Origin of the sequence: Ruegeria lacuscaerulensis, assembly GCF_013034685.1 — a bacterium.
Classification (GTDB): domain Bacteria; phylum Pseudomonadota; class Alphaproteobacteria; order Rhodobacterales; family Rhodobacteraceae; genus Ruegeria; species Ruegeria lacuscaerulensis_B.
Genome location: NZ_WQGO01000006.1, coordinates 57,672 through 114,708 on the forward strand (window position 1 = coordinate 57,672; position 57,037 = coordinate 114,708).

A 57,037-nucleotide genomic window follows, 5' to 3' on the forward strand; every position below is an offset into this window, starting at 1 on the left:
TAACCGCAGCAGCGCTCTGGTTCAGGCAGTTGCACGGGATCCGTTCGCCATCGGCATCGCCAGCCAGGCGGCGGTCGACACGGTCCGCGCGTTGCCCCTGACCGGCGGCTGCGGTCACGCGCTGGCGGCGACCCGACAATCCATCAAGACCGAGGATTACCCCCTCACCTCGCCCATGTTCCTATACTTGCCCAACCGTCGCCTGCCCCGGATCGCAAGGCAGTTTCTGGCTTTCGCCCAAAGCCCCGAGGCGCAAGTCGCAATCCGAGATGCAGGTTTCGTCGATCAAGCCCCCGAGCTGTTGTCCATCGACCAGCAGGGACATCGCCTGGCCAACGCCGTTGCCTCGGGCGGGGCTGAAATTGGGCTGGACGAGCTACAACGCATAGTAGGTACATTGCGCGCCCAATCTCGGCTGTCGCTGTCCTTCCGGTTCGAGACAGGCTCCTCCCGCCCCGACGCGCAATCGCGCGCCAACATCCAGCTTTTGGCTCAGCTGGTGGAATCCGGCCAATTCGACACCCGGCGCCTCACATTTATCGGCTTCAGCGACGGCGACGGATCGGCACAAGCTAACGCCCAGATCGCCCTGCTGCGCGCCAAAACCGTGCGCAACGCCGTTCTGGCCGCAATTGAAGCTTCGATCTCCGAAAAGGTCGAACTGAATGTCGACGGTTTTGGCGAAGCCATGCCCATGGCCTGCGACGACACCGAATGGGGGCGAAAGGTCAATCGTAGGGTCGAGGTTTGGGTCCAATAGCCCGGCCCTTCTTCTCGTTCCAAATACGGCGGGGGTGAATCGTCTCCATAGGCCAAGAAGAGCAAAGCCCCTACAAATATCCTTCCGACCGGAAACTCAGTTCTGTCGATTTCCCGATGATCAGGTGGTCATGCAAGGTCAGACCCAACGCGACACAGGCATCCTGTATCCGGGTGGTCATATCGATATCCGATTGCGAGGGCGTTGGGTCACCTGACGGATGGTTATGCACCAGAATAAGCGCCGAGGCATTCAGCTCCAGCGCCCGTTTCGCCACCTCCCGCGGGTAGACCGGCACATGATCGACGGTGCCTTTGGCCTGCTCCTCATCCGCGATCAGCACGTTCTTGCGGTCCAGATAGAAAACCCGGAACTGCTCAGTCTCGCGGTGGGCCATTGTGGTGTGACAATAGTCCAGCAACGCATCCCAGCCCGAGATCACGTGCCGTTGCATCACCCGCGCGCGGGCCATGCGATGGGCGCAAGCCTCAAGGATTTTCAGATCAGTGATGACTGTATCACCCACGCCCTTAATCTGACGCAGCCGTTCTTCGGGCGCGGTCAGCACGCGGTTGAAATCCCCAAACGTATCCATCAGCGACCGCGCCAGAGGTTTCACATCTTGCCGGGGGATGGACCGGAACAGCACCAATTCCAACAGCTCGTAATCCGGCATTGCGGCGGACCCGCCCGACATGAACCTTTCGCGCAGCCGCTTGCGATGGTCTTTGATATAGGAGGGCAATCGACCACTTGGCAGCGGCTGCGCGGGCGCTTCGTCCGTTTCAAACAGCATCGGGGCTTCGGCAAAGGCGTCCTTGGTCATGTCCCAACCCTGACGCCGAATCGGTTTCCAAACCGTTAAGCCGCTTCACCTGCCATGCGCGCCGTGGCGCGGCGGATGATCAGATGCAGCAGAATCGAAAACACGCCCAAGGTCAGCATCGCGGCAAACATCAGATCGGTCTTGGCGCGCCCATTGGCCAGCAGCATCAGATAGCCCAAGCCTTGGGACGAGCCCACCCATTCGCCAATCACAGCCCCAATGGGCGCATAAACCGCCGCCAGCCGCATCCCCGAGGCCAGCGAGGGCAGCGCCGCCGGAATGCGGATATGCCACAACACCGCGCGCGGGCTCGCCTGCATTGTGCGCGCAAGGTCCAGATAACCCGGCGGTGTGCGCATCAACCCGTCGAAAAAGGACGAGGTGATCGGGAAATAGATGATCAGCACCGCCATCGCGACCTTGGACCACAATCCATAACCCAGCCACAGAGTCAGCAACGGGGCCAGCGCAAAGACCGGAAGCGCCTGCGTAAAGACCAGCATCGGCTGCACCAACACCCGCGCGGCGCGTGAATTGGCCAGTTGCAGCGCGGTGATCACGCCCAGAACCGTGCCGAGGGCGAGCCCGATCACTACCTCTACCGCTGTAATCCACGTATGTTCGGCAATCACCCAGCGGTTCTGCCACCATGTCTCGGCCACCAGCGCAGGACCGGGCAGGATGAATTTCGGCAGGCCCGTCAAGCTGACAATCGCCTGCCATACGGCCAGCGCGAATACAGTTGCGGCAAGGACAGACAGGATCTTCATGCCGCCTCTCTCAACAACCGCAACAGCGCGCCCTGCGTCTCCAACGTTTCCAGATCATCCACATGGCGCGGGGCCGGGGCCGAGGGCGGATCGCAGGGCGTCAGCCCCTGCGCGGTCATCACCATGATGGATTGACCCAGACGCGCGGCCTCGGCCGGATCATGCGTCACCAGCAACACGGTGCGCCCGGCCAGCGCCTCGGCCGCCAGATCCTGCATATCGGCGCGGGTGCGGGCATCGAGGGCCGAGAACGGCTCATCCAACAAAACGATGGGACGATCCTCCATCAACGTGCGCGCCAGAGCCACGCGTTGGCGCTGACCACCAGACAATTCACCGGGTTTCTTGTTCAAATGATCCTGCAATCGCATCCGCTCGATCAGACGATCCCGGCGGGCCAGGTCGGGTTTTTCCCCGCGCAGTCGCGCGCCCAGCGACACATTCTGCGCCACCGTCGCCCAAGGCAGCAGCAAATCATCCTGCGCCATATAAGCCACACGACTCGGCACCGGCTGCGCGTCGCTGGCAGTGATTTGCCCAGCAAACGCAGCACCCGTTTCCAACCCCGCGATCAGGCGCAGTACGGTGGTTTTCCCTACGCCCGATCCACCCAGCAAACAGGTCCACTGCCCGGCCCCAAGGGTCAGGGTCAAAGGCGCGAATAAGGGCGCGCCGTCGATTGTGGCCGAGCCACTGATGGTCAGATCAGGCGCTTGGGTCACGGGGTCAGGCCCATTTGCCAGAAATTGACCTCCAAAGCTGTTGCTGTCTTGAACGTCTCACAGAGACGGCCCCAACGCGGAGAAGCCTCAAAATAAGCCCCTATACGTCGTGTTAGAGCCTGATCCAACAACTCTCCGACCGCTTTGCACGCGCTCTGGTAGTCCTCACCGGCATAGGTGTTGATCCAATCGCGATAGGTCTCGGATGTCGCTTCAGCAGCCAGCCGCGCGCCGATCTCACCATAACCCATGACACAGGGCGCAAGGGCGGCCAGCAGGTCCAGCAGATCTCCGCTATACCCGGCCTCTAGCACGAACCGCGTGTATGCCAAATTCTCGGCCCGTTCGGGGGTCGCGAACAGCTCCTCCTGCGAAATCCCGGCCGCTTCGCAGATGCCGATATGCAGCTGCATTTCTTCGGCGACCAGAGCATTCACTGTTCCCACAGCGGTCAACATCTCGGAATGCGTTTCCGATTTCACCACCGCCAAGGCCCAGGCGCGGCTAAAATGGATCAGGAAGACGTAATCCTGACGCAGATAGTGCAGGAACGCCTCACGCGGCAGCGTCCCGTCCTTCATCCCTTCGACAAAAGCGTGGCGGGTATAGTCCCGCCACGGCCCTTGCGCCGCATCACGCATCAGCGCGAATGCTTTGCCGTAACCGCTCATTGCGCGGTCACATCAATGGTGATGTCACTAACCGGATTGATGCTGTCGATCATGCCGCTGTCTTTCAGGAACGCCTCGAACCGCGCGTACCGACCAGCGTCAAAACCAGCCGGGCGCAGGGCGAAACGGGGCAGAGTGTCGACCCATGCGCGCGCATTCAGCTCATCCTGCAGCTCGGGCGAGGTGGCGGCGAAAATCTCCCAGCTTTTTTCCGGGTTGTTGACGATATACTGCGTGGCTTTCTCGGTCGCGGCCAGAAAACGCGCGATCATGTCGGCATCCATGGTTTCGGGGTTGGCCACATAGATCAGCTCATCGTAGGGCGGCACACCTTCTTCCTCGATGTAAAAGCAGCGGCCCGCGACACCTTCGATATCCATTTGGTTCAGTTCGAAATTGCGGAACGCACCGATCACCGCATCCACCTGCCCGGTCATCAGCGACGGCGAAAGCGAGAAGTTCACGTTGATCAATTCGATATCGTCCAGCGCCACACCATGGGCATTCAGCATGGCGGTCAGAATGGCCTCTTCCACGCCCGCGACCGAGAAGCCGATCTTTTTACCCTTGAGGTCGGCCAAAGATTTAATCGGACCGTCTTCCAACACCAGCAGGCAGTTCAGCGGGGTCGCAACCAGCGTGCCCACGCGTTTCAGCGGCAGGCCTTCGTGGATTTGCAGGTGCAGCTGCGGCTGGTAGGACACGGCCAGTTCAGCTTGACCTGCTGCCACCAGACGCGGGGGGGCCGAGGGGTCAGCGGGCGGGACGATTTCAACCTCAAGCCCCTGCTCGGCGAAATAGCCATTTTCCTGCGCCACGATGATCGGGCCGTGATCGGGGTTGATGAACCAGTCCAGCAGGACGGTCATTTTGTCCTCGGCCCAGGCTGGCGCAGCGGCCAGCAGGGCGATGGCAGTAATCAGTTTTTTCATATCTCGCGTTTCCTTTTTTACGAGGTCGAGGCCGCGACGAGGACAATCTCCCCCGGCCAATTCGGTTGAATCTGTTCGGCAGCGCGCCATGCCCGCAGACCGGTCGCACAGCACAGGGCCAGTCTTTTGCCTTTATTAGTGTCTATTTTATGCAGACCGTCAGGCGAAACACGCTGCGCATTCGGGTGCGCTGGGGTCAAGGCTTCGGCCTCATCGCGCAGCTCTATAATCTGGTCGTCCGCGCTGAGTTGACTTGCCGAGATAAACCGAAAACAGCTATTGGGTTCGGGCGCGGTGTCGAACCGGAAGGTGCTGGTGCGCAGGGTGCCGGCGTCGTATTGAACCATCTGCCCCAAAGGCGAGGGCGCAATCCCAAGGATCAGGTTCAGCGCCATCTGCGCCTGCATCGCGCCAATTGTTCCAACGACCGGACCCAGTACACCCGCTGTGGCGCAGCTCGCTCCGCTATCGGGCGCGTCAGGGAACACCGCGCGCAGCGAGGGCGCCCCTCCGCAGAACCCACCAACATAGCCCGACAGCCCCAGCACCGAGGCGCTGATCAACGGTTTCCCCTGCGCTAAACAAGTATCGGACAGAATATAGCTGGCCGCATAGCTGTCAGCACAATCCAGGATCACATCCGCCTGCGCGGCCATATTGGGCGCATTTGCACTTGTTAAAGCATGTTCTAGCGCCTCAACTTCGATCTCATCGTTTAAGGCCCGACACCTCTCGGCGGCCACTTTGGCCTTGAGTCGTCCACAATCCGCCTGCGCGAACAGAGTCTGGCGATGCAGGTTGGACAGATCAACTGTATCCCTATCCATCACCGTGATCCGCCCTACCCCAGCCCCAGCCAACAATGGCAAGACCGGCGCAGCCAGCCCTCCGGCCCCCACAACCAGCACATGCGCCGAGGACAGACGCGCCTGCCCTTCTGCGCCTACCTCGGTCAGGATGGTTTGGCGGGCATAACGGCTCATCGGGTGGCCTCGATCCATTCGCGCACGCGCGCTTCGGGGTCAGTGTTCAGGGTGATATCTGTGACGACCGAGACGATATCAGCCCCCGCCTGCAGAACACCCGACGCGCGCTCGACGCTCATCCCGCCGATCCCGACCAGAGGGATATCGCCCACCCGCGCCTTCCATTCGGTGACGCGCGGCAGACCCTGCTGATGCCATTTCATCTTTTTCAGGATGGTCGGATAGACCGGCCCAAGCGCTACATAATCCGGGTCCATCGCCAGAACGCGTTCCAACTCGTCGTCATCATGGGTCGACACGCCCAGCTTCAGCCCAGCCTTGCGGATAGCTTTCAGATCGGCATCGTCCAGATCCTCCTGCCCCAGGTGAATCCAATTACATCCGGCCTCAATCGCGGCCTGCCAATAGTCGTTCACCACCAGAACCGCGCCATGCTGGCGGCACAGATCGCGTGACTGGGCAATCTGTTCACGCACCACCGCATCGGGCTGATCCTTGACGCGCAGCTGCACCAGTTTCACGCCCAGCGGCAACATCCGCCGCAGCCAGTCCGAGTGATCAAAGATCGGGTAAAAGCGGTCGAGGCTCATGACAGAAACGCCTTTCCGATCACGGGGGTCGAGGCCTCGGCCATATCGCGCGCCTCGATCGGGTCGGCTTGATGGGCCAGTTGCCCGGCCTCAATCGCCTGCATCATGGCCCGCGCCATCGCCGGCGGATCACCCGCGCGCGCCACGGCGGTGTTCAGCAGTACCGCGTCATAGCCCAGCTCCATCGCGCGCGAGGCGTGGCTGGGCAGGCCAATGCCCGCATCAATCACCAACGGCACATCCGGGAATTCTGCCCGCATCGCCCGCAACGCGTATTCGTTGTTCAGCCCGCGCCCCGACCCAATCGGCGCGCCCCAGGGCATCAGCACCTCACACCCTGCAGCCAGCAGACGTTCACCCACGATCAGATCGTCGGTGGTGTAGGGGAAGACCTGAAACCCTTCCTCGGTCAGGATGCGGGCAGCCTCGACCAGTTGGAACACATCCGGCTGCAGACTATCCGTGTGCCCGATCAGTTCCAGCTTGATCCATTTGGTGTCGAACACCTCACGCGCCATCTGCGCAGTAGTCACAGCCTCTTTGACCGTATGGCACCCGGCAGTGTTTGGCAGGATCAGCACGCCGAGGTCCTGGATCATCTGCCAAAAGGTCTGACCCGCCCCGGATTCGCGCCGCAGCGACACGGTGGCCACCCCGGCCCCGCTTTCCCGAAACGCCTGCTCCAGAATGGCCGGGCTTGGATATTGTGCTGTGCCCAGCATCAAGGGGTTGGGCAATTCGGTACTGTAGAACGTCTTCATCCTCAGCCCCCCTGCATCGGTGCGACGACCTCGACCCGGTCGCCATCCACCAATTTGTGCGAGATGCGCAGGCTTGATGGTACGAATTCCTCGTTCACCGCCGTTGCGACCCGGCCCGAGAATCCGCATTCAACCAACATTTCAGCCAGCGTCAGAGCCGTTATTTCTCGGGTCTCGCCATTAAGCACGATCTTCATCGACCATCTCCGAATGTTTGTTCTCAAGTGCCAGATCGGCCACACCCCGCGCCAAAGCCGGGGCCAGCAGATAGCCGTGGCGATACAGGCCGTTGGCGTAGATCGTGTGGCCCAAGCGCCGGATACGCGGCAGGTTGTCCGGGAAAGCAGGACGTAGATCGACACCAATCTCCAGAACCTCGGCCTCACCGAAGGCCGGGTTCAGTGCATAGGCTGCACTGAGCAACTCCAGCATGGAGCGCGCGGTGATCCGGCTGCTATCCTCGGATTCGATCATCGTTGCGCCCAACATGTAAACGCCATCACCACGCGGTACGATGTAGAGCGGCATCCGCGGATGCAACAGCCGCACTGGACGGGTCAGGTGGATATCCGGGCAGCGGATCACCAGCATCTCACCCTTCACGCCCCGCAGATCATGCAAAACCTCGCGCGCATGTAACCCCCGGCAGTCAATCGCATTTTCCAGACGGGGCGGGGCGAGTTTCCGGTGAAATTCCACTCCCTGACCCTGCAACTGCCGATAGAGGTCCAGCAACGCTTGTCGAGGGTCCAGATGCGCCTCATCCGCGAAGAACAAACCTTTGGAAAAGCCATGCAGATCAGGCTCTAATTCATGGATTTGGGTCTGATCAACATCTGCGAATGCCTGGGTCCTGCGCGCAAATCGCCGCAAATCCGGCAAATCGCGCGGATTGGCCACGACCAGAGTCCCGCGCCGCTGCACTTGTGTACGCGCAGTCCACCAGTCCAACGCGGTCTTTCCCAGTCGCAACACCGGCTCTTCGGCATTTTCATATTCGCACCATGGGGCCAGCATCCCGCCAGCCCACCACGAACACCCATGCGCACCGGGCGGGCCGCCGGGATCATAGACCTGCACCTTGGCGCCGCGCGACACCATCTCGCTGGCCACGGCCAATCCGGCAACACCGGCACCTATGACCGACCAGATCGTCACGCAGGCCAAACCTCATGAAAATGATGAACCGGGCCGTGACCCTGCCCAATATCCAATGCATCCGCCTTGGCAATCGCACCTTGCAAATAGCCATGAGCCTGCGCGACTGCGTCCGGGATCGTCAGACCCTTGGCCAATCCGGCCGCAATTGACGAGGACAAGGTGCACCCGGTACCGTGCGTGTTTCTGGTTTGGCGGCGCGGTGCGGTGAACTCGGCGATCAGCCCTGCCGGACCGACCAGAAGATCATGGCAGATCTCGCCTTGCCCATGCCCCCCTTTCATCAGAACAGTTTGCGCCCCATACCCACATAGGGCGCGACCTTGTTCAACCATCTCATTGGGGCTTTGTGCATCAGAAGACACCAGCAAACATGCAGCCTCGGGCAAATTCGGAGTCAAGACCGAGGCGCGAGGCACCAACACATCCCGAAGAGTTTGGACAGCATCCTCGGCAAGCAAAGCGTCGCCGGATTTGGCGATCATCACAGGGTCTAACACAATAGGGCCGTCGAATTCAGCGATGCTGTCGGCCACAGTGTGGATAATGTCAGGCGTTGCGAGCATTCCGATCTTGATGGCACCCACGTCTAAATCCGTCAGAACCGCTTCGATCTGCGACGCAATCACATCCAGCGGGATGCCGTGAACCGCCGTAACCGCCGTGGTATTTTGCGCCGTCACTGCCGTTATCACACTGGCGCCGTATACGCCAAGCGCCGACATAGCCTTGAGGTCGGCTTGAATTCCAGCCCCACCGCCGCTGTCCGAACCGGCAATCGTCAATGCAATAGCGGCCATTTCGTTGCTCCAAATTCTGGGGCAAACGCGGCGTAGAAACCGTCCGTAGTTTGACGACCGTTCCCTCCGCCGGAATTGCCCGGATCAGGTTCGATGGGTTGATGCGAAAGCACCTCTCAGCCCCTTGTTCAGGGCACCCCAACGGTTGGCGCGGAACATCTCAGGCGCGCAAGAAATAATCAAGAGGATTCTGCGAGGCTCTGCCTCGCGCTCCGGGATATTTATGGCCAGATGAAGAGCGGATCCCACTTCATCTGGCTAAAAGTATCCCGGGGGAGTCGCCCGAAACGGGCGGCTGGGGCAGAGCCCCCTTTTCGACTTTTCAGCCCTTCATTCCATCCCAGAAAGACTTGACGGATGAGAAAAAGCTTTTGGATTCTGGGTGGTTATCTTCTCCTAAGTCGTCGAACTCTTTCAACAGTTCTTTCTGACGGCTTGTCAGGTTCACTGGCGTTTCCACTGCAAGTTCAATAAACATGTCGCCTACACCGCCGCCGCGCAAAGCGGGCATACCCTTACCGCGCAAGCGCATCTGACGACCTGACTGGCTGCCCGCCGGGATTTGCACGCGACCGCGGCCACCGTCGATGGTGGGAACTTCGATCGAACCGCCCAACGCTGCTTTGGCCATGCTGACTGGCACGCGGCAATAGAGGTTTACGCTGTCTCGTTCGAACAGTTTATGGTCCGACACTTCGACGAAGATGTACAGATCACCCGGAGGGCCGCCGCGCATTCCAGCCTCACCCTCGCCCGCTAGGCGAATGCGCGTACCGGTTTCGACACCGGCCGGAATATTGACCGACAGAGCGCGTTCTTTTTCCACGCGACCCGCACCGCCACAGGATTTACAGGGGTTCTTGATGATCTGACCCAGCCCCGAACAGGTCGGACAGGTGCGTTCCACCGTGAAAAAGCCCTGCTGCGCACGGACCTTACCCATGCCCGAACAAGTGGGGCAGGTCGTGGGTTCTACACCACCTTCCGCACCCGAGCCATCACAGGCCGAGCAGGCCACAGCGGCAGGCACATTGATGGTTTTTTGCAGACCCGAGAACGCCTCTTCCAGCGTCACGCGCAAGTTATAGCGCAGGTCCGAGCCACGCGCGGCGCGACGTCCACCGCCTCCGCCACGTTGGCCGCCCATGAAATCGCCGAACAGATCGTCGAACACGTCCGAGAAGGCGCTGGAAAAATCGCCCTGACCGAAGCCACCACCAGGACGGCCGCCACCGCCCATGCCATTTTCAAACGCGGCGTGGCCAAAGCGATCATAGGCCGCTTTTTTCTCGGCATCGCGCAGCACGTCATAAGCCTCATTTGCTTCTTTGAACTGCGCTTCGGCATCCGGGTTGTCTTTGTTGCGGTCCGGATGCAATTCCTTGGCTTTCTTGCGAAAACCCTTTTTGATCTCATCCGCCGATGCGCCCTTGGCTACGCCGAGCACATCGTAATAGTCGCGTTTTGACATCAGTATGTCCTTCTGCCTCAACGTAAATAGGCCGGCCCGGAAAACGGACCGGCCCGCATTGGCCCGGTGAGCCGTTAGTTACGTTTGTCGTCGTCCAGATCTTCGAACTCGGCGTCGACAATGTCATCATCGCCCGGCGCTGCATCGGCTGCGGCCGGTTCTTCTTCGCCTTCCTCGGACTGCGCCTTGTAGATGGCTTCGCCCAACTTCATCGCGGCTTCGGTGACGTTCTGAATGCCCGACTTGATCTTGTCGGCGTTTTCAGTTTCCAGCTCGTCCTTCAGCGCGGCAATCGCCAGTTCGATCGCTTCGATAGTGGTCGGGTCGACCTTGTCGGAATGCTCTTCCATCGACTTTTCGGTCGAGTGGATGAGGCTTTCCGCTTGGTTCTTGGCGTCGACCAGCTCGCGGCGTTCCTTGTCGGCCTCGGCGTTTTCCTCGGCGTCCTTGACCATCTTTTCGATATCCGCGTCGGACAGACCGCCCGAGGCTTGGATGGTGATCTTCTGCTCTTTGCCGGTGCCTTTGTCCTTGGCCGAAACCGAGACAATGCCGTTGGCATCGATGTCAAAAGTCACCTCGATCTGAGGCATACCGCGCGGCGCGGGCGGGATATCTTCGAGGTTGAACTGACCCAGGATCTTGTTGTCCGCAGCCATTTCGCGTTCCCCCTGGAACACGCGGATAGTTACGGCGTTCTGGTTGTCCTCGGCGGTCGAGAAGACCTGAGACTTTTTGGTCGGAATGGTCGTGTTGCGATCGATCAGACGGGTGAACACGCCACCCAGCGTTTCAATACCCAGCGACAGCGGTGTCACGTCCAGCAGAACCACGTCTTTGACGTCACCCTGCAGAACACCGGCTTGGATAGCGGCGCCCATAGCAACCACTTCGTCCGGGTTCACGCCTTTGTGCGGCTCTTTACCGAAGAATTTGGTGACCTCTTCGATCACTTTCGGCATCCGGGTCATACCACCGACCAGAACAACCTCATCTACGTCGCCTGCCGACAGACCTGCGTCTTTCAGAGCGGCTGCACAGGGCTTCATCGACTTCTTGATCAGATCGCCAACCAGCGATTCCAGCTTGGCACGGGTCAGCTTCATGACCATGTGCAGCGGCTGACCGTTGGCACCCATCGAGATGAAAGGCTGGTTGATTTCGGTCTGCGAGGTCGAGGACAGCTCGATCTTGGCTTTTTCGGCGGCTTCTTTCAGACGCTGCAGAGCCATCTTGTCCTGAGACAGATCGACACCGTGTTCCTTTTTGAACTCATCCGCCAAGTAGTTGACGATGCGCATGTCAAAGTCTTCACCACCCAGGAAGGTGTCACCGTTGGTCGATTTAACCTCGAACAGGCCGTCGTCGATTTCCAGAATGGTCACGTCGAAGGTACCACCACCAAGGTCATAAACCGCGATGGTTTGCGTTTCTTCCTTGTCCAGACCATAGGCCAGAGCAGCCGCTGTCGGTTCGTTGATGATCCGCAGCACTTCCAGACCGGCGATTTTGCCGGCGTCTTTGGTGGCCTGACGCTGAGCATCGTTGAAGTATGCCGGAACAGTGATAACCGCTTGCGTGACTTCCTCACCCAGATAGCTTTCTGCGGTTTCCTTCATCTTGCCCAGAGTGAAGGCCGAGATCTGGCTTGGGGAGTACTTTTCGCCGCGAGCTTCAACCCACGCGTCGCCGTTGCCACCGTTCACGATAGCATACGGCACCATTTTCTTATCTTTTTCGACTTCGGCATCATCCACACGACGACCGATCAGGCGCTTGACGCCAAAGATCGTGTTGTCGGGGTTGGTGACCGCCTGACGTTTTGCAGGCTGACCGACCAGTCGCTCATCTTCGGTGAAGGCGACGATCGAGGGCGTGGTCCGCGCCCCTTCGGCGTTTTCGATGACCTTCGGCTGCGAGCCGTCCATGATAGCCACGCACGAGTTGGTGGTTCCGAGGTCAATCCCGATTACTTTACTCATATGTTCGATCCCTTTCTCTTCAAGGCGATGTCCCGAGGCCGGGACCCGTTATGGCATCCCTGCCTCGATCTCAATTGCGCAATGGCCCTACACCATCACGCGTCCCGGCGTATATAAGGGCGAGACCAAAAGCCTGCAAGCGGTGTAAATCGCAGGTTTTCGGGAATCTGGGGCCTTTTTTGCAACGTTTCGGCAAGGATTGAGGAATCTTCGATGACGCGGCTGCTTTTGCGCGATTTCGATATCAGAAAAGCCTATCTGGATGTGGCGGCGCAGACCGCGCTGATAGACCTGTTGCGCCCGATTCTGAAATCCGCACCCCTGTTCCGCCCGACGACGCCATCGGGCAAAGAGATGTCGGTCCGAATGACCTCGGCCGGGGCGCTGGGATGGGTGTCGGACCGGGCGGGGTACCGGTATCAGGATCACCATCCCAAGGGGGTGGCATGGCCCGTGATCCCCGATCCGATCCTTGAAATCTGGTACGCCCTCGCCAGCGTCGAGCGCGACCCAGATTGCTGCCTGATCAACTATTATGGCGAGGGCACCCGCATGGGACTGCATCAGGACAAGGATGAAGCTGACTTTTCCTGGCCAGTCCTGTCAATCTCGCTGGGCGATGATGCTTTGTTTCGCATCGGCAACACCACCCGTGGCGGCAAGACCGAGTCGATCTGGCTGAACTCGGGCGATGTGGTGATCATGGGCGGCCCCGCGCGCCTGACCTACCACGGGGTGGACCGTATCCGGTTCGGATCATCCAAACTGTTGCCCAAGGGTGGTCGGATCAATCTGACGTTGCGCGTGGCGACCTAGCTGCGCGCCCCCCAGCTTTTCGACACGTGCTGACGGGTGAAGAAAATGCCCAGCAAACCGATCAAAAGCAGGATAATGCCTACCCAAAGCGCGTATTCCCAGCTGGTCTGGCGCGGGAAATAGTTGCGAAACACGAACCCGCGGCATTGGTCAATGACGTGAAACAGCGGGTTCCAGATAAACATGGTCAAAGTGAACCCACCCAGACTGTTGGCCACAAACATCTTGCCAGAAAAGATCATATTGATCCGACGGTAGACGACGGACGAAATGGACACAAATGTCGGAAGCCAGGGCTTGAGCGCCATAAACAGGACGCCAACTGCGCTGCCGGTAAACCAGGCCAGCACAAGCATATAGAACGCGCCACCCGGATCCTGAATTTCAAGCGGTTCGATGGCAACGTGATACATGAACAGGATGACCAGGATCGAAACCAGTTGCGTGTAGAACGTCCCGAACGCCGCTGCCAGAAGCGACACCATCATGTTCATTGGCGAATGCAGCATCATTGGGTTGTTTCCGGTCGCAACCCCGGCCACGCCGCTTACGGATTTCACGTGCGTCAAGAAAAGAAACACCCCAGACAGCAAGAACAGGATCGAATTGCCGCGAATCTTGGACAAGCCGGTTACCCTTCCGACCAGCGTCATGATCAGATAGAACACCGTCACCAGTGCAAGAATCTGGACGATATTCATGATCACCGCCAGCACCGCGTTCGATCGTTGCGAACGAATGCTGCGCACCACCGAATGAAACACCAGTTCTGAGGTGGTGAAGGCACCACCCAAAAGCGTCCGGTTTCGCTTAAAGTAATACACCTGCGCGGTCTTTCCTGCTTTATTGCCAGCAATCTGGCACGAAATTCTTGCTGTTTCGTAACCGGGACATCATAAGGCCGTCAGGATTTTCAATCAACAAATCACAGGAACGGAGCCTTTTTGTGACCTACGACGCCCTCATCCCCGTCATTCGACGTTTGGCCCTGGAAGCCGGTGACAAGATCATGGAGATCTATAACTCGGATGATTTCGACGTGAAGGTCAAATCTGATGCCAGCCCTGTAACCGAAGCGGATGAGGCTGCGGACGTTCTGATCTCGGCCGGCCTGCGCGCAGTCTTCCCCGATATCCTGCTGGTGACCGAGGAACAGGCGGCCTCGCACACTGAGAAAAGCGACACATTCCTGATCGTGGACCCCCTGGATGGCACCAAAGAGTTCATCAACCGACGCGGGGATTTCACGGTGAACATTGCGCTGGTGGAAAATGGCGTACCGACGCGCGGGGTGGTTTACGCCCCGGCCAAGGGACGCATGTTTTATACCCAGCCCGATGGACAATCAGTTGAGGAAACCGGCGCTCTGGACAAGGATGTTGTGGGCAACGTGACGCCGATACTCGTCTCTAAACCAAACAATTCGGCGCTTTTGATCGTGGCCTCCAAGTCGCACCGCGATCAGGCAACTGAGGACTACATCAACAAGTATCAAGTGCGCGACAGCAAAAGCGCGGGTTCATCGCTCAAATTCTGTCTAGTCGCAACCGGTGAGGCCGATCTGTACCCTCGCGTTGGCCGCACAATGGAATGGGACACAGCCGCAGGTCACGCAGTTCTGGCCGGTGCCGGCGGCAAGGTGGTGCGCTTCGACAACCACGAACCGCTGACCTATGGCAAGGACGGCTATGCAAATCCGTTCTTCATCGCCTACGCTCCGGGTGTTGAGCTGAAGGAAGCCTGATGTCCGTTCTGATCGCCATTCCCGCCCGCTATGCCTCGTCCCGCTATCCGGGCAAACCGCTGGTGCCTCTGACCGGGGCAAGCGGCAAGGCGATGACGCTGATTGAACGGTCGTGGCGTGCGGCCTGTTCAGTGTCGGGCGTGGACAAGGTAGTTGTCGCCACCGATGACGACCGTATCCGCGAGGCGGCCGAAGGGTTTGGGGCCGAGGTGGTGATGACTTCAGGCACCTGCCAGAATGGCACCGAACGCTGCGCTGAAACCCATGCCAATCTGGGCGCGGGCTATGATATCGTGGTGAACCTTCAGGGCGACGCGCCACTGACACCGCATTGGTTTGTGGAAGACCTGATCGCGGGTCTGCGCGCCGCACCAGAGGCAGGTGTGGCCACGCCTGTTCTTCGCTGCGATGGCGATGCGCTCAACAGCCTGCTGAACGACCGCAAACATGGCCGGGTCGGCGGCACTACGGCGGTTTTTGCGTCCGATCACAGCGCCATGTATTTCTCGAAAGAGGTGGTGCCATTCACAGCGCAGACCTATGCGGGCACCGAGGATACCCCGGTGTTTCACCACGTAGGCGTCTATGCCTATCGCCCTGACGCGCTGGCCGCCTATCCCACATGGCCCGTGGGCCCGCTGGAACAGCTGGAAGGTCTGGAACAGCTGCGCTTCATGGAAAATGGTCGCAAAGTTCTGTGCGTCGAGGTCGAGGCCAAAGGTCGCCAGTTCTGGGAACTGAACAACCCCCAAGACGTGCCCAAGCTAGAGCAGATGATGGCCGAAATGGGCTTGGAATAAACTATGAGCCTTGATGCAGAACTGCATCCTTCCACAACGCGGGAAAAGACTGTCCGATGACGAATATTCTTGTAACCGGCGGCGCCGGATATATCGGGTCCCATGCCTGCAAAGCGTTGAAACTGGCCGGATACACGCCCGTCACCTATGACAACCTGATCACCGGCTGGCAGGATGCAGTGAAATTCGGCCCGTTCGAACAGGGCGACCTGCTGGACCGAGCCAGGCTGGATGAGGTCTTTGACAAATACAAACCCGCCGCCGTCATGCATTTCGCAGCCCTCAGCCAGGTGGGTGAAGCGATGTCGGAGCCCGGAAAATACTGGACCAATAACGTCACCGGCTCGCTCAATCTGATCGAAGCCACGGTCGCTGCGGGCTGCGAAAATTTCGTATTCTCATCGACCTGCGCGACCTATGGCGAGCACGACAATGTGGTTCTGGACGAAGATACGCCGCAATTGCCGCTGAACGCCTACGGGGCTTCGAAACGCGCGATCGAGGATATCCTGCGCGATTTTGATGCCGCGCATGTACTGAACCATGTGATCTTTCGCTATTTCAACGTAGCTGGCGCGGACCCCGACGGTGAAGTGGGCGAATTCCACCGTCCCGAGACTCATCTGATCCCCCTGATGCTGGACGCCATAGACGGCAAGCGCGACGGGTTGACCGTGTTCGGCACCGACTACGACACGCCCGACGGCACCTGCATCCGCGACTATGTACATGTCTGCGATCTGGTCGATGCGCATGTGCTGGGCCTGAACTGGCTGGAGCACGGCAAGGGCAGCCGCGTGTTCAATCTGGGCACCGGGACGGGTTTTTCAGTGATGGAGGTCATCGGCCATTCCAAAGCGGTCACCAACCGTGATGTGCCCTACTCCATCGGTCCGCGTCGGGCGGGGGATTGCACCAAGCTTGTATCCGGCTCGGTTCGCGCCGGGGCTGAACTGGGCTGGACGCCAAAAAGCTCAACGTTAGAGACGATGATTGCAGATGCATGGCGCTGGCATCAAAACGGGCATTACGAGAAATGAGGGCGCGGTGACCGCTGCCACCAACCCTCTCCCGCCGATCTCATGGGCGCAGAAATACCGGTTGCGCCTGAAACGTCGGCGGCTTTTGTGGCGTGCGTTCCGCAGCCGACATGACCTGACATGCCTGATAGACCGGACCAGCGACATTCGTCCCGGTGCCATTCTGGCCTTCACCACCCTGCGCAATGAACGCAATCGGTTGTCGTGGTTTTTCAACCATTACCGTGCGTTGGGCGTTGATCATTTTCTGGTCGTCGACAATGACAGCGACGATGGTTCAACCGAGTATCTCGAATGCCAACCCGACGTTTCGCTTTGGCAAACCACGGCCAGCTATCGTGCGTCACGTTTTGGTCTGGATTGGCTGACATGGTTGCAGATGCGATACGGTCACGGCCATTGGACCCTGATGGTCGATGCAGATGAGCTGTTAGTTTATCCCGACCACGACACCCATCCTTTGCCAGACCTCACCGGATGGCTGAACCGCACCGGGCGAAACGCATTTGGCGCATTGATGCTGGATCTCTACCCCGACACGTCACTGGGGACGCAGGACTATGACCCCAGCGCCGACCCAACCGAAGTTCTGAACTGGTTCGACACTGGGCCATATCGGATGCAGAGGCAGGCTCCGCTGGGGAACCTATGGGTTCAAGGGGGCGCGCGGGAACGGATGTTCTTTGCCGAAACGCCGCAAAAGTCACCCACATTGAACAAAATCCCGCTGATCCGCTGGTCGCGGCGCTATGCATATGTGAATTCGTGTCATTCCGCCCTGCCGCGCAGGCTGAACGCAGCCTATAACGGACCGGGCGACAACGCGCCCTCTGGGGTTTTGCTGCATACGAAATTCCTGCCCGAAGTGGTTGAGAAATCAGGTGTCGAAAAGACCCGCCGACAACATTTCCACGACCCCGATCAATTCAACACGTATTACGACGGCATTCTTAATCGCCCCACCATGTGGACGCCCAACTCGGCCCGTTACAAAGGCTGGAGACAGCTTCAGCAGCTTGGCCTGATGGGAAAAATTGAGTGGAAATCCGCCGCGCGGGCTAACGACTTGTAAATGCGTTGCTTTGATAGATGGAAAGATGGCATAACGCGGCAATGCTCCGGCACCACTCTGGTTGATCCAGGCCCCGGAGATGCTCGCGTAAAGTAAAAGGTTGGGCCGTCACGTGAGCCTGTTGGATTCGTATCGCATGAGATTGCGGCGCAAGCGCCGCCTTTTGCGTTGCCTGCGCAAGCGGCGCGAACTGACGCCTGTCTTGGACCAGACTAACAAGATCAGCCGCCGCGATATTCTGCTGGTCAGCGTCGTGCGGAACGAGAAAATTCGCCTGCCGTATTTCCTGGACTATTACCGAAAGCTGGGGGTCGATCACTTTCTGTTCGTCGACAATGACAGCGAGGACGGAACCGGTGCGTTTCTGGCCAATCAACCCGATGTCTCGCTTTGGTCAACTGATGCCAGCTATCGGCGGGCAACCTTTGGCATCGACTGGTCCAACTACCTGCTGCGGAAATACGCCCACGGTCATTGGGTACTGACAGTCGACCCGGACGAGTTCTTTATCTACCCGTTCTGCGACACGCGCCCCATCCGCGCTTTAACCGATTGGTTGAACGGATGTGCCGTGCGCAGTTTCGGCACCATGCTGGTCGATATGTACCCACGCGGACCCGTGGATGATGAACCTTACCGCGAGGGTCAGGACCCGTTCGAAATCGCCCGTTGGTTCGACGCGGGCAATTACATGATCACCAAGAACCCCGAGTATGGGAACCTGTGGATACAGGGCGGCCCCCGCGCGCGCACGTTTTTTCGCGACACACCGGAAAAAGCCCCCGCGTTAAACAAGATCCCGCTTGTGAAATGGGACCGGCGCTATGTCTATGTCAGCTCGACCCATTCCCTGCTGCCGCGCGGGTTGAATCAAGTCTATGACGAATGGGGCGGCGAAAAAGCCAGCGGTGCCCTACTGCACGCCAAGCTGATCGACACGCTGGGCGCCAAGGCGTTGGAAGAAATGCAACGCGGCCAGCACTACCGCAAATCCGGTGAATACCGCGCCTATGCCGAAGGGTTGGAGGATCAGACGGTGTTCTGGTGTGACTGGTCCGAGAAATACATCAACTGGCGGCAGCTTGAGATTCTCGGCCTGATGTCCAAGGGGAACTGGGCATGAGCCTTGGGGTTGTCATGCTGGTCCACACTGCCTTCAACCGGGCCGAACAGGTTGCCCGCCATTGGGCCGCCGCCGGATGCCCTGTTGTCATTCACGTGGATCGCAAAGTGCCCGACCCCACATGCGCTGCGTTCAGAGCCGCTTGTAAAGATGAACCCCTGATCCGCTTTTCAGACCGGTTCACCTGCCACTGGGGTGGCTGGGGAATTGTGCGAGCCACGCAATCAGCGTCCGAGATGATGTTGAACGCTTTTCCCGATGTGCATCACGTTTTTCTGTCCTCCGGCGCGTGTCTGCCTCTGCGCCCAGTTGCCGAACTCATCGACTACCTTGCACAGCGGCCCCGCGTCGATTTCATCGAAAGCGCCACGACCGCAGATGTCAGTTGGACAATTGGCGGGCTGGATCAGGAACGGTTCACCCTGCGGTTTCCGTTTTCCTGGCGCAAGCATCGCAAATTGTTTGATGTCCATGTGAAGCTCCAACGCGCGCTCGGTCTGCGCCGACGAATTCCAGACGGTCTTGTACCACATATGGGCAGCCAATGGTGGTGCCTGACCCGTCAGACTCTGTCCGCCATTCTGCAAGACCCCAAACGCAAGACCTATGACCGCTATTTCAGTCGGGTCTGGATACCGGATGAAAGCTATTTCCAGACGCTGGCCCGAATGTATTCGACACATATTGAAAGCCGGTCTCTGACTCTGTCGAAATTCGATTTTCAGGGTCGTCCGCATATTTTCTATGACGACCATCTACAATTGCTGCGCCGGTCCGACTGTTTTGTTGCCCGCAAAATCTGGTGCGAGGCTGATCGTCTGTACCAAAGTTTTCTGACGGATCAATCCGGCGCTTTGGAACGGGCGGAGCCCAACCCCGGCAAGATTGACCGAGTCTTTTCCAAAGCGGTCGAACGTCGGACCCGCGGCCGGGACGGGCTGTACATGCAAAGCCGCTTCCCCCGCCATGGCAGCGAAAATGGCCTGACCTGTTTCCCCTATTCTGTGTTTCAGGGCTTTGCCGAGTTGTTCGATGATTTTGCACCCTGGTTGACGGATTGTACCGGAACGCGTGTTCACGGACATCTGTTCGACCCTGAGCGGGCCGAATTTGTGGATGGGGCATCTGTCATCAACGGTGCCTTAAGCGATTGCGCCACTTTGCGCGACTATAATCCCACTGCATTCGTTTCAAACCTGATCTGGAACACGCGGGGTGAACGACAATGTTTTCAGTTCAGCCCGCGCGACACGCAAAAGATCAACTGGTTCTTTGCCCGCGACCGAAATGCCCAAATCTCGGTCATCACGGGGGCCTGGGCGATCCCCTTGTTCCGGTCCAACCGGAATTTCGCCGACATCCGGGCCGAGGCGGCGCGACTTCAGCAAATCGAGACCAGACAGCTAGAGGTTCTGAACTCGGTCTGGACCAAGGCACGGGTCAGGACTTGGACCTTGGCCGATTTCGTGGAATCGCCGATGGAAGCCCTACAAACCGTGATTGATGAGATTGGTACACAACCCCACGGCCACTTGACCAAAGCCCCCACCATGGTGGATCTCAGTGGATTTGGGCAATTCCTGCAAAATCTGAAAAACCAGGGCATGCACCCCTATTTGATGGGCGATTTTCCGGCGGATGACGTGTTTGGCACCAAACTCCGCCCGTTTCCGAAACCCTATCTGGTGCAATAGCGCGCAATGGCTAAAACCTTCGACTATTTTGTCATTCTCGCCGCCATGCGCACCGGTTCGAACCTTTTGGAAGCAAACCTGAATGCGCTGGACGGTGTGACCAGCCATGGAGAGGCGTTCAACCCGCATTTCATCGGGCGCATCAAAAAGGACGATCTGTTAGGAATCACGTTGGATGAACGCGATGCGGACCCGCTGTCCCTGCTGGACGCCATCCGGTCGGGCGACGGTCTGAACGGGTTTCGGTTTTTCGACGGTCACGAAAATCGTGTGTTAGAGCCTGTTTTGACCGATCCGCGCTGCGCCAAGATTATTCTGACGCGCAATCCTTTGGACAGCTATGTTTCGCTTAAGATCGCGCGGGAAACCAAGCAATGGCAGCTCAAGAACATAAAGCGGCGGCGCGAAGCGCAGGTTGGTTTTGACGCGGCCGAGTTCGAACGGTTTCTGGATCAACACCACGCCTTCCAAACCTCGATCCTGCACCAGATGCAAGCCACCGGTCAGACCCCGTTCTACCTTGCCTATGAGGATCTGCGGCGGCTGGACAGTTTGAACGGCCTGGCCGCATGGTTGGGGGTTGAGGCGCGGTTGGATGCATTGGACGACACGCTCAAACCGCAAAACCCGGAACCGGCGCGCTCCAAAGTGACAAACCCTGATGAGATGGAGCGCGCCCTACCCACTCTGGACCGGTTCAACCTGCATCGCACGCCGAATTTCGAGCCCCGGCGCGGTCCGGCTGTTGCGACCTATGTGGCCGCCCCGCAAACGCCGCTGATGTATCTGCCTGTGCGCGGCGGGCTGGAAGGGCCGATCACGCAATGGCTGGCGGATCTGGATGGCGTGCTGCAGGATGATCTGACCACGGGCCAGAACAGGCGACAAGCACGGAACTGGCTGCAATCACATCCCGGACACCGCAAATTCACGGTGCTGCGCCACCCTTTGGCGCGGGCTCATACGGCCTATTGCCGCTATATCCTCAGCACCGAACCGGGCGCTTATCTGAAAATTCGCAACATGCTGCGCAATCGGTTCAAACTGCCAATCCCCGGTCAATTGCGCGACGGCAATTATCCAATCGAGCAGCACCATCAGGCTTTTTGCGAATTCCTGACCTTTCTCCGCCAGAATCTGGCCGGTCAGACTCCGGTGCGCGTTGACGGGGTCTGGTGCAGCCAGGCACAAGTGCTGGAGGGGATGGCGGGTTTCACGCCCCCTGATCTGATCCTACGCGAAGAAGACGTCACCACTGCCCTGCCCGAGTTGGCGCGCCGTTTCGGCCATGAGGCCCCCCCGACTCCAACGGCCGTAGTGCGCGATGCGCCTTACGACCTGTCAGACATTTGTGACGAAAAAATCGAGGCGCTGGCGGCCGAAACCTACCAGCGCGACTATATGCAATTCGGATTTGATCGGTGGAAACCGGTTACGCGCGCAAGGTGATGATCGTGCCGCGGTTTACCATCGCGTAGATCTCTTCAATCTCTTCATTCTTGACGGCGATGCAGCCTGCCGTCCAATCGGGCGTTTTCTTGGCGCGTTTGCGTTCAGCCCGTCTGTTCGGTTGGCCGTGGATAAAGATATCCCCACCCGGATCAACCCCGGCGGCTTTGGCCTGCGCAACATCGTTGGAATTGGGATACGAGATTCCCAACGACAAGTGATATCGGCTGTTGGGGTTGCGGCGGTCAATCAGATAGGTGCCCTCGGGGGTGCGCCCATCGCCGCGCTTGGTCTTGGTCCCTTCGGGGGCGAATCCAAGATCTACATTATATTCCTTGAGGACGTGTTCGTTGTGCAGAAGATACAACTTCCGCGCGCCCTTGTTGATGACCAAAGATGTTACTTCGGGTCCATCATAAGTTAGAAAACGTGGGCTGGCCGAGGCACAGGCCGAAAGGCCTACCGCTGCCACAGCACCCAATCCAAATGCTCGACGATCCATATTTCACTGCCTGCTACTTATTTTTTTCCGAAATTATGCCATAAAACACAAAAACTGAAATCACTTTTTGCTGTTCGCCCGCTCGGCCAGGCGTCGTTCGATATTTTCCAGCCGTTCCAGCACCTCGTCCCGATAGGCATCGGTTTTCACTTCATCCTCGGCATGGTGCGCGTCCTGCATCGAGTTCACGATCAGACCAACCAGCAGGTTCACCACTGCAAAGGTCGTGACCATGATGAAGGGAACAAAGAACAGCCATGCATAGGGATAAACCTGCATCACTGGGCGGACGATCCCCATAGACCAACTTTCCAGCGTCATGATCTGAAACAGTGTATAGGCCGACAGACCCAGATCGCCGAACCAGTCGGGAAAGCTGCCCGAGAACAGCTTGGTCGAGATCACAGCCCCGATATAGAACAGTATCGCCATCAGCAAAAATACGCTGGCCATGCCCGGCAGCGCCGAGATAAAGCCTTCGACGACCCGACGCAGGCGCGGCGCGACCGAGATCACGCGTAACACTCGCAGAATTCGCAATGCCCGCAACACAGACAATGCGCCGGCACTGGGGACAAGAGCTATGCCCACAATGATAAAATCAAAGATATTCCAGCCGCTTGTGAAGAACCGACGCCCGGTCGCGACCAGTTTCATCGCGATCTCGGCCACAAAGATCGCAAGACAAAGCTTATCCAGAGTCACGATCAAAGGGCCCGCAGCCTCCATCAACGTCTCGGAGGTTTCCATGCCCAAGAGAGCGGCGTTAAACAGGATGACACCGGTGATGAATTTGCCGAAAATCGGCGCTTCTATAATGGTCAGCAGACGCTGATTGATGCCCATTCGGGATCTCCAGTGCGATTAGGGGTTCAGAGCGAACCGGGCGGCAAGTTCGGTGTGGGACGACCACCGAAATTGGTCAACCACCTGTACCCATTCAAGGGTGTAGCCTGCGTTAACCAGCGTCTTTGCGTCGCGGGCAAAGGTGACCGGGTTGCACGAAACATAGGCAATCACCGGCGGTTTGGCCTGCGCCAGCTCGGCAGTTTGTGCCTCTGCCCCGGCGCGGGGCGGGTCCAGCACCACGGCGTCATAGGGTTTCAGCTCGTCCGGCATCAGCGGGCGGCGGAACAGATCGCGCGCCTCGGTCGTGACTTTTTTCAACCCCTGTGCCCGGCGCCACCCCTGATCCAACGCGTCGGTCATCGCAGACTCGCCCTCAACTGCATAAACTTCGGCAGTTTGCGCCAGAGGCAGCGAGAAGGTTCCGCATCCTGCAAACAGATCGACAACCCGCTTTGCCCCCTGCGTGGCCTGCAAAACTGCCTGTAACAGAGCCTGTTCGCCCTCTTTCGTCGCCTGCAAAAACGCACCAGGCGGCGGTACAACCGCAGCTCCGCCAAAGCGCTGAACCGGGGCGTGGCGCATCGCGATAACCTCGCCCTCCCAACTGAGGCGGGCAAGCCCGTGTTTCTCGGTCGCTTGCGCAAGGGCCAGTTCCAACGGGCCATCCAGCGGCTTGCCGCCTTTGACCGCAACGTCCAGTCCGCCTTCGGACAAGGTGAGCGTCACCGCCAGCACGCCTTTACGACTGCCACCCAACAGAGCCAGCGCCTCGGCCACGGGAATGGCAGCGATCAGGGCCGGGTCCAGCAGGTGACAATCGGGGATCTCGGTGATGGTATCAGACGCGCGTCCATGGAACCCGGCAAGCGTGCCTTTCTTCGTCCGCCGAACGGCAATCGTTGCACGGCGACGCGAACGTTCCGGCGAGGTGTGAATGGGCCGCATCGGGGCATCGAGCCCCTGCGCGGCCAGCGCGTTGCGCACCACCGCCACTTTCCAGTCAGCGACAAAATCATCCGCCGCGTGCTGCAATTGACAGCCACCGCAGGTCTTATAGTGGCGACACGGTGCCTTCACGCGTTGGTCCGAGGGGGTTTCGACCCGGATATCAGTCAAAACCTGCCCTTTAAGCGTGCCGCTGACCACCTCACCCGGAAGGGTTCGGGTGGCATAAACGGGACCGTCGGCTATCCCGTCGCCCTGATGGCCAAGGCGGTTTATGGTGAATGTCTGAGTCATGCGGGCCTGATACCGGTGCTTTGCGCACAACAAAAGCCCTTTGGGCGCTATTCCGCCGCTTCGGCCTGAATGAATCCACCCGACTGGCGGTGCCAGAACCGCGCATAAAGCCCACTTTGATCCAGCAGCGCGTCATGCGTGCCGGATTCGACGATGCGGCCCTGATCCAGAACCACGATCCGGTCCATCTCGCTGAGGGTGGACAGGCGGTGGGCAATGGCCAGAACGGTTTTGCCTTCCATCACGCGGTGCAAGGCTGTCTGGATCGACGCCTCAACCTCGGAATCCAGCGCCGAGGTCGCCTCATCCAGCACCAAAATTGGGGCGTCTTTGAGGATTGCGCGGGCCAAAGCGATGCGCTGACGCTGTCCACCCGACAGCTTTACGCCCCGCTCACCCAGATGCGCGTCATAGCCGGTGCGACCGTGAGCATCTTGCAGGGACAGGATGAATTCATGCGCCTCGGCCTTTTTTGCGGCGGCAATCATCTGATCCTCAGAAGCATCGGGGCGGCCGTACAGAATATTGTCACGCGCCGAGCGATTGAACATCGCGGTTTCCTGCGTGACCATGCCGATCTGACGGCGCAGGCTGTCCTGCGTCACCTGTGACACGTCCTGCCCATCAATGCGAATAGCGCCTTTTTCCCCGTCATAGAGCCGCAATAGCAGCGAGACGAGCGTCGATTTACCTGCGCCAGAGGCCCCAACGATCCCCAGTTTTTCGCCGGGGTGAATGACCAAATCCACATCCGATACGCCGCCGATATCACGACCATAGGCAAAGCTAACGTGGTCGAAGGCGATCTGACCCTGACCCACTTTCAGTTCCTTTGCGGCAGGTGCATCCTCGACCCGGTCACGTTTGGCCAGGGTTTTCATGCCATTTTCGACCTCGCCGATATTGGCGTAAAGACCCATCAGGGTGAAACTGACCCAGCCGGTCATCTGCGAAATGCGGATCGAGACTGCGCCCGCCGCAACGATATCACCCGCCGTCGCAATGTCGCTGCGCCACAGCAACAAGGTCGCGCCCATCAGCAAGACCGGCAGAACACCTGCCAGCACCATCAGGATGAACCGGAAAGCGGCGGACAGGCTGCCGAACTCCAGAGATCTTTCGCGTAGATCGACCATAGCTGTACGCGCGGCCTGATCTTCGAACGCGGAATGGGCGAACAGCTTGACCGTCTTGATATTGGTGATCGTATCCACCACCTGCCCCGACACCATCGCCCGCGCCCCGGCCCGCGCGCCCGAGCGCAACCGGATTCGCGGCAGGTACCAGCGGATCAAAAGGAAGTAGACGATGAGCCAGCCGATAAAAGGCATCATCACCAGTGGATGAATCGATCCTAACAAAAGCAAAGAACCCACAAGCGAGGCCAGCGCAAAGACAATCGCACTGATCGTCTCGGACACGACCGAGGCCATCGCGTTCGAGGTCTGCATCTGTTTCTGCGCAATCCGTCCGGCGAAATCATCATCGAAATAGGTGACGGATTGGCCCAGAGTCCAGCGGTTCAGCTTCGCCAACACCAAGGGCGTGATATTGGGCATCACGACATAGTTGTTCGACAGGGCCGACATGCCGAAAAACACAGGGCGCAGCAGCATGAAGAACGCGGCACCGCCAAGGATGACCCACAGATTGCTGCCGCTCAGAAAACCCTCGGGACCGCCTTGGGTCGCCACGTCTATGACGCGTCCCAAGATCCAGGCAGTTCCGGCTTCCATCGCACCTGCCGACGCCGAGAAGAACGCGGCAACAAAGATCATCGGCCAGGCGCCCGACAGGCTCCAGCGAATGAACGCCCCCAGCGTTTGCGGCGGGGGCGTTTCGGTGGATTTGAACGGGTGTATGAGGTCAGCAACCCTCATTCCGCGGCCTCCGGGTTCAGAAAGCCGCCGGATTGCCGCGCCCAGAACTGAGCATACAGCCCGCCCTGCGACAGTAGCTCTGCATGGCCACCCTGCTCGACGATCTTGCCGCCATCCATGACCAGAATACGGTCCATGCGGGCGATCGTGCTAAGACGGTGAGCAATGGCGATCACGGTTTTTCCCTGCATCATGCCGTAGAGCGTTTCCTGGATTGAGGCTTCGACCTCGGAATCTAGGGCGGACGTCGCCTCATCCAACAGCAAAATCGGCGCATCTTTCAGAATGACTCGCGCCAACGTCACCCGTTGCCGTTGGCCACCAGACAGTTTCACGCCACGCTCACCCACATGCGCGTCATAACCCGTGCGCCCCTGCGGGTCTTGCAGATCAAGGATGAACTCATGCGCTTCGGCTTGCTTGGCGGCGGCGATCATTTGCCCCTCTGTCGCTCCGGGGCGGCCATAGAGGATGTTGTCCCGGACCGAGCGGTGCAGCAACGCGCTGTCCTGCTGCACCATGCCGATATGGCTGCGCAAACTGTTCTGCGTGACCTGCGCGATGTTCTGATCGTCAATCAGGATCGCGCCCTGTTCGACATCATAAAACCGCAAAAGCAACTTGACCAAGGTCGACTTACCGGCTCCGGACCGCCCGATCAGACCGATCTTTTCACCAGGCTGAATTGTCAGGTTGATGTGATCCAGCCCTCCGGTCTCGCGCCCATAGTGATGCGACAGATCGCGGATGTCGATCTGACCGTGGGTCAGCTGCAAAGGCTGTGCGTCCGGTGCATCGAGCAGGTCGATGGGTTGAGCAATCGTCTCCATCCCTTCGGCCACAACACCCAGCTCCCGAAAGAAGCTGGTCAACGCCCACATGATCCAGCCGGTCATCGCATTCAGCCGCAAGGTCAGCGCCGTCGCCGCCGCGACCACCCCGACCGAGGCGCTGCCCTGCATCCAAAGCGCAATGGCCCAGCCGACCACGCTGACGATCAGCAGCCCGTTCAGCGCAACCAGGACAGCATCCATGATGGTGAAAATCCGCATCTCGATCTGGAACGTGCGACGCGTTTCCTCGATCGCTTCGCGGGCATAGCCCAGCTCTTGCGCGTCATGGGCAAACATTTTGACCGAATGGATGTTGGTATAGCTGTCCACCACCCGCCCTGTCACTTCGGACCGCGCATCCGAGGCCGCCTTGGACGCGGGCCCCACCCGCGCAACCGTCCATCGTACTAGCAGCGCATAGAGCGCAAACCAGATTAGCAACGGCAATAACAGGCGCGGATCGGCGGCCATCAACAGGATCGCCGCACCCACCAGATACGCTAGCGAGAAAGAGATCGCGTCAAACACCTGAAACACCGCCTCACCCGCAGCGGGAGGCGTCTGCATGATGCGGTTGGCGATACGGCCGGCGAAATCATTTTCGAACCATTTCACCGACTGGCGCAGCACATGATTATGGGCACGCCATCTAAAAATAGTGCCTACATTGGGCAAAATTGCATTGTTCAGCAGCAATACATCCACCACATGCAACAGCGGACGCAGCAGCAGAACGAAGATGGCCATCAGAATCAACTCGGTGCCATGGGCTTTCCAGACTTCGGCCGGAGAGCCGGACAACAGGTCCACAACGCGGCCCATGTAGTAGATCAGCCCAACTTCGACCGCGGCCACAATGATCGAGATCAGCGCCGCCCAGACAAACAGCCCATAGAAGGGCCGGGTATATTCCAGCATGAACGGCCACAGCCGCGTGGGCGGCGTGTTGGTTTCCGTGTAAGCGGCAAAAGGGTCAACAAGGTTTTCGAAATAGCGAAACATGAAGCGTGCTCCAGATTGAGCAGATAATAGGTCGTGCGAAGAAAGATGGTGCCAGAACACCACCCTTACGGGTCAACGTGTCCCGGCTTTAGCCGAACCAGATCCCGTAATACATTCGCATCCCTCCATTCATGTGACAGGCGCACGTAAGCACAAAGAATCCAAATTGTCATCCCTTTTTGAGGCTTTGGCTCAGCTTCCCAGCAGTTCTTCACGGGTGAGGGCAAACCCGGACGCAATCCACCGCGTCTCAAGCTCTGCCAGTTTTTTGCCCAGCGCGGGGCCGGTGAAATCCGGGATCAGATCGGTCGCTTGAACTGGGAAATCGGCGGCAGCCCCTTTGCGCAGATCAGCGCGCATGTCTTCTGACCAAGGCTGTTCCAGAAGAGCGCAGCGCAGCAAAGCTTCGTGCAGACCATCCTCTTCGCCGTCGCGAAAGCCCAACTCGGCAATGGATGCGGTGCCGCTGGCCTCATCCCGCATCCGGGTCAAGCGTTGAAGCTGGGTTTTGCTCAGGCGCAGGGTCTTGGCGATCTCAGGCGGGGCAATGGCGGCCAGACGGCGGATCGGTTCGGGATCAACCCCCGCCTGTTCTTCTAATGCAATCAAAGGAGCAAGCGCGCGGTCATCCGCCCCTGGCAGGATTTGAGACAGAGCCCCCGCCTGCCGCATCGCCGCGACCGAAGGCGCAGGATCCGGCGCACCCAATAGTTTCAACAGTTCAGCGCCAACGCGTTCGCGAGACAGGGCGACAAGCCCGTCCAGATTGGACGCAATCGCGGCCAGTGCATCGGGGTCAAACCCCGCCTCAGCGTCGCCATACCACGCATGAAACCGGAAATAGCGCAGCGACCGCAGGTAGTCTTCGCGAATGCGGTGTTCTGCCGTGCCTATGAACCGCACCCGTCGCGCCTGTAAATCGCCCAACCCGTTCAACGGGTCCAAAACCGAGCCGTCAGGCTGGGCGTAAAGCGCGTTCATGGTGAAATCGCGGCGGGCCGCGTCCTCTTCCACGTGATCGGAAAAGGCCACTACGGCCCGGCGACCGTCGGTTTCCACGTCACGGCGAAAGGTCGTGATCTCATGCGGGATGCCATCGCTGACGACAGTGATGGTGCCATGATCAATCCCGGTGGGGATCGCTTTCAGACCAGCACCTTGCGCCAGTTCCACCACGCGTTCAGGCCGCGCATCCGTGGCGATGTCGATATCCGAGACCGGAGCCCCCAGCAGCGCATTGCGCACGCAACCACCCACAAACAAGGATTGCGCGCCCGCATTCACCAGCGCCGCGCAAACTGTTTGCGTCGCAGGGTTTGACACCCAATCTTCGGTGATCACCGTCATTCGCTCATCCGTGCAGACAAACCTCGCAGCATTCGGGCCGTCGCGCCCCAGATGTAGTAGGGACCATAGGGCACCGTAAAATAATACCGTTTCTGACCCCGCCACCGGCGCGATTCAACGAGATAGTTTTCAGGGTTCAGCACATGCGCAAGCGGGACCGAGAAAACCTCGTCCACCTCACCAGGTTCAGATACAAACCGGACCCTGTCATGCAAGATTGCCACGACCGGCGTGACTGTGAAGGACGTCACCGTCTCATGCGTGGGCAGATGACCCAGAATTTCCGGCAGATCCTCGGGCAAGCCAATTTCTTCACGTGCCTCGCGCAGGGCGGTGGCGGTGACATCCACATCCCCCTCATCCTGCTTACCGCCTGGAAAAGCGATCTGCCCAGGATGATGTTTCAGGGCCGAAGAACGTTTCGTCAGGATCAGGCGCGGCGTGCCATCGGCGATGGAAATCGGAACCAGAACGCCGGCCGGTCGCAGCTTGCGCCCTTCGGGCAGAACCGTGTCGGGGTTCAGGTCAAAATCGCTTGACCCGTTGCCGGGGCGGCGCAGGGCCACCCGCAGCTGGTCTGTCAGTTCAGGCGTTGTCAGCATCGAAACCAACAGTGCTGGGATCCAGCACATAATGCGCACCGCAGAACTGGCAATCCGCGGTCACGTCACCCTCGGGCGTGGTCATCTTTTCGATGTCCTTGGCCGAATAGATCGACAGGCTTTGCCGCACACGGTCTTCGGAGCAGGTGCAGCCGAACTGCACCGGCTGCGCATCGTATACACGCGGCTGTTCCTCGTGAAACAGGCGGATCAGCAGGTCGGTCGGCGCTATGGACGGTCCTATTAGTTCAAGATCGTCCACCGTATCCAACAGGATGTTGACGCGGCCCCAATTTTCGCCCTCTTCCCCGTCCACCAGATCATTGGCGGTCAGAATCTCGCCCGCGCCCTGACCCGAAGCCGCAAAAGGCGAGGCTTTGGGCATGTGCTGCAACATCACCCCGCCCGCGCGCCAATGCTCACCGACGCCCGGTTCGGTCGATTTCCCAAAACTCAGCGAGAACCGCGTCGGCAACTGTTCGGACTGTGCGAAATAAGCTTCGGCACAGGCGCTGAGTGAGCCACCGGCCAGCGGCGTAATGCCCTGATAGGGCTGCGTACCCTCGCCCTGGTCGATGAGGATGGCGAAATACCCCTCGCCAACCTGATCAAACGGCGCGGCATCGGTCAGCTTATCATGGTCGAAACTGGCATAGGCGCGGATGCGGGCCGGTTCACCCTCGGCCTGCGGGGCATAGTAATCGGTTGCAATCATGCGCACCGCCCCCTTGGATTGCACCTGCAAAGACAGCTTCCAGCGCAGCGAAACCGTCTGACCGATCAATGCGGTTAGCAGGGCCATCTCGGCCACCAAAGCCTCGACCTTTTCAGGGTAGTCATGCTGCTTCAGGATGCCGTCCAGCACCCCGTCCAACCGCGCTACGCGGCCACGCATATCGGATACATCGAGTTGAAAGGGCAGGACGGTGTCGTCCCACGCGATTTTGGTTCCAAGAGACATGGGGTTTCCTTACACGCCACAGATTGGCATACCGCCAGCATATAGGTCGAAGTTTTCGGGTTGTAAGGGGCCATACATGATCAGACGGTTCGGTGAAACCCCGCAATCGGGGCAGAAATACATCAGACGTGTCGGAGTTTATGCTCTGTTACCGCGAGGCGGCAGCCTATTGCTGACCTGCCAGTTGCAGCCCGGCCCCGATCTGCAACTGCCCGGAGGCGGTATTGATCCGGGCGAATCACCGATCACCGCCCTGCATCGCGAAGTGTACGAGGAAACCGGTTGGCTGATCGCCGCGCCGCGTCGCATGGGCGCGTTTCGGCGCTTTACCTTCATGCCCGAATACGACCTGTGGGCCGAGAAAATCTGCCTGATCTACCGCGCCCGACCCGTGCGCCGCATCGGCCCCCCGACCGAGCCGTTTCACGAGGCGCTATGGATGGACTGCGCGGACGCTGCGCAGATGTTGGGCAATGCGGGCGACCGCCATTTCGCAGCTCGGCACCTGAAGGGCCTCTAAGGCCCGTTGTATTCGAAAAACACAGCCGAGACGTCATCGTCCATACCCTTTCCGGGCGGCATGGATTGAGTCAACCGCCAGAACATGTCGTCCAGAAACTCGGTCCCGCCATGAGTTGTTGCGCAATTCGTTGCCATACCGCGTAGTCCGTCCTCTTCCAGCAATCCACCATCTGCAAGACTGCATTCAGTGAACCCGTCAGAGTACAAAAGCAGTTTGTCCCCCGGTTTCATGTAGGTTTCGATACGTTGAAACGTGACATCCGGCAGCAGGCCGATTGGCAAACCGCCTTCGCCCATAAATTCGGTGGTTCCGTCGGCCCGCAGCATTAGCGGATGGGGATGCCCCGCCTGAACCATTTTGAGATGCCCGTTGCGCAGATCGACAATCGCGTAGACCATCGTGAAATACTCTTCAACGCCGGCATCTGCCATCAGCCGGGAGTTCAACATCTCGGCCACCTGTTCCGGCGGCAGCAGCGCGAAGAACTTTTCAAAGCGCTTTTCCATCGCCACGTTTTGATCAAAGTGGTTGCTGGACAAATACCCCCCCAACCGCGCCGTCATCATGGCCGAGGTGATACCGTGGCCCGAAACATCTATGCTGTAGAACCCCAACCTGTTCACACCAGGTGAAAACATACCGACCAGATCGCCGCCGATATGCCCGCAAGGCTTCAATAGAAGGCTGACCCGTGACTTGCCGAATTCCCGTGACAGCTCGGGCACCAGGGATTCCTGAATCTTGCGCGCCTGCATCAAATCTGCGTCGATGGCATCATGGGCCACGCGCAACTCTTCCAACGCGGTTTCGATCATACGGTTTTTCTCGGACAATTCGCGTTGCATGTCCAAAATACGCGCACCGGCCGAAATACGCGCGCGCAACTCATCCGCCTCAAGCGGTTTGATCAGAAAGTCGTCTGCGCCGGCATCCAGACCCCGCGCGACTTCCTGCTTTTCACTTTTCGACGTCAGCAGAATGAAATAGCTGTATTGGTCACTTTCCAATGCACGGAATGCCCTGCAGAAGTCCAGTCCGCTCATCCCTGGCATGACCCAATCGCTAAGCACAAGGTCTGGCAAGCCCTGCGCACAAATCCCAATCGCGGCGTCACCACTATCCGCTTCTAGAACTTCGAAACCCCATTTTTTCAGCGATGCCACAAGGATACGCCGCTGCAGGCGACTGTCATCAACGACAAGCACCGTTCGGATACCACCAAACCCCAGCGCTGCCCTGGTTTCTGCATGACTTACCTGTGCCACCTGAACCCTCTGCCCTGTGGTGCTCATCCTTGTGGGGCGACCCTAGCGTGCGGCTGTTTAATATCCGGTGAAGGTCATAACTGTCGGAAATTTAACCCGGTTTTTACCGATCCCGCTCTATCAAGATACTGTCGTCGGAAAAGCGGAGATTTGGTTATGATCGACTGGCCCAGGGTCAGACAATTGCGGAACGAAGTCGGCACCAGTGAGTTCGACGAGGTGGTCGCAATTTTTCTGGACGAGGTGCAAGAAGCACTTTCCCGCTTTAGCGCCGACACCAACCGCGAAGGGTTCGAACAAAATCTTCATTTTCTGAAGGGTGCCGCACTAAGTCTTGGATTCAAATCGCTGGCAAAGCTCTGTCAGGACGGAGAGAGGCAATCTGCGCAGGGGCAATCTCAGATGGTAGACGTCCCGCAGGTATTCGAAGTGTTTGAATCCTCATGTGCCGAATTCAAATCGGGCCTTGGGAAATTGAAAAGACTATAGTTTTATCTGGAAATTCTCGGGAAATCGGAACTTCCGCAAGGTAACATCCATTTTCCGATCATGGGTGAAATAACCATCTTCCATGGTCATCAACGTTTTTAGTGCATCCTGTCGACAAAGCTCGACAGTTTCCGCTATCGGCAGTTCTTCACAGCGCAACAGCCTTTTTGTCAGACGCCTATGTCGGCGTGACCGCCAACGCCAGCTGACGATTCCGACAGATTGACCCGGGGAACTGGCAATCTTGGCATCCCGCTCCATCGACTCATCCACCAGCGGAGACCTCTCCTGTTCCCGTCGATGCAACTCGTCTAGGTTGCCATAGTGAAAATGCATATTGAACAAGCCAGGCAGCAAGTCGAAGTTGTCATTCATCACGCCATGTCCGCCAGTGCCAAACGAAACGCGACTCTTGACAATACAAGGTTTGGAATAGGGGACTTCGAACAAGCAATACTTGTCAGGCGAAAACAGTAGCTCCTGATTGCTGCCTAGAGTTGCCACCAGATTGAACCCCACCGCCGCGGCCGCGTTTTCCTGGAAGTCAAACTTGTAATCCAACAGCGCAGACCCGTCCGCCGCTACCAGCAATTCGTCGCAATCTGCCACGATCACCCGGTTATAGAACTGCGTCAGCATGGCCGAAAAATCCGACAACATGCGCCAGCGGGCGTAGTCAAAGCTTTGATGCAGCCCATCGCGCAAAATGGCGATGACGTTGCAGCCCTGCCCGATCCGGTCAATCTCGGGATCGGCACCGTGCGACAGGATATACACATTCTCGGGGCCAAGCTGAGCTGTGTAATAGGCGACCCATTTCTCAAGGTACCAATAGTCGCGCCATACCATGGTCACTGCTGCAAGCGGCTTCATCTGTGCACTTTCCAGTCTTGTTCGCTCGCTCGTGCCTAGGCGAATTTCCAAGTGCAAACAAGTCGGTCGACAAATGCGCCGTCAGATCACGAACTGTGCAAGCGTTTCGTCTTCGGTGATGTCGGTATAGGTGAATCCGGCTTCGTCCAAATGCGCGAACAAACGGGCGAAATTCTCGGGCTTGCGCGTTTCGATCCCGATCAGGACCGAGCCGAAATTGCGCGCCGATTTTTTCATGTATTCAAACCGGGCGATGTCATCCTCGGGGCCGAGGATATTCAGAAATTCTTTCAAAGCTCCGGGGCGCTGCGGCAGGCGCAGGATGAAGTATTTCTTGACGCCTGAATACCGCTGCGCCCGTTCCTTGACCTCGGGCAGGCGTTCGAAATCGAAATTGCCACCGGATGTCACACAGACCACAGTCTTGCCGCGAATAAAGCTTTGGATATCGCCCAGCGCCTCGATCGCCAGCGCACCTGCGGGTTCAAGCACGATACCCTCGACGTTCAGCATCTCGATCATTGTGGTGCAGATGCGATCTTCCGACAGGACATGTACGTCGGACAGGTGGCGGTCTTTCAGCAGAGCAAACGGTTTCGCCCCGATCTTGCCCACTGCCGCGCCGTCGACGAAATTGTCCACATGGTCCAGCGCCACCGGATGCCCCGCCGCCATCGCCGCATGCAGGCAGGCCCCGCCTTTAGGTTCAACAAACAGGCTATGAGTGCGATCCCCGAACCACGTCGCCACGCCCGAGGACATCCCGCCCCCGCCCACCGGCAGGATCACGTGATCGGGCAGATGGCCCAACTGCTCCTCGATCTCGACAGCCAAGGAGGCCTGGCCTTCAATCACATCCTCATCGTCGAAGGGTGACAGGAAATGCCCACCCTCCTGCGCGCACCACGCTTGTGCCGCAGCCAGAGTGTCATCAAAATAGTCGCCGGTCAGGTGGATCTCGATATTGTCGCCACCAAAGATGCGGGTTTTCTGGATTTTCTGCTGCGGCGTCGTCACCGGCATGAAGATCACACCGCGCACGTTCAGATGTTTGCACATATAGGCCACGCCTTGTGCGTGATTGCCCGCGCTGGCGCAGACGAACAGGTCCTGCCCTTGCTGCTTGCGCATCGCATTGAACGCGCCCCGGATTTTGTACGACCGCACCGGGCTGAGATCTTCGCGCTTCAGCCAGATATCGGCCCCATAGCGATCAGACAGATGGGCATTCCGCTGCAACGGCGTTGCCGGAAAGACTGAGCGCATCGCCTGTTCGGCAGCGCGGGCACGGGTCATGAAATCACTCATGACCCGTTCAGTGGCTTATCCCGGCCGAAAGGGCAAGGAATACATATGTGTACGTAGCTTCAGCGCAGCTCGCGTCCTTCGGCAAACACACCGAACAGTGTGGTCAGAATACTGACATTGATCATTGGCAGAACCAATGCTCCGAAAAACAGTGCCAGCAAGGCACCCAAGACCGGCACAATAGCAAGTGCTGAAATGACAAGCTGTATCAGAAACTGGAAAACTGCCGCTGCGATCACAATAACGACGATCGCGCCACTAGACCCTACGGTTTTGGCCCACGCCTCACCCAGCGTCAGAGGTTGCCCAATCGCTGCAGCCGGAAGAATGATGGACAGGCGATAAAAACAAATAAACAGAAACACAGAAAAAACCGCCACAAGCACCAAGGATAAGACGCTGGCTCCGACGGTGGCGGCAACAAGGCTTACCGGCACAAAAGCCAGCGCCATCACCAAACCGATCAGCAGTACGCGCCCCAGATATGCAAGAATTCTGTCAAACCGGAAGGTCGGGAAAAGACCCCTTGGGTATTCTTCAAGCAATATGAAGCGATGCCATGACACGGCGATCCAGAACATCGTCACGATGAAAATAATCGCCAAGCCAAAGAAAAACAAAATGACCGAGCCAGACGGTTCAGTCGCATCGGCATCCAATTGATCCAATGGGACATCCAGCACAAAAAACAAGCCGATCAAAAGCGCTGTCGCCACGATGGCCGGACCAAGTGTGATCTGCAAAACCTGTTTGAGATTTCCAAAAACCATTCGCACCGAGTGCATAAAAATCTGCCAACCCAACATCGTAAAATCTGTCCCTTCAACCAATTCGTGTTTTATATGCGAATGTTTCACCCGAAATCAGGCAGCCCGTCAACGCAGATAACTTGCCCCGCGCGGCAAAACCCGTTAGGGGCCAGTCGTTCTACGCATAAAGGGAAGTCAGATGTCCGCGCCCAAGAAAGTTGTTCTGGCCTATTCCGGTGGCCTTGATACCTCGATCATTCTGAAATGGTTGCAGACCGAATATGGTTGTGAGGTCGTCACCTTCACCGCCGATCTGGGTCAGGGTGAAGAGTTGGAACCAGCTCGCCAAAAGGCCGAGATGCTGGGGATCAGCCCCGAGAACATCTTTATTGAGGATATTCGCGAAGAGTTCGTCCGTGATTTCGTCTTCCCCATGTTCCGCGCCAATGCCCAGTATGAGGGTCTGTACCTGCTGGGCACGTCGATTGCGCGGCCTCTGATCTCGAAGCGTCTGGTTGAGATCGCTGCCGAAACCGGGGCCGACGCCGTGGCGCATGGCGCGACCGGCAAGGGCAACGATCAGGTGCGGTTCGAATTGGCTGCTTACGCTCTGAACCCAGAAATCAAGGTGATCGCACCTTGGCGTGAATGGGATCTGACCAGCCGGACCCGTCTGATCGAATGGGCCGAAGCGCATCAAATTCCGATCGCCAAGGACAAACGCGGCGAGGCCCCGTTCTCGGTCGATGCGAACCTGCTGCACACCTCGTCCGAGGGCAAGGTTCTGGAAGACCCCGCCGATATGGCACCCGACTATGTCTATCAGCGCACAGTCCATCCCGAAGACGCCCCGAACGAGCCCGAGTTCATCGAAATCGGCTTTGAAAAAGGCGACGCGGTCAGCATCAATGGCGAGGCGATGAGCCCGGCTACCATCCTGACCAAGCTGAACGAATATGGAGGCAAGCACGGCATTGGCCGTCTGGATCTGGTCGAAGGCCGGTTCGTTGGTATGAAATCGCGCGGCATCTACGAAACGCCAGGCGGCACAATCCTGCTGGAAGCGCACCGTGGTATCGAATCCATCACCATGGACCGCGGCGCGATGCACCTGAAAGACCAGCTGATGCCGCAATATGCCGAGCTGATCTATAACGGCTTCTGGTACTCACCAGAGCGTGAGATGCTGCAGGCCGCCATCGACAAGAGCCAGGAACATGTCACCGGCACCGTCCGCGTGAAACTGTACAAAGGTCTGGCCTCGACCGTGGGCCGCTGGTCGGATCACTCGCTGTATTCCGAAGCGCATGTGACCTTTGAGGAAGATGCCGGTGCCTATGACCAAACCGACGCGGCGGGCTTCATCCAGTTGAACGCGCTGCGCCTGAAGCTGCTGGCCGCGCGTGAAAAGCGTCTGTCGAAGTAATCAAAACCGATCTTTGATGGAACCCGGCGCCCGAAACGGCGCCGGGTTTTCTTGTGCCATCACTGCCACGTCAGTTCCCGTTGGGTCACCCTTGCCTGACGTCGCGCTTTACCTTTACGCAAAGGTCAACCGAGGAGGAACACCATGTTGCAAGAGATCGCGGACGGCATTCAAAAAGGTCTGACCGGCAAGAATTTTGACGGCTCGCTGAAGTTCGATTGCGGAGAGGACGGTGTCATCGTTCTGGCAGATAATCAAGCCACGACGCAGGATCAGGATACCGACTGTACGATCCGCATTTCCAGGGACAATCTGACCAAGCTGCTAACCGGGAAACTGAACCCGATGACAGGCGTCGCGTTGGGCAAGCTCAAGATTTCGGGAAATATGGGCGTGGCGATGAAGCTTGGGCAGTTGCTGGGATAAACTCGTCTCACCACCGCGTGACAAACCATGTCAGCGGATTGCATGAGACGAAAAGAGAGGGCAGCTTTGATCTCAGAAGGAGACCTGCCATGACTCGCATCGCTTATCTCGACTACGTCAAACCGACGCTTCTTTTTGCTTTGATTACGATCGCAGCCTTGCTGCGTGCAGCCCCTGCGCCCGCCGCCGGAACCGAAACCCTAACCGTTGCCGGAGGGTGTTTCTGGTGTGTCGAATCCGATTTCGAATCTGTCCCCGGCGTGATCGGAGCGGTTTCGGGCTTTACAGGCGGTCAGGTGGCCAACCCCACTTATGATCAGGTGTCCAAAGGTGGCTCGGGCCACTATGAGGCCGTGCAGATCACGTTCGATCCGGCTCGCGTTTCCCGTGAAACCCTGCTGAACATGTTCTTCCGCTCGGTCGACCCCACGGATGCTGGCGGTCAATTCTGTGACCGAGGTGACAGCTATCGCACCGCGATTTTCGTCTCTAACGCAGGCGAAAAAGCCAAGGCCGAAGCTGCCAAAGCCGACGCCCAACGCGCCTTGGGCCAGACGGTCGTAACGCCGATCCTGCAAGAAGGCGCGTTTTATCCGGCAGAGGAATACCATCAGGACTACTACAAGGGCGACAAGCTGGTCTTTACCCGGTTCGGCCCAAAGCGTCAGAAGAACGCCTATAAGGCCTACCGCAAAGCCTGCGGCCGCGATGCCCGCGTTAAACAGCTTTGGGGTGGCGACGCACCCTTTGCCGGGTCTTAATCGAACCGCGCCTCCCGGACGTCTTTGAGGTCCGGTATTACATCCGCCGTACCGTGCCGCGTGACCATTAGGGCCGCGGCACGATTTGCTTGGGTGATCGCCTGCGCCATTGGCATCCCGCGATCCATCCCGGCCAGAACATACCCCGTAAATGTATCGCCCGCACCCGTAGTATCCACGGCATGCACCTTGTGGGCCGGAAAATCCGAGACCTCTCCACGGTGATAGTACCGCGCGCCCTCGGCACCCAGTGTGACAATCACATGTTCAATCTGAAGGTCAGTTACAGATTGACCGGTGGCCTCACGCAGCTGCTCGGCCTCGACCGCGTTGAGGATCAGGAAATCCAGAAATGGCAGCACCGCCTGTACCGAATCCGCCTGAAACGGGGCAGCGGCGTAACAGACCGTCAGACCCAACTCGCGGCCCATCTTTGCAGCCTCAACCTGCATGTTGGTTTCGTTCTGCATCACCAGCAAGTCGCCCTTTGACGCCGATGACAGCGCCTGCCCCAGCTGATCCTGAGAGATCGCGTGGTTCGAACCCTGGAACAGGATGATATTGTTCTCACCCTCGGAATCCACAGCGATGATCGCATGGCCCGTGGGCATATCCACCTGCGCGATATAACGGGTATCAACGCCATATTCCGTCAGCCGATCCCGTGCCCAGCGCCCGTCGAAACCGACGGCCCCGATATGCGCAATCCGCGCCCCGGCTCGGGCCGAAGCCACGGACATGTTTGCGCCCTTGCCGCCCAGAAACCGGTCCAGCCGATTGGCCGACAGCGTTTCCCCCGGTCCGGGAAGGTGCGGCACATCATAGATCATGTCCGCATTGATCGAGCCCAGGTTCCAGATCGTCATGGTTTGCCCGAAATGTCACACGAGGCCAGAATGGCCATGTTCAGGATGTCATTCGCCGTCGAGACGGTCGAACAGATTTGAATCGGCTTGTCGATCCCAGACAGGATCGGGCCAATCACGGTCGCGCCGCCCATCTCCTGCATCAGCTTGGTCGAGATCGAGGCCGAGTGCCGCGCGGGCACGATCAGGATATTGGCTGGGCCGGTCAAACGCTGGAACGGATAGCCCGCCTGTTGATCCACATTCAGGGCCACATCCACGGTCATCTCGCCTTCGTATTCGAAATCGACGCCGCGCTGATCCAGAACCGCAGGCGCACGGTGCATCTTTTCGGCGCGTTCCGACACCGGATAGCCAAAGGTCGAGAAACTGACGAAGGCAACGCGTGGTTCAAGCCCCATATGGCGCGCAACGGCGGCTGAGCGTTCGGCAATATTTGCCAGATCATTCTCATCCGGCCATTCATGGACCAGCGTATCGCCGATCAGAACAATCCGCCCCTTGTGCAAAAGGGCCGTCACACCCGCTGCTCCGTGCGCGGCGTCGGCGTCAAACACATGGTTGATCCGGTCCAGCACATGCGCCGACTTGCGCGTCGCCCCCGTGACCAGACCATCGCCATGGCCATGGGCCAGCATCAGCGAAGAAAACACATGCCGGTCGCGCGCGGCCAAACGGTGAATATCCTTGCGGTCGAACCCTTTGCGTTGCAGACGCTGATAAAGAAAATTCGAGTAGGTCTCGAGATGGTTGGTATTGGCAGCATTCACCACCTCCAACTCGCGCACGGCATCGCCCAGACCGGCCTCTTCCAGCTTTTGCTTCACGTCATCGGGGCGCCCCACAACCAGTGCCTTGCCAAAGCCCGACCGCTGATATGTCACTGCGGCGCGCAGCACGCGAGGGTCGTCGCCCTCGGCAAAGATCATCCGGCTTTGCGCGGCGCGGGCACGGGCGTTCAGACCACGTAGGATACTGGCGGTCGGGTCCATGCGGGATTTTAGGCTCAGCTCATAGGCGTCCATGTCGATGATCGGACGCCGCGCTGCGCCGGTATCCATCCCGGCCTTGGCAACGGCAGGCGGAATGCGGTGGATCAAACGCGGGTCGAACGGCGTGGGGATGATATAGTCGCGCCCGAATGTCAGCGATTTGCCATAGGCCATGGCGACCTCATCCGGGACATCCTCGCGCGCCAAATTTGCCAACGCGTGGGCACAGGCAATCTTCATCTCGTCATTGATGGCGCGGGCGTGGATATCCAGCGCGCCGCGGAACAGGTAGGGAAAGCCCAACACGTTGTTCACCTGATTGGGGTAATCGCTGCGTCCTGTAGCGACGATGGCATCGACGCGGACCTCATGCGCTTCTTCCGGGGTGATCTCGGGGTCGGGGTTTGCCATAGCGAAGATGACAGGGTTGTCGGCCATCGAGGCAACCATATCCTGCGTCACCGCGCCTTTGACCGAAACGCCCAGGAAGACGTCTGCGCCTTTCATCGCCTCTTCCAGCGTGCGCAGGTCCGTGGTGATCGCATGGGCCGATTTCCACTGGTTCATCCCCTCGGTCCGGCCTTGATAGATCACGCCCTTGGTGTCGCAAACGATGCAGTTCTCATGCCGAGCGCCCATGGATTTGAGCAGCTCAATACAGGCGATCCCCGCCGCACCTGCCCCGTTCAGAACGATCTTCACGTCCTCAATCTTCTTGCCCGAGATATGCAGCGCATTCAGCAGACCCGCTGCACAGATCACCGCGGTCCCGTGTTGGTCATCGTGGAAGACTGGAATATCCATCTCTTCCTTCAGGCGCTGTTCGATGATGAAACACTCGGGCGCCTTGATGTCTTCAAGGTTGACGCCGCCGAAGGTCGGCCCCATGAGTTTCACCGCACGGCAGAATTCATCCGGGTCTTCGGTGTCCAGCTCGATGTCGATCGAATTCACATCAGCGAAGCGTTTGAACAGAACGGCCTTGCCTTCCATCACCGGCTTACCGCCCAGTGCACCAAGGTTCCCAAGGCCCAGAACGGCCGTCCCGTTCGAGATCACGGCCACCAGATTGCCCTTGTTGGTATAGTCATACGCCGTCTCGGGCGCGGCAGCGATGGCCTCACAAGGGACCGCGACGCCTGGACTGTAAGCCAACGACAGATCGCGCTGCGTGGTCATGGGAACGGTGGCCTGCACCTCCCACTTGCCGGGGGTGGGGTCCAGGTGAAAGGCCAGTGCCTCTGCTTCGGTGATCTTCGTTTTGGGCATCTTTTAGGTCGTTTCCATGACTTCGGGGCTTATGCGTCATAGCGCAGGCGGGGCTGCGCCTCAACGACAATACGTTTTCACCTTTCGTCACGGTTGGGGGATTTGTAAGGTCGCGACCGGAAGACGCCAAGAGGGGGCCGCTTTTGTCCACAGTCACGCCGATGATGGCGCAATATCTTGAGATCAAAGAGGCCCATTCAGACGCCCTGCTGTTCTACCGCATGGGCGATTTCTATGAGATGTTTTTCGAGGATGCGGTGAACGCCGCCGAGGCGCTGGACATTGCCCTGACCAAACGCGGCAAGCACAACGGGGCCGACATCCCGATGTGCGGCGTGCCGGTTCATGCCGCCGAGGGCTATCTGCTGACGCTGATCCGCAAAGGCTTTCGCGTGGCCGTATGCGAACAGATGGAAAGCCCGGCTGAGGCAAAGAAAAGAGGCTCTAAATCGGTCGTTCGGCGCGATGTTGTGCGTCTCGTGACGCCCGGCACACTGACCGAGGACGCCCTGCTTGAGGCCCGCCGCCACAACTTTCTGGCCGCTTACGCCGAGGTCCGGGATGAGGCCGCTTTAGCCTGGGCCGACATTTCCACCGGGGCGTTTCACGTAATGCCTTTGACATCCGTTCGGCTCAGCCCTGAGCTGGCGCGGTTGGCCCCGTCCGAGTTGATCGTGGGCGACGGGATGGAACAGGCGTTGAACGAGACGGTCCGTGATCTGGGCATTTCGCTTACCCCCATCGGGCGCGCCAGTTTCGACAGTATAGCTGCGGAAAAACGCATATGTGGGCTGTTTCGCGTAGGTGCCTTGGATGCGTTCGGTAGTTTTGGCCGGGCCGAAGTGGCCGCCATGGGTGCGCTGATCGATTATCTTGAGATCACCCAAAAGGGCAAATTGCCCTTGCTGCAAACACCACTGAAGGAATCCGAGGATCGCGTGGTGCAGATCGACGCCGCCACGCGCCGCAATCTGGAACTCACACGATCCCTGTCAGGTGGGCGCGCCGGATCACTGCTTTCTGTGGTTGACCGCACCGTGACGCCGGGCGGCGCGCGACTGCTGGAGCAGCGCCTGTCCAGCCCGTCCCGCAATCTGGACGTGATCCATGCGCGGCTTGATGCGGTAACTTTCGCCGCAGAAGAAAGCCTAATCTCCTCGGACCTGCGCGAGGCGCTGCGCAAAACCCCCGATCTGGATCGCGCTCTGTCACGCCTGTCGCTGGACCGAGGCGGGCCGCGCGATCTCGCTGCCATCCGCAATGGCCTGACCCAAGCCGCCGAGATTGCCGAAATCTGCCAAACACAGGATCTGCCCGTTCTGCTGTCGACCGCATTGCAAAACCTTGTGGGGTTCGACGACCTGTTGAACCTGCTGGATGAGGCTTTGGTCGCCGAACCACCCCTTCTGGCTCGCGACGGCGGCTTCATCGCGCCCGGTTTCGACCCCGAACTCGACGAGGCCCGCACCCTGCGCGACGAAGGCCGATCCGTCATCGCAGGATTCCAGCAGAAATACGCGGAACATACCGGCATCACCTCGCTGAAGATCAAGCACAACAATGTGCTGGGCTATTTCATCGAAACCACGGCCACCCATGCCGAAAAAATGCTGAACCCGCCGTTCTCTGAAACCTACATCCACCGCCAAACCACCGCGAACCAAGTCCGGTTCACCACAGTCGAACTGTCCGAGATCGAAACTCGCATCCTGAACGCAGGAAATCTGGCGCTTGAGATCGAAAAACGACTCTATCAAGGGCTTTCCGGCGATATTCTAACCCTTGCAGCCCGCCTCAACCAAGCGGCGCGCGGGTTGGCCGAACTGGACTTGACCACCGCGCTTGCCGATCTGGCACGGGGCGAAAACTGGTGCCGCCCACAGGTCGACAGCTCGCGCGCGTTTAGCATCCAAGGTGGTCGCCATCCGGTCGTCGAACACGCCCTGCGACAGCAGTCGGGCGACGCTTTCATCGCCAATGATTGCGACCTGAGTGCTGATCAGGGCGCAGCAATCTGGCTGCTGACCGGACCCAACATGGCCGGTAAATCGACCTTTCTGCGCCAGAACGCCCTTATTGCTCTGCTGGCGCAAATGGGCAGCTACGTCCCCGCTGAACAGGCCCATATCGGCGTCGTCAGCCAATTGTTCAGCCGGGTCGGAGCATCCGACGATCTGGCCCGCGGCCGGTCGACCTTTATGGTCGAGATGGTGGAAACCGCTGCTATCCTAAACCAGGCCGATGACCGCGCGCTGGTCATTCTGGATGAAATCGGGCGCGGAACTGCCACTTATGACGGCCTGTCCATTGCCTGGGCCACGCTGGAACACCTGCACGCGGCCAACCAATGCCGTGCGCTGTTCGCCACTCACTACCACGAACTTACTGCACTGGCGGGTAAGCTCGAAAGTGTCGACAACGCCACCGTCGCCGTCAAGGAATGGGAGGGCGAGGTGATCTTCCTACATGAGGTCCACAAAGGCGCCGCCGACCGCTCCTATGGCGTGCAGGTCGCACAGCTGGCGGGCCTCCCAGCATCTGTCGTCGATCGCGCCCGAACCGTCCTTGAACAACTGGAAAAAACCGAACGCGAAGGCGGCAAGCAAAAAGCGCTGATTGACGACCTACCACTTTTCTCAGCTGCGCCACCACCTCCAACACACACGCCGAAACCCTCGCCGGTCTCAGACATGCTGCAAGATATCCTGCCGGACGAACTCACTCCACGCGAAGCACTCGACCTGATCTACAAACTAAAAGAGGCGGCCAAAAACTGACCGCCCCTTCTTCTGTTCAAAAATACCTCCGCCGGAGGCTTGGCTTCGCAGAAGCCAATCAGCTCGCAGGTGTCGACGACACTCCAACCTGCGCCGGACGCAGCAAACGGTCATGTAGCATGAATCCTTCAGCTGAGACCTGAATGATGTCGCCCGCCTTGGTGCCAGGCACCGGGGCTTCGAACATCGCCTCATGCATGTTTGGATCAAACCGATCCCCAACTTCCGGCGTGATCACCACAATCCCATGTTTTTGGAATACGTCCTTCAGTGCGCGCATGGTCAGTTCCACGCCTTCTATCAAACCAGCAGCCACTTCTTTCTGCTCATCGGTCGCAGCCTCAAGCGCGCGCTTCATGTTGTCGTAAACCGGCAGCATGTCACGGGCCAGTTTTGACCCACCATACTGTTCCGCATCCCGACGGGCCTTGTCGCCACGTTTACGCGCATTCTCTGCATCCGCCAAGGCACGCATGAACTTGTCCTTGAACGCATCTCGCTCGGCGCGCAACGCGTCGATCTCAAGCTCTTCTTCGCTAATCTCAACAAGGTCCTCGGCCAGCTCTTCCGCTTCGGCCATTGCGATATCGTCCAGAAAATCTTCGTTTTTGGGCTCTGCCATCTCTTACCCTCTAGCTCCGGTCGGAAATCAGCTTGCCGACCAGTTGCGCCGTATAATCCACGATCGGCACGATCCGTCCATAGTTCAGTCGCGTGGGTCCAATAACCCCGACCGCACCGATTATCTTACGATCAGCGTTCATATATGGAGACACCACCAAAGAGGAACCCGAAAGTGAGAAAAGTTTGTTCTCAGAGCCGATAAAAATGCGCACACCCTCGCCATCTTCAGTCAATTCAAGGAATTCGGCGATGTCACGCTTACGTTCCAGATCGTCAAACAGGGTGCGAATGCGGTCCAGCTCTTCAACTTCGCCCGAATCCGCCAGCAGATTCGCCCGCCCCCGCACGATCAACCGGGCTGAGTCGCCCCCGTCCCCGTCCCAGGCCGCGATTCCGCTTTCGACCATGTCACGCGCCAGAACATCAATTTCCTGTTTACGCACGTCGATCTGAGACAGCATCTGCTTGCGCACTTCGCTAATCGTGCGGCCCTCAATCAGCGCGTTCAGGAAATTCGCCGCCTCGCGCATGGAACTCGGCGTCTGCCCCGGCGGCGGGGTGAACAGGCGGTTTTCCACGTGCCCATCCGAAAACACCAGCACCACTAAAGCCCGGTCATGGCCCAGCGAGACAAACTCGATATGCTTAATCTCGGCCTCATGCTTGGGCGTCAGCACCAGCGACGCGCCTTGTGTCACGTGTGACAAAGCCGATCCCACCCGGTCCAGCATACCGCCCACATCGCCCGTGTTAGAGCCTAATGTCTCATTCAGCTTCTGCCGGTCATCGGCGCCCAGATCGCCAACCTCAAGCAACCCGTCAACAAACATTCGCAACCCCTGCTGCGTTGGAATCCGCCCCGCAGACACATGAGGGCTGTCCAGCAGGCCCAGAAACTCCAGATCCTGCATCACATTGCGCACCGTCGCGGCGCTGACTCTCTCCGACAAGGTGCGGGTCAGGGTGCGGCTGCCGACCGGCTCGCCGCTCTCCAAATAGCTTTCGACGATCAACCGGAACACTTCGCGCGAGCGGTCGTTCATCTCATTCAGAATTTTACTTGCTTCGCTCATCGGCGGCCCCCTGCTGGATCGTCATTAAATCGCAGGTAAATGAAAGGTCAATCGGGGTTGCATCGTAACGCCACGGGGCGGTATCCCAAAGCCAGCAAACAAAGGAAATTCCATGCGACCCTCAGGACGTAATCTAGACGAAATGCGCGCTGTTTCCATCGAGACAGGTTTCACCAAACATGCCGAAGGGTCTTGCCTGATCAAGATGGGCGACACCCATGTGCTATGTACCGCCACGATCGAGGACCGCGTGCCGCCCTTTATCAAGGGCTCGGGCCTTGGCTGGGTGACTGCCGAATACGGGATGCTGCCCCGCGCGACCAACACGCGGATGCGGCGTGAGGCGGCCTCAGGCAAGCAAGGCGGTCGCACCGTGGAAATCCAGCGCCTGATTGGCCGCGCCCTGCGCGCCGGTGTCGACCGGGTGGCGCTGGGTGAACGACAGATCACTGTCGACTGCGATGTCATTCAGGCCGATGGCGGCACCCGCTGCGCCTCGATCACCGGCGGTTGGGTCGCGCTGCGTCTGGCGGTGAACAAGCTGATGAAAACGGGCGATGTGATTTCCGATCCTCTGGTCGATCCTGTCGCCGCCGTGTCTTGTGGCATCTATGCCGGTCAGCCGGTACTGGATCTGGACTACCCCGAAGACAGCGAAGCCGGTGTGGATGGCAACTTCATCATGACCGGCTCGGGCAAGCTGATCGAAGTACAGATGAGCGCCGAAGGCTCGGTCTTTAGCCGCGCGCAGATGGATCAGCTGATGGATCTGGCCGAAAAAGGCGTCAGCGAACTGGCAGCCGCACAGAAAGCCGCCACCGCATGACCCGAAAGTTCGACAGCGACAGGCTGCTGGTCGCCACGCACAACAGAGGCAAGCTTGAGGAGATGGCGCATCTTCTTGAGCCCTTTGGCGTGACCGTGATCGGCGCGGGCGAGATGAACCTGCCCGAACCGGAAGAGACAGAGGATACCTTTGTCGGCAATGCCCGGATCAAGGCGCATGCCGCGGCAAAGGCGACCGGCCTGCCTGCTCTGTCGGACGATTCCGGGATCACCATCGACGCGCTGAACGGCGCACCCGGCGTCTACACTGCCGATTGGGCCGAAACTGGCAATGGCCGGGATTTCCTGATGGCGATGACCCGCGCTCATAATGAGTTGGAAGCCAAAAACGCCCCCCACCCGCGTACTGCGCAGTTCCGCAGCACCCTGGTGTTAGCCTGGCCCGACGGTCATGACGAAGTGTTCGAGGGCATCGCTCCCGGTCATCTGGTCTGGCCCATTCGCGGCGAAGGCGGTTTTGGCTATGACCCGATGTTTGTCCCCGACGGCTATGACATTACCTTTGCCGAGATGGATCGCTGGGAAAAGAACAAGATCAGCCATCGCGGCCGCGCGGTGGAGATGTTCGTGAAGGGCTGCTTTGGCGGATGATTGGCGCAACGGGGGCTTTGGCCTGTACGTGCATTGGCCCTTTTGCGAGGCCAAATGCCCCTATTGCGATTTCAACAGCCATGTTTCCCGTAATATTGATCAAAAACAATGGCTTGAGGCGTATCTGACCGAGCTGCGCCGCTCGGCCACCGAAACGCCCGATCGCATCCTGAACACGATCTTCTTCGGTGGCGGCACCCCATCTCTGATGGATCCCGACACCGTCGCCGCTGTGATTGATGAGGCCCGCGCCCTGTGGCGGCCCGCCAATGACATGGAAATCACGCTTGAGGCCAATCCCGGCTCGGTCGAGGCTGGGCGCTTCGCTGCCTATCGTGATGCCGGCGTGAACCGGATCTCGATGGGGGTACAAGCGCTGAACGATGAAGATCTGCGTCGTCTGGGCCGTATCCACACAGTGGCCGAGGCCCACGCCGCCTTTGATATCGCCCGTAATTGCTTTGACCGCGTCAGTTTCGACCTGATCTATGCCCGCCAGCATCAAACGTTGGACGATTGGCGCGCGGAACTAACCGAAGCCCTGTCGATGGCCGTTGATCATCTGTCACTGTACCAACTGACGATCGAAGAAGGCACCGCCTTTGGCGACCGTTACGCGGTGGGCAAACTGCGCGGCCTGCCCGAGGATGACCACGCCGCTGACATGTACCTCGCCACGCAGGAGATTTGTGAGGCCCACGGCCTGCCCGCCTATGAAGTGTCAAACCACGCCCGACCAGGCGCGGAGTCGCGGCACAATCTGATCTATTGGAACTACGGGGATTATGTGGGCATCGGACCCGGTGCACATGGGCGCATCACGGTTCATAACACCAAATACGCCACTGAAACCTACTTGTCGCCAACCGCGTGGTTGACTGCTGCCCTCAAGGGATCGGGTGAAAAGGAACGCACCGCGCTCAGTCCGCAAGATCAGGCAAATGAATACCTTATAATGGGTCTACGTATTTCTGATGGTCTAGATATAGATCGCTACAGTGCATTATCATCGTATGAGCTGCCACATGGCAAACTCAACGATCTGAGTGAAATCGGTATGGTCGAGGTGCAAGGCCGTCAGCTTAGGGCCACCAAAAACGGACGCGCAGTATTGAATGCCGTTATCCGGGAATTGCTGGGGTAGCATGCAGTATCTTTGGGCTACTCTGGGATTGATTTGCGTGGCGCTTGCAGTCATCGGTGTCGTGCTGCCACTGCTACCGACCGTCCCGTTCCTGCTGTTGGCCGCCTTCTTCTTCGCGCGCTCATCGTCCCGTTTGCATAATTGGCTGATCACACATCGCACGTTCGGCCCAATGATTATTGATTGGCAAAGCTCCGGCGCCATTCGTGCAAGTGCAAAAAAAGCGGCAACCGTGTCGATTGCCGCCGTTTTTGGAATTTCAGTCCTGATTTCTGTACCGGGGTACGTTCTTGCAATCCAGGCGGTCGTTTTGGGCGCTGTGCTAACCTTTATCTGGACCCGCCCTAACGGCTGAGCTTGGCGCAAAGATCGTCAAGTTGATCCAGGTTTTCATAGGTCAACACAACCTGCCCCGTCTCGGTCCCCGCTTTGTGGTTGATGACAACCTTCATCGCCAGAATGGCCGACAGATCTTTTTCCAACGCCCGCGTATCCGCATCCTTCCCGGCATCCAGATTACGCGCCCGAGGAACCGGTTTTGCTTCATTCGGCTGCTGTTGTTTCTTGACCAACGCCTCGGTCGCGCGGACCGAAAGGCCATCGCGGATCACAATTTTCGCCAGCTCTGTCGGGTTTTCGGCAGTAATCAACGCCCGCGCATGGCCGCCGGACAGCTTTCCCTCGACCACGAAATGCTGCACATCCATTGGCAATGACAGCAATCGCAGCAGGTTTGCGATATGGCTCCGGCTTTTACCCAGAGCCTCGGCCATTTTTTCCTGCGTATGGCCAAAGCGGTCCATAAGCTGTTTGTAACCCGCGGCCTCTTCTACTGCGTTCAAATCAGCACGCTGGATATTCTCAATAATCGCGACTTCCAGCACCTCGGTGTCATCGAAATCCCGCACAATAACTGGAATTTCATGCAGTTGCGCCATCTGCGCAGCACGCCATCGCCGCTCACCAGCGACAATCTCATAATCACCTTCCGAGATTTCACGCACGATCAAAGGTTGGATAATGCCCTTTTCCTTGACCGAAGCCGCCAGTTCATCCAGTTGCTCTCGTGAAAAAGTACGGCGCGGCTGGTTCGGATTGGCGTGCAGTTTTTCAATCGGGACTTTCATGTCCGGGCGGCGTGGTTCGGACATGACGCGGCCTTCGGTTTCCTGCGTTACATCCGCCATCAATGCAGACAATCCGCGCCCCAACCCCCGAGGTTTCGATTTCTTTGCTGCCACTGTGACCTCCTACCGCCATTCAGGCGGCTTTTTTATTCTTATGCATGACCTCGCGCGCCAAGTGTCGGTACGCCATCGCCCCTAAGGACCCAGAATCATATTGCAGAACTGGCAAAGCGTAAGACGGAGCTTCGCTGACCCGAACATTTCTGGGTATCTTGGTTTTAAATACCATCTCACCCAGATTGTCACGCGCGTCTTTTTCCACCTGACGGGACAAGTTGTTGCGGTTGTCATACATAGTCAGCACAACACCTTCGATTCTGAGGTCGGGGTTTGCGGTTTGCCGAACCTCTCGAATGGTCAGCATAAGCTGCGATAGGCCCTCAAGCGCAAAGAACTCACTTTGCAGCGGAACCAGCACAGAATGCGCCGCAACCATTGCGTTGACGGTTAAAAGGTTCAGAGAAGGCGGGCAATCGATCAGAACAAAGTCAAACCCAAACTTGTCGATAGCGGTTTGACGCAATGCGTCATGAAGCAGATAGCTGCGTTTTTCATTTGAAATAAGTTCGATATCAGCCGAACTTAGATCCACAGTCGCCGGGATAACAAAAAGCCCACCAATTTCTGTTTCCTGAACGACCGCCTCCAGTGGAGCATCATCCAGGATCAGATCATAAGTCGTCCAATCCCGGTCTTCGACTCCTAAACCGGTGGACGCATTGCCCTGCGGGTCCAAATCCACCACGAGAACTTTGCATCCAGCTTCTGCCAGGCCCGCAGCGAGGTTGATCGCAGTTGTTGTCTTTCCAACACCGCCCTTCTGATTAGCTACCGCAATTATCCGAGGGCCAGAAGGACGAGACAAATCAACCACGAGAAACTCCTTTTATCTTAAGGATAACGGCTTGGGGCTCGGTTAAACTTGTAATCGGCTCGGCATCGAAATTCCATTCCTCCTGCGCGTCCGACAGTTCTTTTTTCCACTTCGCGCCTTTCGGCAACAGGGCTGTCCCAGATTCGCCTAAATGCCTGTCGCAAAACGATAATAAGACCTTTAACTCTGCAAGCGCGCGGGCTGACAAAACATCGGCATTCAAGGGGTCAACGGATTCAATTCGTTTGGAAATTACCCGGCAATTCGTGCTGCATTCACGCGCCACATTTCGCAGAAATGCCGATTTTCTTTGATCACTCTCCACCAGTGTGAACGAGGCGTCCGGATATTCTTCCATAGCCAGAATCGCGCAGACCATACCTGGAAATCCGCCCCCACTACCCAGATCAACCCAAGAATTGAAGCTGTCGGCGCAGCGATAAACTTGCACAGAATCTTTGATGTGCCGCTCCCATATGTCCTCCAGGCTGTTCCTCGAGACAAGATTTATGCTTTGATTCCACTTTTTGACCAAGTCCACATAAGTGGTCAGCCGGGAAAATGTTTCACGTGAAACATTTAAGTCGTCCCTCATATCTTTCGCACTTTCTGGTTGCGGCGAAGTCTGGCCAAAACCAATGTCAGAGCTGCAGGCGTAACGCCTTCGACGCGACTAGCCTGACCAATATTCTCCGGCTTTGCTTGGGACAGCTTTTGTTTCATCTCTGACGACAGGCCTTCCAGGGCAAAAAAATCGAAACCCCTAGGAATTTCATAAGCTTCATCCCGACGCATTGCTTCGACATCTCTTTTCTGCCGCTCAATATAGTTCGCGTACAGCGCGTCACGCTCCACTTGTTGACGGATATCAGGGTCAACGGCTTCCGAGCCCGAAATTAGTGGGATCAAATCCGAGTAATTGACTTTGGGAAACGCCAGAATCGCCATGCCATCTCGACGATTGCCGTCGTTATTAACCGAAATTCCTGCCGCGTTTATCTCTTTCGGCGTATATTTCCGCTTATTTAGCAACGACTTTGCCGCCGTTAACTTCTTCATCTTCTCGGAAAACACTTCTTCCCGTTTAGGTGTTACGCACCCCAACTTAATTCCGACCGGCGTTAACCTCTGGTCTGCATTGTCTGCTCGCAATGACAGGCGAAACTCAGCACGAGACGTGAACATCCGGTAAGGCTCCGCGACTCCCTTGGTGGTAAGGTCGTCAATCATTACCCCTATGTAACTGTCTGCACGTGTAAAATGAACAGGTTCTCTATCCAAGGTGGCCAGGGCGGCATTTAGTCCCGCTACCAAGCCCTGAGCAGCCGCCTCCTCATACCCAGTGGTTCCATTAATTTGACCTGCCAAATATAAACCTGGCACAGAAGGCAGAGACAGCGAGGAAGTTAACACACGGGGATCCACATAATCGTATTCGATCGCGTATCCTGGTTGCAGAATCTTGGCTTTTTCCAAGCCCTTAATAGACTGGACATATTCGCGCTGAACGCCTTGCGGCAACGAAGTTGAGATTCCATTTGGATATATTGTGTGATCATTGACCCCTTCCGGCTCCAGAAATATCTGGTGGGAGTCCTTTTCGGCAAATCGAACAATCTTATCTTCAATTGAAGGACAGTACCGCGGGCCAACGCCATCAATGTGGCCGCCATACATTGCTGAACGCGCCAAGTTCTTTTCGATTATCTCGTGTGTTTGAGCATTCGTATGTGTAATACCACACGAGATTTGGGGAGCTACAACCGAACTGGACAAAAAAGAGAACAGGCTTGGTTCATCGTCTCCGTCTTGACGCTCTAGATCTGACCAATCAATCGTTCGTCCGTCCAATCTTGGCGGAGTGCCCGTTTTCAAACGACCAAGTGGTAACTCAAAGCTATCTAATCTTTCTGCCAATCGAACCGACGGTCTGTCGCCCATCCGTCCGCCCGGTTTGGACTGATCCCCAATATGGATCACACCGCGCAGAAATGTCCCGGATGTTAAGATCACTGCTTTTGCTCGGATTTCTGAGTCGTCCGCCAATCGGATACCGGCAACGCGATCGGCGACCATCAGGAAATCAGTCACTTCACCGACAATAACGCTCAACTCTTGTTGAGCTTGAGTTTCTTTTTGCATTGCCGCCCGGTACAAAGCCCGGTCTGCCTGCGTTCGGGGACCTTGCACCGCGGGCCCCTTGCGGCGGTTTAGCAACCGAAACTGAATTCCGGCCCGATCTGCGACGCGCCCCATAACGCCGTCCATGGCATCGATTTCGCGTACTAAGTGGCCTTTGCCCAGTCCTCCGATTGCTGGGTTACATGACATGACTCCAATGTCGGCGGCTGATAAAGTCACCAATGCGGTATTCACACCCATCCGTGCGGCGGCGTGGGCTGCCTCGGTTCCTGCGTGGCCCGCGCCGATGACGATGACATCAAAATCCGAATGTTTCACGTGAAACACTCCTTACTTGCCCAAGCAGAAACTCGAGAATATTTCGTCCAACAAGTCTTCAACCCCAATCCTCCCGACCAGAGATTCCAACGTTCTGATAGCTGTGCGCATTTCTTCGGCAGCGATATCATACAGGTCTGGGCCTGATTCCAGAACCGAGATTGCCGCGTTCAAGGCCTGTTGCGCATTGATCAGCGCAACACGGTGCCTTTCTCGTGTCGAAATACCAGATGTCGTGGTTCGCGATGACAAAATACGCGATATACGGGCAACAAGTGCATCCACTCCGTGGCCTGTTTTCCCAGAAATTCCATTTTCACCCTCGTCTCGAAGGTCGGATTTAGGGAAAACTTGGATATCGTCGGACTGAAACTGCACATCCAATTCGGACGGGTCAGCTGTCAGAAACACTCGCATATCCGCAGCTTCCGCCCGTTTCTTTGCCAACGCAATCCCCAATGATTCCACATGATCTTCGGTTTCGCGCAATCCGGCCGTGTCCAACAGTGTTACCGGCAGACCGTCCAAGTCCATCCGCACTTCGATCACATCGCGTGTAGTTCCGGCATATTCCGATGTTATCGCGGCTTCTCGCCCGGCCAGCGCATTCAGCAAAGTAGACTTTCCAGCATTGGGCAAGCCGACAATAGCAACTTCAAATCCTGTGCGAATACGTTCAGCAATCTTGACGCCTTCGGCTTCACGCATCAGGTCGGACATGACACCTTCAACTAAGGCCCGAACTTCAGGCGTGACATCGGTTGGCACCTCTTCATCCGCAAAATCGATCACGGCCTCAAGCAGGGACGCAGCACGGATCAGGTCGCGACGCCAACGCTCGGCAAGCTGCCCCAGACCCCCAGCTAGAATAGTCTGCGCCTGCTTGCGTTGCGCTTCAGTTTCCGCGTCGATCAAATCGGCAAGACCTTCGACCTGAGTCAGATCCATCTTGCCGTTTTCCAACGCGCGACGGGTGAATTCTCCGGGTTCAGCCAGGCGTAAACCATCGGTATCGGACAAACACCGCATCACAGCATTCACCGACGCAGTGCTACCATGAATTTGCAGCTCTGCGACGTCCTCGCCAGTGAAACTGGCCGGAGCGTGGAACGTCAGCACCAACCCGTTATCCAGACGAGATCCATCCGGCCCGCGCAGCGTGCGTAAATTCATACCGCGCGCGGGAAGTTCCCCGCCCGTCAGATCCCTGACCGCCGAGTGCGCTAAAGGACCAGAGAGGCGTATAACCGCCACCCCTGCTTTGCCTTGCGCGCTGGCCAAGGCGAATATCGTATCCATTCGAAGGCCTCGCGTCCGTTAAGACCTGTGTCAGGTATTCATTGAATCGAAGAACTCGCCATTCGTCTTCGTCTGTTTCAACTTGGACAGCAGGAACTCGATCGCGTCGGTCGTCCCCATCGGGTTGAGGATGCGGCGCAGAACAAATGTTTTGGCCAGATCACCCTTGTCGACCAGCAGATCCTCTTTCCGGGTGCCCGATTTGAGGATGTCAATCGCCGGGAACACACGCTTGTCGGCGATTTTGCGGTCCAACACGATTTCCGAGTTACCCGTGCCTTTGAATTCTTCAAAGATCACCTCGTCCATCCTGCTGCCGGTGTCGATCAGCGCTGTGGCGATGATGGTCAGCGAACCGCCCTCTTCGATGTTCCGGGCCGCACCAAAGAACCGTTTGGGTCGTTGCAGAGCATTCGCATCCACACCACCGGTCAGAACCTTACCCGAAGATGGGACCACAGTGTTAAACGCCCTACCAAGTCTTGTTATTGAGTCGAGCAAAATAACAACATCTCGTTTATGCTCGACCAAACGCTTGGCCTTTTCGATCACCATTTCCGACACGGCCACGTGGCGCGTTGCAGGTTCATCAAAGGTCGAGGACACGACCTCACCCTTCACCGAGCGCTGCATGTCCGTCACCTCTTCGGGGCGTTCGTCGATCAGAAGGACGATCAGGTAGCATTCGGGGTGGTTCTGTTCGATCGAGTGCGCGATGTTCTGAAGGATCACCGTCTTACCCGTCCGCGGAGGCGCCACGATCAGCGACCGCTGTCCTTTACCAATTGGCGCAACAAGGTCGATCACGCGAGCGGACTTGTCTTTGATGGTGGGATCTTCGATCTCCATCTTCAGACGTTCGTCTGGGTACAAAGGTGTCAGGTTGTCGAACAGGATCTTGTGCTTAGCTTTCTCGGGGTCTTCAAAGTTGATCTTTGTGACCTTGGTCAGCGCAAAATACCGTTCGTTGTCATCGGGCGCCTTGATTTCACCTTCAACGGTGTCGCCAGTGCGCAGCGAATGCAGGCGGATCATGTCAGGCGAGACATAAATGTCGTCAGGACCCGGCAGATAGTTTGCCTCGGGCGAACGCAGGAAGCCAAAGCCGTCTTGCAGCACTTCCAGCACGCCATCGCCGCCAACGGTCCAGCCCTCATCCGCGCGTTCGCGCAGGATCTGGAACATCATCTCGCCCTTGCGCATGGTCGAGGCGTTTTCGATCTCCAGCTCTTCGGCCATCGCCAGAAGGTCTTTGGGGCTTTTGGCTTTCAGATCGGCCAGATTCAGGGATTCATTGGACATGATACAAACCTTCACCGCAATCAGCGCGGCACGAAGTGGAATTTCAGTACGGAAGATACGCCGCCCGGACGGGCGTGTTGTCCCCTACATAAGCGTGACCTTTGTTGGAGTCAAACTGCCCTTGTATTTCCTAAGTAGTTTGTGCCCTCAGAACTTCAGAACGACCGCCAGGACGATGATAACCATCAAAACGGTCGGAACCTCGTTCATCATGCGGTACTGCCGCCCAGTGAGCTTATTTCGCCCCTCTATGAAGTCCTTGCGCCGCGCCATCAGCCAATGATGGAACCAGGTCATCCCGATCACCGCGACCCCCTTGGCCCAGGGCCAGGCCCAGTCCCAGCCAACAATGCCGGGCGTGAAGACCATGATCAGCCCGCAGACCCACGCCACGACCATCGCTGGGCGCATGATCACGCGCAGCAGCTTCTCTTCCATTTCAAAGAAGATATCCTGCGCTCCGTCGACCGCTTGAGCCTTTTCTACGTGATAGACGAACAAGCGGGGCAGATAGAACAACCCTGCCATCCA

Annotated in this window: 56 protein-coding genes and 1 riboswitch (2 of these 57 only partly in view); of the genes, 19 read left to right on the top strand and 37 right to left on the bottom strand. The window is 58.0% G+C overall.

The window, feature by feature from the left end:
* Positions 1 to 760, top strand: the end of a protein-coding gene (locus GOV80_RS15525; RefSeq protein ID WP_170786100.1) for a substrate-binding domain-containing protein. The gene continues 791 nt to the left of window position 1, outside the view; the window shows 760 of its 1,551 coding nt (coding positions 792-1,551); the start codon falls outside the window, past its left edge; its stop codon occupies positions 758 to 760.
* Between the two features lie 70 nt (positions 761 to 830).
* Here the strand turns inward: GOV80_RS15525 and radC are convergent, their stop codons facing one another.
* From radC to dnaK, 13 genes are all read right to left on the bottom strand, one after another.
* A complete protein-coding gene (gene radC, locus GOV80_RS15530) occupies positions 831 to 1,586 on the bottom strand; it encodes a RadC family protein (RefSeq protein ID WP_170786103.1) in 756 nt (251 codons plus the stop codon).
* 35 nt (positions 1,587 to 1,621) lie between these two features.
* Entirely contained in the window at positions 1,622 to 2,356 is a 735-nt protein-coding gene (locus tag GOV80_RS15535) for an ABC transporter permease (protein ID WP_170786105.1), read from the bottom strand.
* Entirely contained in the window at positions 2,353 to 3,078 is a 726-nt protein-coding gene (locus tag GOV80_RS15540; RefSeq protein WP_170786107.1) for an ATP-binding cassette domain-containing protein, read from the bottom strand. The genes GOV80_RS15535 and GOV80_RS15540 overlap by 4 nt, the downstream gene beginning before the upstream one ends.
* Positions 3,075 to 3,749 (bottom strand): thiaminase II, encoded by a 675-nt coding sequence (tenA, locus tag GOV80_RS15545; RefSeq protein ID WP_170786109.1) that lies wholly within the window; start codon positions 3,747 to 3,749, stop codon positions 3,075 to 3,077. The genes GOV80_RS15540 and tenA overlap by 4 nt, the downstream gene beginning before the upstream one ends.
* On the bottom strand, positions 3,746 to 4,681 hold the full coding sequence (locus tag GOV80_RS15550; RefSeq protein ID WP_170786111.1) for an ABC transporter substrate-binding protein: 936 nt from the start codon (positions 4,679 to 4,681) through the stop codon (positions 3,746 to 3,748). The genes tenA and GOV80_RS15550 overlap by 4 nt, the downstream gene beginning before the upstream one ends.
* A 17-nt stretch (positions 4,682 to 4,698) precedes the next feature.
* Positions 4,699 to 5,664: a HesA/MoeB/ThiF family protein gene (locus GOV80_RS15555; RefSeq protein ID WP_170786113.1), complete on the bottom strand. Its 966-nt coding sequence runs from the start codon at positions 5,662 to 5,664 to the stop codon at positions 4,699 to 4,701.
* Positions 5,661 to 6,257 carry a thiamine phosphate synthase gene (locus GOV80_RS15560; RefSeq protein ID WP_170786115.1) on the bottom strand — a complete coding sequence of 199 codons (597 nt, stop codon included), beginning with the start codon at positions 6,255 to 6,257 and terminating at the stop codon, positions 5,661 to 5,663. Before GOV80_RS15560 ends, GOV80_RS15555 begins: the two co-directional genes overlap by 4 nt.
* The gene (locus tag GOV80_RS15565; protein WP_170786117.1) at positions 6,254 to 7,018 is read right to left on the bottom strand and encodes a thiazole synthase; all 765 of its coding nucleotides are present in this window, start codon (positions 7,016 to 7,018) and stop codon (positions 6,254 to 6,256) included. Before GOV80_RS15565 ends, GOV80_RS15560 begins: the two co-directional genes overlap by 4 nt.
* 2 nt (positions 7,019 to 7,020) lie before the next feature.
* The gene (gene thiS / locus GOV80_RS15570) at positions 7,021 to 7,215 is read right to left on the bottom strand and encodes a sulfur carrier protein ThiS (RefSeq protein WP_170786119.1); all 195 of its coding nucleotides are present in this window, start codon (positions 7,213 to 7,215) and stop codon (positions 7,021 to 7,023) included.
* Positions 7,199 to 8,176 carry an FAD-dependent oxidoreductase gene (locus GOV80_RS15575; RefSeq protein ID WP_170786121.1) on the bottom strand — a complete coding sequence of 326 codons (978 nt, stop codon included), beginning with the start codon at positions 8,174 to 8,176 and terminating at the stop codon, positions 7,199 to 7,201. Before GOV80_RS15575 ends, thiS begins: the two co-directional genes overlap by 17 nt.
* Entirely contained in the window at positions 8,173 to 8,976 is an 804-nt protein-coding gene (gene thiD / locus GOV80_RS15580; RefSeq protein ID WP_170786123.1) for a bifunctional hydroxymethylpyrimidine kinase/phosphomethylpyrimidine kinase, read from the bottom strand. Before thiD ends, GOV80_RS15575 begins: the two co-directional genes overlap by 4 nt.
* A 44-nt stretch (positions 8,977 to 9,020) precedes the next feature.
* Positions 9,021 to 9,127: riboswitch (TPP riboswitch) on the bottom strand.
* A 171-nt stretch (positions 9,128 to 9,298) separates the two neighbouring features.
* On the bottom strand, positions 9,299 to 10,447 hold the full coding sequence (dnaJ, locus tag GOV80_RS15585) for a molecular chaperone DnaJ (RefSeq protein WP_170786125.1): 1,149 nt from the start codon (positions 10,445 to 10,447) through the stop codon (positions 9,299 to 9,301).
* A gap of 74 nt (positions 10,448 to 10,521) precedes the next feature.
* Entirely contained in the window at positions 10,522 to 12,429 is a 1,908-nt protein-coding gene (gene dnaK, locus GOV80_RS15590; RefSeq protein ID WP_170786127.1) for a molecular chaperone DnaK, read from the bottom strand.
* 213 nt (positions 12,430 to 12,642) lie between these two features.
* Here dnaK and GOV80_RS15595 point away from each other — a divergent pair, with 213 nt between their 5' ends.
* On the top strand, positions 12,643 to 13,245 hold the full coding sequence (locus GOV80_RS15595; protein WP_170786129.1) for an alpha-ketoglutarate-dependent dioxygenase AlkB family protein: 603 nt from the start codon (positions 12,643 to 12,645) through the stop codon (positions 13,243 to 13,245).
* On the opposite strand, the gene GOV80_RS15600 is transcribed toward GOV80_RS15595, so the two are convergent.
* Positions 13,242 to 14,069, bottom strand: coding sequence for an ABC transporter permease (locus GOV80_RS15600; RefSeq protein WP_170786131.1), 828 nt, complete (start codon positions 14,067 to 14,069; stop codon positions 13,242 to 13,244). The genes GOV80_RS15595 and GOV80_RS15600 overlap by 4 nt on opposite strands.
* Positions 14,070 to 14,191: 122 nt before the next feature.
* Between GOV80_RS15600 and cysQ the strand changes: the two genes are divergently transcribed.
* The 7 genes from cysQ to GOV80_RS15635 all read left to right on the top strand — a co-directional run bounded on the left by cysQ (position 14,192) and on the right by GOV80_RS15635 (position 22,167).
* Positions 14,192 to 14,989: a 3'(2'),5'-bisphosphate nucleotidase CysQ gene (gene cysQ, locus GOV80_RS15605; protein ID WP_170786133.1), complete on the top strand. Its 798-nt coding sequence runs from the start codon at positions 14,192 to 14,194 to the stop codon at positions 14,987 to 14,989.
* On the top strand, positions 14,989 to 15,789 hold the full coding sequence (locus GOV80_RS15610) for a 3-deoxy-manno-octulosonate cytidylyltransferase (RefSeq protein WP_170786135.1): 801 nt from the start codon (positions 14,989 to 14,991) through the stop codon (positions 15,787 to 15,789). Before cysQ ends, GOV80_RS15610 begins: the two co-directional genes overlap by 1 nt.
* A gap of 56 nt (positions 15,790 to 15,845) precedes the next feature.
* Positions 15,846 to 16,829: a UDP-glucose 4-epimerase GalE gene (gene galE, locus GOV80_RS15615; protein ID WP_170786137.1), complete on the top strand. Its 984-nt coding sequence runs from the start codon at positions 15,846 to 15,848 to the stop codon at positions 16,827 to 16,829.
* A gap of 7 nt (positions 16,830 to 16,836) precedes the next feature.
* Positions 16,837 to 17,901: a glycosyltransferase family 2 protein gene (locus tag GOV80_RS15620; RefSeq protein ID WP_336510169.1), complete on the top strand. Its 1,065-nt coding sequence runs from the start codon at positions 16,837 to 16,839 to the stop codon at positions 17,899 to 17,901.
* 136 nt (positions 17,902 to 18,037) lie between these two features.
* Positions 18,038 to 19,024, top strand: a complete 987-nt coding sequence (locus GOV80_RS15625) for a glycosyltransferase family 2 protein (protein WP_170786542.1) — start codon at positions 18,038 to 18,040, stop codon at positions 19,022 to 19,024.
* On the top strand, positions 19,021 to 20,718 hold the full coding sequence (locus GOV80_RS15630; RefSeq protein WP_170786141.1) for a DUF5927 domain-containing protein: 1,698 nt from the start codon (positions 19,021 to 19,023) through the stop codon (positions 20,716 to 20,718). Before GOV80_RS15625 ends, GOV80_RS15630 begins: the two co-directional genes overlap by 4 nt.
* 6 nt (positions 20,719 to 20,724) lie before the next feature.
* Positions 20,725 to 22,167, top strand: a complete 1,443-nt coding sequence (locus tag GOV80_RS15635) for a nodulation protein NodH (protein ID WP_170786143.1) — start codon at positions 20,725 to 20,727, stop codon at positions 22,165 to 22,167.
* Here GOV80_RS15635 and GOV80_RS15640 read toward each other — a convergent pair.
* The 8 genes from GOV80_RS15640 to hslO all read right to left on the bottom strand — a co-directional run bounded on the left by GOV80_RS15640 (position 22,151) and on the right by hslO (position 31,382).
* A complete protein-coding gene (locus GOV80_RS15640) occupies positions 22,151 to 22,669 on the bottom strand; it encodes a L,D-transpeptidase family protein (RefSeq protein ID WP_170771395.1) in 519 nt (172 codons plus the stop codon). The genes GOV80_RS15635 and GOV80_RS15640 overlap by 17 nt on opposite strands.
* 60 nt (positions 22,670 to 22,729) lie before the next feature.
* Positions 22,730 to 23,515, bottom strand: a complete 786-nt coding sequence (locus GOV80_RS15645) for an ion transporter (protein ID WP_170771393.1) — start codon at positions 23,513 to 23,515, stop codon at positions 22,730 to 22,732.
* A gap of 18 nt (positions 23,516 to 23,533) precedes the next feature.
* Entirely contained in the window at positions 23,534 to 24,757 is a 1,224-nt protein-coding gene (locus GOV80_RS15650; RefSeq protein WP_170786145.1) for a class I SAM-dependent RNA methyltransferase, read from the bottom strand.
* A gap of 47 nt (positions 24,758 to 24,804) precedes the next feature.
* Complete coding sequence (locus GOV80_RS15655) at positions 24,805 to 26,637, bottom strand: ABC transporter ATP-binding protein (protein WP_170771389.1); 1,833 nt, start codon at positions 26,635 to 26,637, stop codon at positions 24,805 to 24,807.
* Complete coding sequence (locus GOV80_RS15660; protein WP_170786147.1) at positions 26,634 to 28,472, bottom strand: ABC transporter ATP-binding protein; 1,839 nt, start codon at positions 28,470 to 28,472, stop codon at positions 26,634 to 26,636. The genes GOV80_RS15655 and GOV80_RS15660 overlap by 4 nt, the downstream gene beginning before the upstream one ends.
* 192 nt (positions 28,473 to 28,664) lie before the next feature.
* A complete protein-coding gene (locus GOV80_RS15665; protein ID WP_170786149.1) occupies positions 28,665 to 29,819 on the bottom strand; it encodes a CCA tRNA nucleotidyltransferase in 1,155 nt (384 codons plus the stop codon).
* A complete protein-coding gene (locus GOV80_RS15670) occupies positions 29,816 to 30,421 on the bottom strand; it encodes a CoA pyrophosphatase (RefSeq protein WP_170786544.1) in 606 nt (201 codons plus the stop codon). The genes GOV80_RS15665 and GOV80_RS15670 overlap by 4 nt, the downstream gene beginning before the upstream one ends.
* Entirely contained in the window at positions 30,405 to 31,382 is a 978-nt protein-coding gene (hslO, locus tag GOV80_RS15675; protein ID WP_170786151.1) for an Hsp33 family molecular chaperone HslO, read from the bottom strand. The genes GOV80_RS15670 and hslO overlap by 17 nt, the downstream gene beginning before the upstream one ends.
* Positions 31,383 to 31,458: 76 nt before the next feature.
* On the opposite strand from hslO, the gene GOV80_RS15680 reads away from it, so the two are divergent.
* Positions 31,459 to 31,902: an NUDIX hydrolase gene (locus GOV80_RS15680; RefSeq protein WP_170786153.1), complete on the top strand. Its 444-nt coding sequence runs from the start codon at positions 31,459 to 31,461 to the stop codon at positions 31,900 to 31,902.
* Here GOV80_RS15680 and GOV80_RS15685 read toward each other — a convergent pair.
* Complete coding sequence (locus tag GOV80_RS15685) at positions 31,899 to 33,170, bottom strand: PP2C family protein-serine/threonine phosphatase (protein WP_336510170.1); 1,272 nt, start codon at positions 33,168 to 33,170, stop codon at positions 31,899 to 31,901. The genes GOV80_RS15680 and GOV80_RS15685 overlap by 4 nt on opposite strands.
* Before the next feature lie 156 nt (positions 33,171 to 33,326).
* Between GOV80_RS15685 and GOV80_RS15690 the strand changes: the two genes are divergently transcribed.
* Positions 33,327 to 33,659 carry an Hpt domain-containing protein gene (locus GOV80_RS15690; protein WP_170786157.1) on the top strand — a complete coding sequence of 111 codons (333 nt, stop codon included), beginning with the start codon at positions 33,327 to 33,329 and terminating at the stop codon, positions 33,657 to 33,659.
* Here GOV80_RS15690 and GOV80_RS15695 read toward each other — a convergent pair.
* The 3 genes from GOV80_RS15695 to GOV80_RS15705 form a co-directional block, all read right to left on the bottom strand.
* Entirely contained in the window at positions 33,654 to 34,532 is an 879-nt protein-coding gene (locus tag GOV80_RS15695; protein WP_170786159.1) for a glycosyltransferase family protein, read from the bottom strand. The two genes, GOV80_RS15690 and GOV80_RS15695, sit on opposite strands and share 6 nt — an antisense overlap.
* Before the next feature lie 81 nt (positions 34,533 to 34,613).
* On the bottom strand, positions 34,614 to 35,840 hold the full coding sequence (gene ilvA, locus GOV80_RS15700) for a threonine ammonia-lyase IlvA (RefSeq protein ID WP_170786161.1): 1,227 nt from the start codon (positions 35,838 to 35,840) through the stop codon (positions 34,614 to 34,616).
* Positions 35,841 to 35,899: 59 nt separating this feature from the next.
* On the bottom strand, positions 35,900 to 36,499 hold the full coding sequence (locus GOV80_RS15705; RefSeq protein WP_237215879.1) for a hypothetical protein: 600 nt from the start codon (positions 36,497 to 36,499) through the stop codon (positions 35,900 to 35,902).
* A 289-nt stretch (positions 36,500 to 36,788) separates the two neighbouring features.
* On the opposite strand from GOV80_RS15705, the gene GOV80_RS15710 reads away from it, so the two are divergent.
* From GOV80_RS15710 to msrA, 3 genes are all read left to right on the top strand, one after another.
* Positions 36,789 to 38,015 carry an argininosuccinate synthase gene (locus tag GOV80_RS15710; protein WP_170786164.1) on the top strand — a complete coding sequence of 409 codons (1,227 nt, stop codon included), beginning with the start codon at positions 36,789 to 36,791 and terminating at the stop codon, positions 38,013 to 38,015.
* A 144-nt stretch (positions 38,016 to 38,159) separates the two neighbouring features.
* Entirely contained in the window at positions 38,160 to 38,441 is a 282-nt protein-coding gene (locus GOV80_RS15715) for an SCP2 sterol-binding domain-containing protein (protein ID WP_170786166.1), read from the top strand.
* An 89-nt stretch (positions 38,442 to 38,530) separates the two neighbouring features.
* Positions 38,531 to 39,202, top strand: coding sequence for a peptide-methionine (S)-S-oxide reductase MsrA (gene msrA, locus GOV80_RS15720; RefSeq protein ID WP_170786168.1), 672 nt, complete (start codon positions 38,531 to 38,533; stop codon positions 39,200 to 39,202).
* On the opposite strand, the gene GOV80_RS15725 is transcribed toward msrA, so the two are convergent.
* Positions 39,199 to 40,068, bottom strand: a complete 870-nt coding sequence (locus tag GOV80_RS15725) for a ribokinase (RefSeq protein ID WP_170786170.1) — start codon at positions 40,066 to 40,068, stop codon at positions 39,199 to 39,201. The two genes, msrA and GOV80_RS15725, sit on opposite strands and share 4 nt — an antisense overlap.
* Entirely contained in the window at positions 40,065 to 42,329 is a 2,265-nt protein-coding gene (locus tag GOV80_RS15730) for an NADP-dependent malic enzyme (protein ID WP_170786172.1), read from the bottom strand. The genes GOV80_RS15725 and GOV80_RS15730 overlap by 4 nt, the downstream gene beginning before the upstream one ends.
* 161 nt (positions 42,330 to 42,490) lie before the next feature.
* Between GOV80_RS15730 and mutS the strand changes: the two genes are divergently transcribed.
* Positions 42,491 to 45,106, top strand: coding sequence for a DNA mismatch repair protein MutS (gene mutS, locus GOV80_RS15735; RefSeq protein WP_170786545.1), 2,616 nt, complete (start codon positions 42,491 to 42,493; stop codon positions 45,104 to 45,106).
* Positions 45,107 to 45,164: 58 nt separating this feature from the next.
* On the opposite strand, the gene GOV80_RS15740 is transcribed toward mutS, so the two are convergent.
* A complete protein-coding gene (locus tag GOV80_RS15740) occupies positions 45,165 to 45,728 on the bottom strand; it encodes a nucleotide exchange factor GrpE (protein ID WP_170771360.1) in 564 nt (187 codons plus the stop codon).
* A 10-nt stretch (positions 45,729 to 45,738) separates the two neighbouring features.
* Positions 45,739 to 46,803, bottom strand: coding sequence for a heat-inducible transcriptional repressor HrcA (gene hrcA, locus GOV80_RS15745; RefSeq protein WP_170786174.1), 1,065 nt, complete (start codon positions 46,801 to 46,803; stop codon positions 45,739 to 45,741).
* Positions 46,804 to 46,915: 112 nt separating this feature from the next.
* Here hrcA and rph point away from each other — a divergent pair, with 112 nt between their 5' ends.
* From rph to GOV80_RS15765, 4 genes are read left to right on the top strand one after another with little or no spacing between them, the layout of a single operon-like run.
* On the top strand, positions 46,916 to 47,629 hold the full coding sequence (rph, locus tag GOV80_RS15750; RefSeq protein WP_170786175.1) for a ribonuclease PH: 714 nt from the start codon (positions 46,916 to 46,918) through the stop codon (positions 47,627 to 47,629).
* Positions 47,626 to 48,240 (top strand): RdgB/HAM1 family non-canonical purine NTP pyrophosphatase, encoded by a 615-nt coding sequence (rdgB, locus tag GOV80_RS15755; RefSeq protein ID WP_170771354.1) that lies wholly within the window; start codon positions 47,626 to 47,628, stop codon positions 48,238 to 48,240. Before rph ends, rdgB begins: the two co-directional genes overlap by 4 nt.
* Positions 48,230 to 49,384, top strand: coding sequence for a radical SAM family heme chaperone HemW (gene hemW, locus GOV80_RS15760; protein ID WP_170786177.1), 1,155 nt, complete (start codon positions 48,230 to 48,232; stop codon positions 49,382 to 49,384). Before rdgB ends, hemW begins: the two co-directional genes overlap by 11 nt.
* Before the next feature lies 1 nt (position 49,385).
* The gene (locus tag GOV80_RS15765) at positions 49,386 to 49,739 is read left to right on the top strand and encodes a YbaN family protein (protein ID WP_170771350.1); all 354 of its coding nucleotides are present in this window, start codon (positions 49,386 to 49,388) and stop codon (positions 49,737 to 49,739) included.
* On the opposite strand, the gene GOV80_RS15770 is transcribed toward GOV80_RS15765, so the two are convergent.
* From GOV80_RS15770 to GOV80_RS15800, 7 genes are all read right to left on the bottom strand, one after another.
* Positions 49,729 to 50,625, bottom strand: a complete 897-nt coding sequence (locus GOV80_RS15770; protein WP_170786179.1) for a ParB/RepB/Spo0J family partition protein — start codon at positions 50,623 to 50,625, stop codon at positions 49,729 to 49,731. The genes GOV80_RS15765 and GOV80_RS15770 overlap by 11 nt on opposite strands.
* A gap of 19 nt (positions 50,626 to 50,644) precedes the next feature.
* Positions 50,645 to 51,445 (bottom strand): ParA family protein, encoded by an 801-nt coding sequence (locus GOV80_RS15775; RefSeq protein ID WP_170786181.1) that lies wholly within the window; start codon positions 51,443 to 51,445, stop codon positions 50,645 to 50,647.
* Positions 51,438 to 52,040: a 16S rRNA (guanine(527)-N(7))-methyltransferase RsmG gene (gene rsmG / locus GOV80_RS15780; protein WP_170786183.1), complete on the bottom strand. Its 603-nt coding sequence runs from the start codon at positions 52,038 to 52,040 to the stop codon at positions 51,438 to 51,440. Before rsmG ends, GOV80_RS15775 begins: the two co-directional genes overlap by 8 nt.
* Positions 52,037 to 53,905 (bottom strand): tRNA uridine-5-carboxymethylaminomethyl(34) synthesis enzyme MnmG, encoded by a 1,869-nt coding sequence (gene mnmG, locus GOV80_RS15785; RefSeq protein ID WP_170786185.1) that lies wholly within the window; start codon positions 53,903 to 53,905, stop codon positions 52,037 to 52,039. Before mnmG ends, rsmG begins: the two co-directional genes overlap by 4 nt.
* Before the next feature lie 12 nt (positions 53,906 to 53,917).
* Positions 53,918 to 55,204: a tRNA uridine-5-carboxymethylaminomethyl(34) synthesis GTPase MnmE gene (mnmE, locus tag GOV80_RS15790; protein ID WP_170786187.1), complete on the bottom strand. Its 1,287-nt coding sequence runs from the start codon at positions 55,202 to 55,204 to the stop codon at positions 53,918 to 53,920.
* A gap of 30 nt (positions 55,205 to 55,234) precedes the next feature.
* Positions 55,235 to 56,506, bottom strand: coding sequence for a transcription termination factor Rho (rho, locus tag GOV80_RS15795; protein WP_170771337.1), 1,272 nt, complete (start codon positions 56,504 to 56,506; stop codon positions 55,235 to 55,237).
* Between the two features lie 147 nt (positions 56,507 to 56,653).
* Positions 56,654 to 57,037: the 3' portion of a CopD family protein gene (locus tag GOV80_RS15800; RefSeq protein WP_170771335.1), read on the bottom strand. The gene runs 66 nt beyond the window's last position; the window shows 384 of its 450 coding nt (coding positions 67-450); its start codon lies off the right edge, out of view; it ends in the stop codon at positions 56,654 to 56,656.

Excerpts from the sequence above, each read along its gene's own strand:
- radC (WP_170786103.1), bottom strand. The coding sequence starts at position 1,586 with ATGACCAAGGACGCCTTTGCCGAAGCCCCGATGCTGTTTGAAACGGAC.
- GOV80_RS15535 (WP_170786105.1), bottom strand. The coding sequence starts at position 2,356 with ATGAAGATCCTGTCTGTCCTTGCCGCAACTGTATTCGCGCTGGCCGTA.
- tenA (WP_170786109.1), bottom strand. The coding sequence starts at position 3,749 with ATGAGCGGTTACGGCAAAGCATTCGCGCTGATGCGTGATGCGGCGCAA.
- GOV80_RS15550 (WP_170786111.1), bottom strand. The coding sequence starts at position 4,681 with ATGAAAAAACTGATTACTGCCATCGCCCTGCTGGCCGCTGCGCCAGCC.
- GOV80_RS15555 (WP_170786113.1), bottom strand. The coding sequence starts at position 5,664 with ATGAGCCGTTATGCCCGCCAAACCATCCTGACCGAGGTAGGCGCAGAA.
- GOV80_RS15560 (WP_170786115.1), bottom strand. The coding sequence starts at position 6,257 with ATGAGCCTCGACCGCTTTTACCCGATCTTTGATCACTCGGACTGGCTG.
- GOV80_RS15565 (WP_170786117.1), bottom strand. The coding sequence starts at position 7,018 with ATGAAGACGTTCTACAGTACCGAATTGCCCAACCCCTTGATGCTGGGC.
- thiS (WP_170786119.1), bottom strand. The coding sequence starts at position 7,215 with ATGAAGATCGTGCTTAATGGCGAGACCCGAGAAATAACGGCTCTGACG.
- thiD (WP_170786123.1), bottom strand. The coding sequence starts at position 8,976 with ATGGCCGCTATTGCATTGACGATTGCCGGTTCGGACAGCGGCGGTGGG.
- dnaJ (WP_170786125.1), bottom strand. The coding sequence starts at position 10,447 with ATGTCAAAACGCGACTATTACGATGTGCTCGGCGTAGCCAAGGGCGCA.
- dnaK (WP_170786127.1), bottom strand. The coding sequence starts at position 12,429 with ATGAGTAAAGTAATCGGGATTGACCTCGGAACCACCAACTCGTGCGTG.
- GOV80_RS15595 (WP_170786129.1), top strand. The coding sequence starts at position 12,643 with ATGACGCGGCTGCTTTTGCGCGATTTCGATATCAGAAAAGCCTATCTG.
- GOV80_RS15610 (WP_170786135.1), top strand. The coding sequence starts at position 14,989 with ATGTCCGTTCTGATCGCCATTCCCGCCCGCTATGCCTCGTCCCGCTAT.
- galE (WP_170786137.1), top strand. The coding sequence starts at position 15,846 with ATGACGAATATTCTTGTAACCGGCGGCGCCGGATATATCGGGTCCCAT.
- GOV80_RS15625 (WP_170786542.1), top strand. The coding sequence starts at position 18,038 with ATGAGATTGCGGCGCAAGCGCCGCCTTTTGCGTTGCCTGCGCAAGCGG.
- GOV80_RS15630 (WP_170786141.1), top strand. The coding sequence starts at position 19,021 with ATGAGCCTTGGGGTTGTCATGCTGGTCCACACTGCCTTCAACCGGGCC.
- GOV80_RS15635 (WP_170786143.1), top strand. The coding sequence starts at position 20,725 with ATGGCTAAAACCTTCGACTATTTTGTCATTCTCGCCGCCATGCGCACC.
- GOV80_RS15640 (WP_170771395.1), bottom strand. The coding sequence starts at position 22,669 with ATGGATCGTCGAGCATTTGGATTGGGTGCTGTGGCAGCGGTAGGCCTT.
- GOV80_RS15645 (WP_170771393.1), bottom strand. The coding sequence starts at position 23,515 with ATGGGCATCAATCAGCGTCTGCTGACCATTATAGAAGCGCCGATTTTC.
- GOV80_RS15650 (WP_170786145.1), bottom strand. The coding sequence starts at position 24,757 with ATGACTCAGACATTCACCATAAACCGCCTTGGCCATCAGGGCGACGGG.
- GOV80_RS15655 (WP_170771389.1), bottom strand. The coding sequence starts at position 26,637 with ATGAGGGTTGCTGACCTCATACACCCGTTCAAATCCACCGAAACGCCC.
- GOV80_RS15660 (WP_170786147.1), bottom strand. The coding sequence starts at position 28,472 with ATGTTTCGCTATTTCGAAAACCTTGTTGACCCTTTTGCCGCTTACACG.
- GOV80_RS15665 (WP_170786149.1), bottom strand. The coding sequence starts at position 29,819 with ATGACGGTGATCACCGAAGATTGGGTGTCAAACCCTGCGACGCAAACA.
- GOV80_RS15670 (WP_170786544.1), bottom strand. The coding sequence starts at position 30,421 with ATGCTGACAACGCCTGAACTGACAGACCAGCTGCGGGTGGCCCTGCGC.
- hslO (WP_170786151.1), bottom strand. The coding sequence starts at position 31,382 with ATGTCTCTTGGAACCAAAATCGCGTGGGACGACACCGTCCTGCCCTTT.
- GOV80_RS15680 (WP_170786153.1), top strand. The coding sequence starts at position 31,459 with ATGATCAGACGGTTCGGTGAAACCCCGCAATCGGGGCAGAAATACATC.
- GOV80_RS15690 (WP_170786157.1), top strand. The coding sequence starts at position 33,327 with ATGATCGACTGGCCCAGGGTCAGACAATTGCGGAACGAAGTCGGCACC.
- GOV80_RS15695 (WP_170786159.1), bottom strand. The coding sequence starts at position 34,532 with ATGAAGCCGCTTGCAGCAGTGACCATGGTATGGCGCGACTATTGGTAC.
- ilvA (WP_170786161.1), bottom strand. The coding sequence starts at position 35,840 with ATGAGTGATTTCATGACCCGTGCCCGCGCTGCCGAACAGGCGATGCGC.
- GOV80_RS15710 (WP_170786164.1), top strand. The coding sequence starts at position 36,789 with ATGTCCGCGCCCAAGAAAGTTGTTCTGGCCTATTCCGGTGGCCTTGAT.
- GOV80_RS15715 (WP_170786166.1), top strand. The coding sequence starts at position 38,160 with ATGTTGCAAGAGATCGCGGACGGCATTCAAAAAGGTCTGACCGGCAAG.
- msrA (WP_170786168.1), top strand. The coding sequence starts at position 38,531 with ATGACTCGCATCGCTTATCTCGACTACGTCAAACCGACGCTTCTTTTT.
- GOV80_RS15725 (WP_170786170.1), bottom strand. The coding sequence starts at position 40,068 with ATGACGATCTGGAACCTGGGCTCGATCAATGCGGACATGATCTATGAT.
- GOV80_RS15730 (WP_170786172.1), bottom strand. The coding sequence starts at position 42,329 with ATGCCCAAAACGAAGATCACCGAAGCAGAGGCACTGGCCTTTCACCTG.
- mutS (WP_170786545.1), top strand. The coding sequence starts at position 42,491 with ATGATGGCGCAATATCTTGAGATCAAAGAGGCCCATTCAGACGCCCTG.
- GOV80_RS15740 (WP_170771360.1), bottom strand. The coding sequence starts at position 45,728 with ATGGCAGAGCCCAAAAACGAAGATTTTCTGGACGATATCGCAATGGCC.
- hrcA (WP_170786174.1), bottom strand. The coding sequence starts at position 46,803 with ATGAGCGAAGCAAGTAAAATTCTGAATGAGATGAACGACCGCTCGCGC.
- rph (WP_170786175.1), top strand. The coding sequence starts at position 46,916 with ATGCGACCCTCAGGACGTAATCTAGACGAAATGCGCGCTGTTTCCATC.
- rdgB (WP_170771354.1), top strand. The coding sequence starts at position 47,626 with ATGACCCGAAAGTTCGACAGCGACAGGCTGCTGGTCGCCACGCACAAC.
- GOV80_RS15765 (WP_170771350.1), top strand. The coding sequence starts at position 49,386 with ATGCAGTATCTTTGGGCTACTCTGGGATTGATTTGCGTGGCGCTTGCA.
- rsmG (WP_170786183.1), bottom strand. The coding sequence starts at position 52,040 with ATGAGGGACGACTTAAATGTTTCACGTGAAACATTTTCCCGGCTGACC.
- mnmE (WP_170786187.1), bottom strand. The coding sequence starts at position 55,204 with ATGGATACGATATTCGCCTTGGCCAGCGCGCAAGGCAAAGCAGGGGTG.
- rho (WP_170771337.1), bottom strand. The coding sequence starts at position 56,506 with ATGTCCAATGAATCCCTGAATCTGGCCGATCTGAAAGCCAAAAGCCCC.